Annotated in this window: 42 protein-coding genes and 1 pseudogene (2 of these 43 running past the window's edge); 21 read left to right on the top strand and 22 right to left on the bottom strand. The window is 70.1% G+C overall.

Annotated features, from left to right (window positions below; all coding sequences use genetic code 11):
* The 10 genes and pseudogenes from ABZ532_RS15685 to ABZ532_RS15640 all read right to left on the bottom strand — a co-directional run.
* Positions 1 to 4,745 carry the 5' portion of an amino acid adenylation domain-containing protein gene (locus ABZ532_RS15685; protein ID WP_361282911.1) on the bottom strand. 793 nt of this gene lie to the left of the window's left edge, so the window shows 4,745 of its 5,538 coding nt (coding positions 1–4,745); its start codon is at positions 4,743 to 4,745; its stop codon lies beyond the left edge, outside the window.
* 25 nt (positions 4,746 to 4,770) lie between these two features.
* Entirely contained in the window at positions 4,771 to 6,705 is a 1,935-nt protein-coding gene (locus ABZ532_RS15680; protein WP_361282909.1) for an ATP-binding cassette domain-containing protein, read from the bottom strand.
* Positions 6,706 to 6,740: 35 nt separating this feature from the next.
* Complete coding sequence (locus ABZ532_RS15675) at positions 6,741 to 9,128, bottom strand: M20/M25/M40 family metallo-hydrolase (protein ID WP_361282905.1); 2,388 nt, start codon at positions 9,126 to 9,128, stop codon at positions 6,741 to 6,743.
* A gap of 15 nt (positions 9,129 to 9,143) precedes the next feature.
* Positions 9,144 to 11,030 carry a hypothetical protein gene (locus ABZ532_RS15670; protein WP_361282903.1) on the bottom strand — a complete coding sequence of 629 codons (1,887 nt, stop codon included), beginning with the start codon at positions 11,028 to 11,030 and terminating at the stop codon, positions 9,144 to 9,146.
* A complete protein-coding gene (locus tag ABZ532_RS15665; protein WP_361282901.1) occupies positions 11,027 to 15,706 on the bottom strand; it encodes an amino acid adenylation domain-containing protein in 4,680 nt (1,559 codons plus the stop codon). Before ABZ532_RS15665 ends, ABZ532_RS15670 begins: the two co-directional genes overlap by 4 nt.
* Positions 15,703 to 15,930, bottom strand: coding sequence for an MbtH family NRPS accessory protein (locus ABZ532_RS15660; RefSeq protein WP_361282899.1), 228 nt, complete (start codon positions 15,928 to 15,930; stop codon positions 15,703 to 15,705). Before ABZ532_RS15660 ends, ABZ532_RS15665 begins: the two co-directional genes overlap by 4 nt.
* On the bottom strand, positions 15,927 to 16,970 hold the full coding sequence (sbnB, locus tag ABZ532_RS15655) for a 2,3-diaminopropionate biosynthesis protein SbnB (protein WP_361282897.1): 1,044 nt from the start codon (positions 16,968 to 16,970) through the stop codon (positions 15,927 to 15,929). Before sbnB ends, ABZ532_RS15660 begins: the two co-directional genes overlap by 4 nt.
* Positions 16,951 to 18,003, bottom strand: coding sequence for a 2,3-diaminopropionate biosynthesis protein SbnA (sbnA, locus tag ABZ532_RS15650; RefSeq protein WP_361282895.1), 1,053 nt, complete (start codon positions 18,001 to 18,003; stop codon positions 16,951 to 16,953). Before sbnA ends, sbnB begins: the two co-directional genes overlap by 20 nt.
* Positions 18,000 to 19,400 carry a serine hydroxymethyltransferase gene (gene glyA / locus ABZ532_RS15645; RefSeq protein WP_361282893.1) on the bottom strand — a complete coding sequence of 467 codons (1,401 nt, stop codon included), beginning with the start codon at positions 19,398 to 19,400 and terminating at the stop codon, positions 18,000 to 18,002. Before glyA ends, sbnA begins: the two co-directional genes overlap by 4 nt.
* Positions 19,401 to 20,002: 602 nt before the next feature.
* A pseudogene (locus tag ABZ532_RS15640) lies at positions 20,003 to 20,171 on the bottom strand (phosphotyrosine protein phosphatase); the annotation flags it as partial.
* Positions 20,172 to 20,312: 141 nt separating this feature from the next.
* On the opposite strand from ABZ532_RS15640, the gene arsM reads away from it, so the two are divergent.
* Positions 20,313 to 21,185: an arsenite methyltransferase gene (gene arsM / locus ABZ532_RS15635; protein WP_361282891.1), complete on the top strand. Its 873-nt coding sequence runs from the start codon at positions 20,313 to 20,315 to the stop codon at positions 21,183 to 21,185.
* Between the two features lie 50 nt (positions 21,186 to 21,235).
* Here the strand turns inward: arsM and ABZ532_RS15630 are convergent, their stop codons facing one another.
* The 3 genes from ABZ532_RS15630 to ABZ532_RS15620 form a co-directional block, all read right to left on the bottom strand.
* Positions 21,236 to 23,185 carry an amino acid transporter gene (locus tag ABZ532_RS15630; protein ID WP_361282889.1) on the bottom strand — a complete coding sequence of 650 codons (1,950 nt, stop codon included), beginning with the start codon at positions 23,183 to 23,185 and terminating at the stop codon, positions 21,236 to 21,238.
* Positions 23,186 to 23,698: 513 nt separating this feature from the next.
* A complete protein-coding gene (locus ABZ532_RS15625) occupies positions 23,699 to 24,109 on the bottom strand; it encodes a hypothetical protein (RefSeq protein ID WP_361282887.1) in 411 nt (136 codons plus the stop codon).
* Between the two features lie 166 nt (positions 24,110 to 24,275).
* A complete protein-coding gene (locus ABZ532_RS15620) occupies positions 24,276 to 25,190 on the bottom strand; it encodes an MBL fold metallo-hydrolase (RefSeq protein ID WP_361282885.1) in 915 nt (304 codons plus the stop codon).
* A gap of 314 nt (positions 25,191 to 25,504) precedes the next feature.
* On the opposite strand from ABZ532_RS15620, the gene ABZ532_RS15615 reads away from it, so the two are divergent.
* From ABZ532_RS15615 to ABZ532_RS15600, 4 genes are all read left to right on the top strand, one after another.
* On the top strand, positions 25,505 to 25,717 hold the full coding sequence (locus ABZ532_RS15615; RefSeq protein WP_361282883.1) for a hypothetical protein: 213 nt from the start codon (positions 25,505 to 25,507) through the stop codon (positions 25,715 to 25,717).
* Positions 25,704 to 27,095 (top strand): amidase, encoded by a 1,392-nt coding sequence (locus tag ABZ532_RS15610; RefSeq protein ID WP_361282882.1) that lies wholly within the window; start codon positions 25,704 to 25,706, stop codon positions 27,093 to 27,095. The genes ABZ532_RS15615 and ABZ532_RS15610 overlap by 14 nt, the downstream gene beginning before the upstream one ends.
* Positions 27,096 to 27,238: 143 nt before the next feature.
* Positions 27,239 to 27,814 carry a TetR/AcrR family transcriptional regulator gene (locus tag ABZ532_RS15605; protein ID WP_361282880.1) on the top strand — a complete coding sequence of 192 codons (576 nt, stop codon included), beginning with the start codon at positions 27,239 to 27,241 and terminating at the stop codon, positions 27,812 to 27,814.
* Positions 27,815 to 28,166: 352 nt separating this feature from the next.
* Complete coding sequence (locus ABZ532_RS15600) at positions 28,167 to 30,338, top strand: hypothetical protein (protein ID WP_361282878.1); 2,172 nt, start codon at positions 28,167 to 28,169, stop codon at positions 30,336 to 30,338.
* A gap of 151 nt (positions 30,339 to 30,489) precedes the next feature.
* On the opposite strand, the gene ABZ532_RS15595 is transcribed toward ABZ532_RS15600, so the two are convergent.
* On the bottom strand, positions 30,490 to 31,656 hold the full coding sequence (locus tag ABZ532_RS15595; protein ID WP_361282876.1) for a magnesium and cobalt transport protein CorA: 1,167 nt from the start codon (positions 31,654 to 31,656) through the stop codon (positions 30,490 to 30,492).
* Between the two features lie 113 nt (positions 31,657 to 31,769).
* Positions 31,770 to 32,192 (bottom strand): SAV_915 family protein, encoded by a 423-nt coding sequence (locus ABZ532_RS15590; protein ID WP_361282874.1) that lies wholly within the window; start codon positions 32,190 to 32,192, stop codon positions 31,770 to 31,772.
* A gap of 232 nt (positions 32,193 to 32,424) precedes the next feature.
* Between ABZ532_RS15590 and ABZ532_RS15585 the strand changes: the two genes are divergently transcribed.
* The 3 genes from ABZ532_RS15585 (at position 32,425) to ABZ532_RS15575 (ending at position 35,308) form a co-directional block, all read left to right on the top strand.
* Positions 32,425 to 33,966 (top strand): AMP-binding protein, encoded by a 1,542-nt coding sequence (locus tag ABZ532_RS15585; protein ID WP_361282872.1) that lies wholly within the window; start codon positions 32,425 to 32,427, stop codon positions 33,964 to 33,966.
* Between the two features lie 79 nt (positions 33,967 to 34,045).
* Complete coding sequence (locus ABZ532_RS15580; RefSeq protein WP_361282870.1) at positions 34,046 to 34,540, top strand: GNAT family N-acetyltransferase; 495 nt, start codon at positions 34,046 to 34,048, stop codon at positions 34,538 to 34,540.
* Positions 34,541 to 34,621: 81 nt separating this feature from the next.
* Positions 34,622 to 35,308: a YoaK family protein gene (locus ABZ532_RS15575; protein WP_361282868.1), complete on the top strand. Its 687-nt coding sequence runs from the start codon at positions 34,622 to 34,624 to the stop codon at positions 35,306 to 35,308.
* 15 nt (positions 35,309 to 35,323) lie between these two features.
* Here the strand turns inward: ABZ532_RS15575 and ABZ532_RS15570 are convergent, their stop codons facing one another.
* Positions 35,324 to 35,920 (bottom strand): NAD(P)H-dependent oxidoreductase, encoded by a 597-nt coding sequence (locus tag ABZ532_RS15570; RefSeq protein ID WP_361282866.1) that lies wholly within the window; start codon positions 35,918 to 35,920, stop codon positions 35,324 to 35,326.
* A 157-nt stretch (positions 35,921 to 36,077) separates the two neighbouring features.
* Between ABZ532_RS15570 and ABZ532_RS15565 the strand changes: the two genes are divergently transcribed.
* On the top strand, positions 36,078 to 37,706 hold the full coding sequence (locus ABZ532_RS15565) for an AMP-binding protein (RefSeq protein ID WP_361282864.1): 1,629 nt from the start codon (positions 36,078 to 36,080) through the stop codon (positions 37,704 to 37,706).
* A 186-nt stretch (positions 37,707 to 37,892) separates the two neighbouring features.
* Here ABZ532_RS15565 and ABZ532_RS15560 read toward each other — a convergent pair whose 3' ends face one another.
* Complete coding sequence (locus ABZ532_RS15560; RefSeq protein WP_361282862.1) at positions 37,893 to 38,693, bottom strand: hypothetical protein; 801 nt, start codon at positions 38,691 to 38,693, stop codon at positions 37,893 to 37,895.
* Between the two features lie 275 nt (positions 38,694 to 38,968).
* Here ABZ532_RS15560 and gcl point away from each other — a divergent pair, with 275 nt between their 5' ends.
* Positions 38,969 to 40,747: a glyoxylate carboligase gene (gcl, locus tag ABZ532_RS15555; protein WP_361282943.1), complete on the top strand. Its 1,779-nt coding sequence runs from the start codon at positions 38,969 to 38,971 to the stop codon at positions 40,745 to 40,747.
* 93 nt (positions 40,748 to 40,840) lie between these two features.
* Complete coding sequence (locus ABZ532_RS15550) at positions 40,841 to 41,104, top strand: hypothetical protein (protein WP_361282860.1); 264 nt, start codon at positions 40,841 to 40,843, stop codon at positions 41,102 to 41,104.
* 91 nt (positions 41,105 to 41,195) lie between these two features.
* Here the strand turns inward: ABZ532_RS15550 and ABZ532_RS15545 are convergent, their stop codons facing one another.
* From ABZ532_RS15545 to ABZ532_RS15530, 4 genes are all read right to left on the bottom strand, one after another.
* Positions 41,196 to 42,827 carry a phospholipase D-like domain-containing protein gene (locus tag ABZ532_RS15545; protein WP_361282858.1) on the bottom strand — a complete coding sequence of 544 codons (1,632 nt, stop codon included), beginning with the start codon at positions 42,825 to 42,827 and terminating at the stop codon, positions 41,196 to 41,198.
* A 302-nt stretch (positions 42,828 to 43,129) separates the two neighbouring features.
* Positions 43,130 to 44,596 carry a catalase gene (locus tag ABZ532_RS15540; protein WP_361282856.1) on the bottom strand — a complete coding sequence of 489 codons (1,467 nt, stop codon included), beginning with the start codon at positions 44,594 to 44,596 and terminating at the stop codon, positions 43,130 to 43,132.
* Between the two features lie 227 nt (positions 44,597 to 44,823).
* The gene (locus tag ABZ532_RS15535) at positions 44,824 to 45,741 is read right to left on the bottom strand and encodes a 2-hydroxy-3-oxopropionate reductase (RefSeq protein ID WP_361282854.1); all 918 of its coding nucleotides are present in this window, start codon (positions 45,739 to 45,741) and stop codon (positions 44,824 to 44,826) included.
* 71 nt (positions 45,742 to 45,812) lie between these two features.
* Positions 45,813 to 46,670 (bottom strand): TIM barrel protein, encoded by an 858-nt coding sequence (locus tag ABZ532_RS15530; RefSeq protein ID WP_361282852.1) that lies wholly within the window; start codon positions 46,668 to 46,670, stop codon positions 45,813 to 45,815.
* A 126-nt stretch (positions 46,671 to 46,796) separates the two neighbouring features.
* Here ABZ532_RS15530 and ABZ532_RS15525 point away from each other — a divergent pair, with 126 nt between their 5' ends.
* From ABZ532_RS15525 to ABZ532_RS15495, 7 genes are all read left to right on the top strand, one after another.
* The gene (locus ABZ532_RS15525) at positions 46,797 to 47,072 is read left to right on the top strand and encodes a hypothetical protein (RefSeq protein WP_361282850.1); all 276 of its coding nucleotides are present in this window, start codon (positions 46,797 to 46,799) and stop codon (positions 47,070 to 47,072) included.
* A complete protein-coding gene (locus ABZ532_RS15520) occupies positions 47,069 to 47,458 on the top strand; it encodes a helix-turn-helix domain-containing protein (RefSeq protein WP_361282849.1) in 390 nt (129 codons plus the stop codon). Before ABZ532_RS15525 ends, ABZ532_RS15520 begins: the two co-directional genes overlap by 4 nt.
* A gap of 104 nt (positions 47,459 to 47,562) precedes the next feature.
* Positions 47,563 to 48,084 carry a 2-oxo-4-hydroxy-4-carboxy-5-ureidoimidazoline decarboxylase gene (gene uraD / locus ABZ532_RS15515; protein ID WP_361282847.1) on the top strand — a complete coding sequence of 174 codons (522 nt, stop codon included), beginning with the start codon at positions 47,563 to 47,565 and terminating at the stop codon, positions 48,082 to 48,084.
* On the top strand, positions 48,081 to 48,518 hold the full coding sequence (gene uraH / locus ABZ532_RS15510) for a hydroxyisourate hydrolase (RefSeq protein ID WP_361282845.1): 438 nt from the start codon (positions 48,081 to 48,083) through the stop codon (positions 48,516 to 48,518). The genes uraD and uraH overlap by 4 nt, the downstream gene beginning before the upstream one ends.
* Before the next feature lie 6 nt (positions 48,519 to 48,524).
* On the top strand, positions 48,525 to 49,472 hold the full coding sequence (gene pucL / locus ABZ532_RS15505) for a factor-independent urate hydroxylase (RefSeq protein ID WP_361282843.1): 948 nt from the start codon (positions 48,525 to 48,527) through the stop codon (positions 49,470 to 49,472).
* Between the two features lie 180 nt (positions 49,473 to 49,652).
* Positions 49,653 to 51,056, top strand: a complete 1,404-nt coding sequence (locus tag ABZ532_RS15500) for an 8-oxoguanine deaminase (RefSeq protein ID WP_361282841.1) — start codon at positions 49,653 to 49,655, stop codon at positions 51,054 to 51,056.
* Between the two features lie 449 nt (positions 51,057 to 51,505).
* Positions 51,506 to 53,653, top strand: coding sequence for a hypothetical protein (locus tag ABZ532_RS15495; RefSeq protein WP_361282839.1), 2,148 nt, complete (start codon positions 51,506 to 51,508; stop codon positions 53,651 to 53,653).
* Here ABZ532_RS15495 and ABZ532_RS15490 read toward each other — a convergent pair.
* A complete protein-coding gene (locus ABZ532_RS15490; protein ID WP_361282945.1) occupies positions 53,650 to 53,871 on the bottom strand; it encodes a hypothetical protein in 222 nt (73 codons plus the stop codon). The genes ABZ532_RS15495 and ABZ532_RS15490 overlap by 4 nt on opposite strands.
* 186 nt (positions 53,872 to 54,057) lie before the next feature.
* On the opposite strand from ABZ532_RS15490, the gene ABZ532_RS15485 reads away from it, so the two are divergent.
* The 3 genes in view from ABZ532_RS15485 to ABZ532_RS15475 are tightly spaced (at most 14 nt apart) and all read left to right on the top strand, a layout consistent with a single transcriptional unit that may run on beyond the window.
* Positions 54,058 to 55,815: an ABC transporter substrate-binding protein gene (locus tag ABZ532_RS15485; protein WP_361282837.1), complete on the top strand. Its 1,758-nt coding sequence runs from the start codon at positions 54,058 to 54,060 to the stop codon at positions 55,813 to 55,815.
* A gap of 14 nt (positions 55,816 to 55,829) precedes the next feature.
* Positions 55,830 to 56,789, top strand: a complete 960-nt coding sequence (locus tag ABZ532_RS15480) for an ABC transporter permease (protein WP_361282835.1) — start codon at positions 55,830 to 55,832, stop codon at positions 56,787 to 56,789.
* On the top strand, positions 56,786 to 57,671 hold the 5' portion of the coding sequence (locus ABZ532_RS15475) for an ABC transporter permease (protein ID WP_361282833.1). It continues 101 nt past the right edge of the window; only the first 886 of its 987 coding nucleotides appear in the window; its start codon is at positions 56,786 to 56,788; its stop codon lies off the right edge, out of view. The genes ABZ532_RS15480 and ABZ532_RS15475 overlap by 4 nt, the downstream gene beginning before the upstream one ends.

The raw sequence follows: 57,671 nt of genomic DNA, 5'->3' as shown, positions 1-57,671 counted from the left end.
TTCTCCCCGGTGGACTCGTCGACCACGGTGACCGCCTCCAGCACACCCGGGTGCGCGGTGAACGCGGCGTCGATGTCCCCGAGTTCGATTCGGAATCCGCGCACCTTCACCTGGAAGTCGACACGACCCAGGAAGTCGATGGTGCCGTCCGGCAGCCAGCGGGCCAGGTCCCCCGAGGCGTACATACGCGTCCCGGGCACCTCGGTGAACGGGTCGGGCAGGAACTTCTCCGCCGTCAGCCCGGGGTTGTCCAGATAGCCGCGGCCGAGCCCGTCCCCGCCGATGTACAGCTGCCCCGGCACGCCGATCGGCACCGGGTTCAGCCGCTCGTCGAGCACGTACACCTGGGTGTTGGCGATCGGGCCGCCGATCGGCAGTCGCCAGACGTCGTCCGGCACATGGGCCAGGGGCTGCGTCGTGGCGAAGGTGGTCGACTCGGTGGGGCCGTAGCCGTTCGTCAGCAGCGGGCCGCCGAGCGCGGCGATCTCACGGGCACGCTTGGGGTCCATCGAGTCGCCGCCCACCAGCAGCTGGCGGGTGGAGGCGAAGGTGGCCGGGTCGTAGCCGACGACCTGGGTGAACAGCGGCGTCGCCATGACGACGGTGTGGATGTCGTTGTCGCGCAGTGCCGCGGCCAGCTGCGGCGGTGACAGCACGGTGTCCTTGCCGAAGCCGACGAGCTGGCCGCCGTTCAGCAGCGCGCCCCAGATCTCCAGGGTGGCGGCGTCGAAGGCGGTGTTGGACAGCTGGGCGATCCGGTCGCCGGGCTCCAGGGTGAGGTAGTTGGTGTCGCGCACCAGCCGGACAACATTGCGGTGGGTGATGCAGATGCCCTTCGGCGCACCGGAGGATCCCGAGGTGTACATCACGTACAGCAGCCCGTCAGGACCCGGGCCGTGCGCCACCGGGCCGTCGTGCGACGCGTCACCGGCGGTCCCGGGATTCATGAAGTCGCGGGGCACCAGCCGCGGCAGCTCCGAGTCGATCCCGGCGAGCGCGTCGTCGCCGCCCGGGACGAGCAGCACGGCCGGCCGCGACTCGTCCAGGATGCGCCGCAGCCGCTGCGGCGGGTGGGCCGGATCCAGCGGTACGTACGCGCCGCCCGCCTTCGCGATGGCGAGCATGGCCACGACGACCGCCGCATCGCGGTCCACGTGCAGGCCGACCGGTGTCTCCGCGACCACGCCGAGTTCGCGCAGACGCCGGGCCAGGGCGCCCGAGACCCGGTCCAGCTCCCGGTAGGTGTAGGTCAGTTCGCCATAGGTGAGGGCGGGCGCGTCGGGCTGCCGGGCGACCTGCTCGGCGAAGAGCTCCGGGACGGTCCGGGTACGCGGGTAGTCGGTCGCGGTGGAGTTCCACTTGGCGATCTGGCGCAGCTCCTGCGCACCGGCGGAGGGGATCGCGGCGAGCGGTGCGTCCGGGGTGTCGGCAAGGCGCGCGGCCAGGTCGGCGAAGCCGGCCCCCAGGCGTTCGACGGTCTCGCGGTCGAAGAGATCGGTGGAGAAGTTGATTCCGGCTTCGAGGTGGTCACCGACCTCGGTGACCACCATCGTCAGGTCGATCTGGGCGGTGCGCCGGACCAGGTCGAGGGACTGGCCCTCCAGGTCGCCGATCCGCACACGGGTGCCGGGGCGGCCGAAGTTGAGCGCCGCCAGGTCCTCCCCGCCGACCAGGTGCGACTTGGTCAGGCTGAACATCACCTGGTAGCCGGGCGGACGGGAGGCCTCCCTGGCCAGGCCGAGCCGCTCGACGAGCACGGGGAAGGGCAGGTCCTGGTGGCGCATGGCCCCGGCGACCGTCCGCCGGGTTTCGCGGAGCTGGTCGGTGAAGCTGCGCGACCCGTCCATACGCGAGCGGATCAGCACCGGGTTGACGAAGTAGCCCACCACACGGTGCAGTTCGGGGTTGGTGCGGCCGGAGGCGGGCACACCGATGAGGAAGTCGTCCTCGCGCGTGTAGCGGTGGACCAGCGTCTGGAAGACCGCCAGCAGCGTCACGAACAGCGTGGTGCCCTCGGCGGTGGCCCGTCGGCGCAGCGCCGCCGTGGTGGCCGCGTCGAGCTCCAGGGTGACCGAGTCTCCGGCGTATGTCTGGACCGCGGGGCGCGGACGGTCGGTGGGCAGTTCCAGGACGGGATTGCAGCCCTCGAGCTCACGGTTCCAGTACTCCCACAGCCGCTGCCCCCGTGGGGTGTCCAGCATCGCCTGCTGCTGGTGGGCCAGATCGGCGTAGCGCGCCGTCGGGGGCGCGGGCAGCGTCGTCTCACGGCCGGTCCGCAACGCGTACAGCCGTCCCAGCTCGTCGGTGAGGACCGCCAGCGACCACATGTCGACGGCGATGTGGTGCACGACGAGCGACAGCACGTCGCCGCCGGGCCTGCGCAGCAGCACGACCTGGAGGACCCGGCCCCGCGTCAGGTCCAGCCGCTCGCCGGCGATCTCGCGCCGCAGCCGCCGCTCCAGCTCCCCGTCGTCGAGGTGTGCGGCGTCCTCGACGCTGAACGACACCTGCTGGTCCCCGAGGACTTCCTGGTACGACTCGCCGTCGTCCGCCCAGTGCAGCGCGGTGCGCAGCGCGGGATGCCGGTCGACCAGCTCCTGGAATGCCTGGCGCAGCGCGTCGGCGTCCACGTCGTGCAGGAACCGCAGCGCGGCATAGATGTGCTGGACCGCGGTGTCCGGATGCTGGCGCTCCAGGATCCACAGCGCCCGCTGATTGACGGCCAGGGGAATGCGCCCGCCGGAGACGGGCTCCGGGACCGGGGTGGGAGCCTCGGCCGGGGCTTCGATCAGCAGGTCGTTGACGCTCGCGCCCGCCAGCAGGGCCTCCAGGGACACCTCCAGGCCGGTGGCGTCCTCGACGGCGGCCTTCAGCTCGATCGCGGCGAGCGAGTCCAGCCCCTGGGCGGCCAGTGGCAGGGCGGGGTCCACGGTGGTGCGCAGCCTGCTGCTCGCCAGGGCAAGCACGGTCTCGCGGGCGGTCTCCTGCCACAGGTGCTCGGGCAGTGTGGCGAGACCGGCGGCACGGCCCGCGTCCCAGCGGTGTACGACCTTCAGCGAACCGCCGACGAGCATGGCACGGGTCTGGGAGCGCTGGATCTTGCCGCTGGTGGTGCGGGGGATGTGGCCGGGGCGCACGAAGACGATCGTGCCGGGCGTCACGCCGTGCTCCCGGGCGAGCCCGGACCGGACCAGGGTGGTGACCTCGGAGATCTCGTCGGTGCGGTGGGCGGTCGCCGTCTCCAGGACCAGGCAGACCTCCTCACTGCCGTCGGTGTCCAGCGAGAAGGCGGCCGCGCCGCGGCGCAGGGAGGCGTGCGCGTCGAGGGCCGCCTGCTCCAGGTCCTGCGGATAGTGGTTGCGGCCGCGTACGACGATCAGGTCCTTGCTGCGTCCGGTGACGAAGAGCTGGCCGTCGTGGAGGAAGCCGAGGTCGCCCGTGCGCAGATGGGTCCGGTCGCTGCCCGGGTGGGTTGCGCCGAAGGTGGCGTGCTCCGTGTCGTCGCGCCCCCAGTAGCCGGCGGCGACGTTGTCGCCGGAGGCCCGGATCTCGCCGACGGTGCCCGGCGGGCACGCTTCCCCGGACTCGGGGTCGACAACGGTCACGTCCAGGTCCACGGCGATCGGGCCGCAGCCGACGACCGGCAGGCCCTGGTCGTCCGGGACCGCCCGGCGCCCGGGGGCGAGCGAGTCCGTGTCGAAGGTGTGGGCGACCGGCGCCCCGCCGACCCTGCGGCCGGAGACCATCAGTGTGGCCTCGGCCAGCCCATAGCAGGGGAAGAAGGAACCTGCGTCGAAACCGTGGGGGGCCATGCGGCGGGCGAACCGCTCCAGGGTCCTGGCACGGACCGGTTCGGCGCCATTGAAGGCGACGTTCCAGCGCGACAGGTCGAGCCCGGCGAGGTCCTCCTCCGGAATGCGGTCGACGCACAGGTCGTACGCGAAGTTCGGTCCGCCGCTGATCCGGGCGCCGCGCTCGGATATCAGCTGAAGCCAGCGCAGCGGACGGGTGATGAAGGAGACGGGCGAGAACAGCGTGGCGGTGGCCCCGGCGAAGACCGGCTGGAGGATGCCGCCGATGAGGCCCATGTCGTGGTACGGAGGCAGCCAGCTGACCACGGGGGTGCCGGGGGTGGTGCCGAACCGCTCCTGGATCTGGCGGGAGTTGACCACGAGGTTCCGGTGGGTGACCACGACACCCCGCGGTGTGGCCGTGGAACCGGAGGTGTACTGGAGGAACGCGACCGTGTCACCGTCGATGGACGGCCGGCGCCAGTCGCCGGGCTCGGGCATTTCGCCGTCGACGGCGATGAGCGGCAGGCCGGGGATGCCGGCCGTCTCCACCAGCTCGGCCGGGTCGGCCGCCACACTGCCGGGCACGAGCGCGGCGGCCGGGGCGGAGTCGGCGAGGACGGCGCGGTGCCGGGCCGAGTAACTGCCCTTGCTCGGCGGGTAGAGCGGCACGGCGATGGCACCGGCGTAGAGGCAGCCGAGGAAGGAAGCCACGTAGTCCAGGCCGGGGGGCAGCAGCACCAGGACCCGGTCGCCCGGAGCCACGCGCCCGGCCAGCAGGGCGCCGATGGCCCGTGCCCGGTCGTGCAGTTCGGCAAAGGCCAGGGTGGTGGGCCCGGTGCCGCCCGCGGCGCTGTCCGGGGTGATGAACTCGAACGCCGTGCCCGTGGACAGGGCTGCGCGCTCGGTGACCACGTCGACGAAGGTCGGGGCGTGGAGGATGGACTGCTCCATCGCGGAACTCCTTGCTATTCCAGGCTCAGGCAAGACGCCAACGAATCCAGCGGGCGGCTCCGGCCAGCCCGAACACGGTCATCGCGGCGAGCACCGCGATGTCCAGGGTGAATGCGGCGCCCAGGTCGCCGCTGAGGGTGTGCCGCAGTGCGTCGGCCGCGTAGGTCGGTGGCAGCAGATAGCCGAGGACCCGTAGGGGCAGTGGCAGCGAGTCCGGCGGGATGAGCACCGGAGCCGCCAGCAGCAGCACGAAGATGAGCAGATTGGTGATGACAACGATCAGCTCCATGCTGTCGATCAGCGTGCCGATGGCCAGGCCGATCGCCGACAGCGCGAGGCAGGACAGCGGCAGCACCAGCACCAGGGCAGGAGAGATCGTGAAGTCGACGTCGTACATCAGGCCGGCCGCGATCATGGGGGTGATCAGGCCGGGCATGATCAGCAGCAGCCGTGACAGCACCATGGCGGCGACGAACGACGCTTTACTGATGGGCAGTGAGGCGTAGTACACCATCATGCCGTCGTTCTTGATCACACCGATCCGCTGGGCGAGGGTCGCGATGCCCTCGGTGGCCACGGAGAAGATGGCGGCCCCGCTGACGATGTACAGCAGACTGCTGGCGTCGTTCAGCCCGCCGCCGATGCGGGACAGACCGAAGACCATCGCCACGGGCATCAGCAGCCCGAACAGCAGGCTCCAGGTCCAGGTGGTGCGGACCTCCAGCATCTGTTCCAGCCACAGGTACTTGAACCCCACGAGCAGCGTCCGCGCGCGCTCCTTGGGACGCGGTCGTGCGGGGGCGACGGCCTGGGCCTGCTCCTTTGCGGCGGCGGACGAGGTGGCCCCGGACTCCGCTGCCGTGCCGACGGGCGCGGTGCCGGCCAGATGCGGTGCGGCGGGTGTCCGGTCCGACTTCGGACCCCTGTCTGTCTCCAGTGCAGCGCCCTTCGCCGGCGCGGCGCCCTCCGGTGCGGACTGACCGGCGAGCTGCTCCTTGCCGTCCAGGCTCAGATAGACGTCCTCCAGCGTGGGACGGGTGAGCCGGAAGTCGTCCACCCGGCCCATGCCCAGGTCGCCCGTCACGACCTTGACCAGATCGGGCGTGGCCTCCGGGTCCGAGTGGATGAGGTACGTGCCCTCCCGGCTGCCCGGCACGACCGAACCGACCATCTCGAGCCGGTCCAGCTCGTGGGGCCGCAGCGACTCGCCGTCCTTGACGAACAGCTCCATGCGGACCTTGTCGCCCATCCGCTCCTTGAGCTCCCCGGGGGTGCCGAGCGCCGTGATACGCCCGCCATGCATCACGGCCACCCGGTGGACGGCCTTCTCGGCCTCCAGCACGTTGTGGGTGACGAGCACCACGGTGGTGCCATCGGAGGCGCTGCGTCTGGCGACCATGTCCCAGATGAGCCGGCGGTTGTGCGGATCGAGCTCGTTGGTCGGCTCGTCCAGGATGAGCAACTTGGTCCGGCCCATCAGCGCCATACCGAAGTTGACCAGCCGCATCATCCCGCCGCTGAGCTGGTTGACGTAGCGGTCGGCGACGTCGCCGAGGCCCAGTTCCTCGATCAGTTCAGCGGTCTGGCGGCGGGCCTCCGGCTCCGACTGGCCGCGCAGGCGCCCCGTGTAGTGCAGCGCCCGGCGCACCTCGACCAGGCGCATGGACAGGCCGGTCTGCGGCAGGAAGCCGGTCATGGCCTTCACCGATTCCGGATCGGCCACCACGTCGATGCCCTCGACCCGGATGGAGCCGGATGTGGGCCGGACCAGCCCCAGCATCTGGGAGACGAGCGTCGTCTTGCCCGCGCCGTTGGCGCCGAGCAGTCCGAAGACCTCGCCGCGGGCGATGGAGAAGGTGACGTCGTCGTTGGCCCGTACCAGGCCGCCGTTCTTCCCGGACTGGTACGTGCGCGTCAGGTTGCGGACCTCGATCGCGGTGGCCCCGTCGTTGCGTGGCATGTCCCCTCGATGGCTGTGGCTGTTGTTCCGGTCGGTCAGAGCGTGGTGATCGTGCGTACGACCGCGGAATCGTCCGGCGCGAAGCCGAAGGACACCGGTACGGTCCCTGCCGGGCGTGGTCCCACCAGTGCGGACACCTCGGCCGGCAGCCCGATGGTGTAGTCGGCCGCGTCGACCGGCAGCTTGCTGCCGGCCCTGGTCTCGCAGTCGAACCCGACGCCGGAGGCATCGCTGCCGGTGAAGTGGAAGACCACGCCCTCGGCGCCTTCCCCCTGCTTGTCGAGCGCGGGGCCGTCCATGCGTACGCCGGCGATGGTGCAGGCCTTCAGCGGTTCACGAGGCAGCCGGATCTGGAGCCGCCACGCCTGCCGCTGCGAGACCACGGTGAACCGCACCCGCCGTGTGCCACCGGTGGTGGTGTCGCTCACCGCCGTCACCCGTGGTGCCGGCAGGACCAGCTCCCGGGCCTTGGCGCGCAGCACCGGCTCGTCGCCGCGCTGCGGGTAGTAGTCGGCCGCCGACCCCCTGCCGGGGTTCGGCCCGAGCACCTTGCGGGTCCAGGCATCCGGCTCGGGGTCGCCGCTGATCCATGTCGTCGTGCCGTCCGACAGGTCCCGTACATACACCAGGGCGTCGGGACGCGGGTGTTCGGCGTCGAAACCGGAGCGCAGCAGCCCGGTCCCGACCAGCGCCAGGGCCAGGACGGCCGCCACCGCGGCGACCAGCCCGGGCCGTGCGATCCGTGACAGCAGCGGCAGCAGCAGCACCCCGCCGATCGTCGCCACCGCCATGGCCACGGCGGCGAGCGGGATGCCCAGAGCGATCAGCAGGCTGTCCACCAGCGGGGCGAACAGCACGGCTGCCACGGACGGCGCTGCCGCCGCCAAGAGCGCCCCTGCCCACACCGGCCGTTGCGCCTTCTCGTCCCGGCAGACCCACCACAGGGCAGGCAGTCCGGCGAGCAACGGCCACTGGAAGAGGTAACTCACACCCGGCAGTGTCAGCACCGAGACGAGCAACAGCACCGCCCCGATGAGCAGCGCCCCGCACACCGGCTCCGCCGGCCGCCGCCCACGCGTCAGACGCGCGGCCAGCATCAGCAGCGCGGCGGCCAGCAGCAGGAACCCGGCCGAGAAGAGACCGCGCTCGTACGGCTCCGACAGCGGCAGCGCCGCGAGTCCGGGCCGCAGCGCGGCGGCGGCGAGCCACAGCCCCAGCGTGCCCAGCGCCGCCGCGACCACGGCGGCGAAGCCGGTCCCGGCCGAGGCCAGCACCCCGGCGATCCGCAGCGCCGAGCGGCGCACACCCCACCAGGCCAGCGCCACCAGAGCGAGCACCGTGCAGGCGGCGAGAGGCAGCGCCCAGCCGGACGGGTAGCGCACCAGCACCCGGGAGAACAGATCGAAGTACACGGCGTCCTCGTCGCCGCGCAGCGAGCGCAGATCCCCGTCCCCGAGGCCCTTGACGAGCCCGAGCATGGACTCGCCGTGGTGCTGGACGCTTTCGTCGCTGAGCCGCTCCAGGTCGTCCCTGGGGGAGTGGTAGTCGTGGAAGCCGTGCAGGAAGGCGGCGTTGAGACCGACGGCTCCCGCGTCCCGGAAGACGGTGAAGTCGCTGCCGTTCGGCATCCGCTTGTAGACCTCGTACGCCAGCGAGTTGGCCACCGGACGGCTGCTGCCACCGGCGAACGCGTCGACGAGCGGTGTGTTCCCGGTGTTGGTCTCGAACATCATCACCGGGCCGCCGCTGCCGCGCGCCTCCCAGTTGAGCACCGCCCCGTAGCCGTCGACGCCGTACTCCTGGACGAACTTCTCCGCGCCCAACGCGCCGAGCTCCTCACCGTCCGTGAAGAGGAACACCACGTCGTTGCGGACGCCGCCCGACTCCCTCAGGGCCCGCATCGTCTCCAGCATCGCCGCCACCGCGGCACCGTCGTCGGCTGCCCCGGGCCCTGTGGGGACCGAGTCGTAGTGGGCGACCAGCAGCAGCGCCTTCCCACCGCTGGTGCCCGGCTCGCTGCCGGGCACCCGGGCGATGACGTTGTGCACCTTCGCAGCGGGGAACGGATTGCCCCAGTCGGGACGTACGACGTCGCCCGACTGCACGGTCACCGCGGCCCCCAGGGACCGGGCCGTCCTGACCAGGTACTCGCGTACGCGGGCGTTGTCCGGCGTGCCCGTCGGGTGCGGGCGCTGGGCGATCTGCTCCAGGTGCGCGGTCGCCCGGGCGGCGGAGAACTCCACCGCCGGAGCGTCGCTACCGCGCGCCGGCGGCGGAGCGAACGCGAGCACGGCCAGCACACCGAGCAGCGCCGGCACCGCCAGGGCGATCACGGTCACCACCCCGCGTGCGGCCCGGCGCGGCGCGGCGGATCCGGCCTCGCCCCCGGTACGGAGCTCTGCCGCCTCGTCCGTGGTGCTCACCGACATCACCGCGCCCTAGGCCGTCCGCCAGAACGGCACGATGTTCTCGATCTTCTCGATCATGCCGTGGCAGTAGTTCGCGTTGTGGTCGAGGGTCTGGGCCGCCATGTACGGGTACTGGAGCCGCTTGTGGTCGACGGTGAAGACGGCACCGGTGGGCGGCGCCGGGTCGAGGCGCGTGGCCATGGCCAGCGCCTCGTGCCAGGCCGCCTCCAGTTCGACGGTGTACGTACGGCCCGCGCGAGCGACGACCTTGAGGGTCTCGAAGGGGTGGTCGTGCTCTTCCATGGGCGTGGTGCTGTAGACATAGGGCCGGTTGACGAGGTCGATCTCGAACAGTCCACGCGCGGTCTCGTCGGACCACCACGGCTGCGCACGTGCGAACTCCCGCAGATGACGGGTGAACAGCACGCGATGCTCATGGAGCACGGTGTGGATGAACAGCCCGTAGTTGCCGACGTCGTAGTAGAGCGCGTCGCGGATGGACCGCTCGACGTACTCGACGATCGGGTCGTCCTCGGGCAGCGAGCGCCAGTAGTCGACGAAGGCGGAGAAGAGCTCGGGGTAGGTCAGAATGCCCTTGCCCGTCAGGTACTTGCTGGTGGCGCGCAGGCTGCGGGTGTTGTGCACGGCGTGGACCGCGTAGAAGTACCGCATGCCCTCGACGAACTCGTCGCCGTTCACCTGCTCGGTGGCGATCACGATCTGGGCCTCGGCGACGCCGCCGCCGGCCGGCCTGGTGACCAGGCCGAGCTTCTCGCGGTTGTGGTAGATCGGCGTGTTGTTCAGCAGCAGGTGCGAGTACGAGATGATCGTGTGCGCGTCCTTCTCGCAGAGTGTGCCGATGCCCGTCTTGAAGGTCTCCAGCGTCTCCCCGGGGAGCGGCCAGATCAGCTCGATGAACGAACTCAGTCCCCGGTCGCGCAGATCGTCCTGGACCGAACCGAATGCGTCCAGCTTGATGTTGTCCCGCCGGATGATCTTCAGGCTCTCCGGTTCCAGCGTCTGCATCGACACCGGCTGCGAGGTGACGAGTCCGGCCTCCTGGAAGATGCCGGTGATCTTCGTGACGGCGTGCGGCTTGTTCTTCGCCGAGGAGAAGTACACGACGTTGGGAAGGTGGTTCTGCCTCGCCAGCCCCGCTATGTGCTCCGAGAACTCGACGTCGCGGGCGAGCATGCCCCAGTTGGCGTCGGCGATGTACAGGAACAGCGTGCCGTTGCGCGACATCCAGGTCAGTTCGTCACGCACCCGCTCCTCGTCGAAGCGGTACACGCGGTCGTTGGTCGCCGCGCCCCAGAAGCAGAAGCCGCAGTGGTAGGGGCAGCCGCGATTGGTCTCGATGATGCTGATGCTGTACTCGGGCGCGATCATCCCGGACAGGAAGGGCGAGGGAATGGTGTCCAGGTCCTTGATCCGGGCCCGGTCACCGGTGTTGACCAGCTCGCCGTCCCGGTAGACGCTCAGCCCCTCGACCTTGGTGAGGTCGGGGTGTGGCTCGGTGAGCTCGCGCAGGTACTCGGTGAAGGAGGCCTCGCCCTCGCCGTTGCACAGCGACAGCTTCTCGTCATGCGGGTCGAGGTACCTCAGGCCGTGATGCATCACCTGCGGCCCGCCCAGCATGATGTCGGCCTGCGGCCTCGCCTCCCGCAGCAACTTCACCAGCGGACGCACCAGCCCGATGTTCCACACGTACGTGGAGAACGCGAAGACGTCGGAGTCCTTGGCGAGCAGGTCCCGGGCGATGGAGTCGAGCGGTGTCTTGATGCTCGTCGTGTACTTGTCGAACCGGTACTCCTTGGAGACCACCGGATCCGTCGACGCGTACGCCTCCAGGTAGCCGGAGACCAGCGGGGTGATCCTCTCGAACACCGAGAGCTCCACCGTGGTCACTGTCTTCATGAGTCTCCCCTGTACTCGGTCGTGCTGCTGCTGGTCCCACCGTGGTCCTCGAGCCCCTCCAGGGGGCCGTCGGCACCGGACCGGACGGCCTCCAGCGCGGCTACGAGCCGCGGCCCCAGCTCCCGGGAGTCCCCCGGCACCACCCGGTCGGCGGCGAAGGTCAGCGCCAGGGCGTTCTGAGCCCCGCGCAGAATGTCGACCCTGACCGGGAACTCGGTCTGGGCCAGGCCGAGATCTCCCGCGATCAGCGGGTGCTCGACCGTGTCCGGCAACGCGGCCGCTTTCAGCGATTCGTCGACCGGGTAGTTGTCGAATACCAGGACGGTCGCGAGGTCGCGGCCACCTGTCATCTCTCCCAGCTCCAGCACACCGTGCTCCTCGGCGGCCGCCCGCTCCAGCTGGAGCCGCAGCGCCGCGGCCACGGCCGTTTCGCCGGACCTGGGCGCGAACCGCACCGGCATGGTGCTGATGAAGGGTCCGACAGCCGACTCGGCGCCCGGCAGGGCGGGCCGGCCCGAGGCGGTGATACCGAACACCACGTCCTCGTGGCCGGTGCGCTCGGCCAGCACCACCGCCCAGGCGAGCTGCACCAGCGTCGCGAAAGTGACGCCGTGCTTCCGGCCCAGGGCGTCGAGCCCGTCCAGCAGATCCGCCGGCAGCTCCGTCAGCAGCCGAAGCGGCCGCGTGGTCGCGCCGTCGGCCCGCCCGGCCGGCTCGTTGCCCGTACCCGCCTCCGGCACGGTGTCCTGAGCCCAGGGACCGGGGCAGTCGCGCAGATAGCCGGCCCAGAAGTCGGCAGCGGCGTCCCGGTCCTGTCCGTCGAGCCACTCCACGTGCCGCTCGAACGGCATCGGCGCGGGCAGTTCGGGCCGCTCGCCGGTCGCGAACGCCAGGTACGCGGCGAGCAGGTCCCTGCGCAGCTGCATGCAGGACCAGCCGTCCAGCAGGCTGTAGTGGTGCAGTTGAACCACGAGCTGCACCTCGTCGCTCAGCAGGTAGCGCTGAAGCCGCACCAGCGGCGCCTTGAGGAGGTCGAAGCCCGCTGCCCGCAGCTCCTCGAGCTCGGCGACGACCACCCGCTCCTGCTCCCCGGGATCCATACCCCGCAGGTCGCGCGTGTGCAGCGGCAGATCCACCCGGTCGGCGACGACCGGACGGGGCCTGCCCGACGCGGCGTCCTCGTAGGAGGTGCGCAGGACGGCGTGACGGTCGAACAGCCACTCCCAGGCGTCGTGGAACGCCTGCTCGTCGAGGTCGCCGGGCAGCGGGAACGCCGACTGGATCACATACAGACCGGGCTGCGGGCGCCGGCCCGCGACGGACAGCATGTGCCGCTGGATTGGCGCGAGGCCGTCCCCCTCGGCGGACAAGGTGCCGGCACCCCGGGGACCCTCGGCCGCGGCGCGGTCGACCGCCGCCGCCAGTTCGCCGACGGTCTGGTGCTCGAAGACCATGCGGGGGGTGAGCTCAAGACCCGCGGCCCGAGCACGGGTCACCATGCGGATGCAGGCCACCGAGTCGCCGCCCAGCGCGAAGAAGCCGTCGTCGGCCGTGACGGTCTCCCGCCCCAGCAGTTCGCGCCACACACCGGCGAGCGTCACCTCGGTCGGTGTCGAAGGGGCCCGGCCCGGTCCGGCCGCCTCTGCCGCACCGGCGTCGGTGCCCGGCAGCGGGAGCCTGCCCCGGTCGACCTTGCCGTTCGGCGTGAGCGGGATCCGCTCCAGGACGACGAGCGCCGACGGCACCATGTACGCCGGGAGGGCGGCCCGCAGCCGCTCGCGCAGCGCGGCGGGGTCCGGCTCCTGCGGATCCTCCCCGGCCACCACATAGCCCACGAGGGTGCGCCGCCCGTCGATCTCGGGGGCCGCGACCACGGCCTGCGCGATCTCGGGCTGCGCCCGCAGCGCCGCCTCCACCTCGCCGAGCTCGACACGGTTGCCGGCGATCTTGACCTGGAAGTCGATACGGCCGAGCAGCTCCAGCACACCGTCCTGCCGGTACCGGGCCAGATCGCCCGTGCGGTACATACGGTCGCCCGGCACCCCGCTGAAGGGGTTGGGACGGAAGCGGTCCGCCGTCTGGGCCCCGGCGTCCAGGTAGCCCCAGGCCAGTCCCGCGCCGCCGAGATACAGCTCACCGGCCACGCCCGGCGGGACGAGATGGCCCTCGGGGTCCACGACATAGGCGAGCTGATTGGCCATCGGCCGGCCGTAGGGGATGCTGCGCCAGGCCGGGTCCACCTGGTCGACCTCGAAGATCGTGGAGTCCATGGACACTTCGGTGGCCCCGCCCAGGCTGATCACCCGGGCCCCGGGGGCCAGAGCCCGCAGGTTGTCCGGCATGGTCACCGGGATCCAGTCACCACCGAGGAGTACCACGCGCAGCGCGGGGAGTTCGGCGATACCGAGGTCTTCGGCCGCGTCCATGAGCAGGCCCAGCAGGGCGGGCACCGAATGCCAGAGGGTGACCCCGTGGGCGCGCATCAGGTCCAGCCAGTGACCGGGATCGCGCTCACGCACCGGATCGGGCAGCACCATGGTGCCCCCGGCCAGCAGGGTGCCGATCACGTCGTAGGCCGTCATGTCGAAGCCCAGCGAGGACACCGACAGCACGGCGTCGCCGGGACCGACCGAGAAGCGGTGGTTGAAATCGGTGAAGTTGTTGACCCGGCCGCGCTGGTCGAGCACCACGGCCTTGGGGCGGCCGGTGGAGCCCGAGGTGAAGATGACGTAGCACAGGTCGTCGGGCGCGGCCGTGACCGCCGGCGGCTCGTCGGACAGCGCCGCCAGCCGTTCCGCCAGGTCCTCGAGCACGAGCACCGGCGCGTCGGTCTCCGGCACCCGGCCGGCCACCGAGCGGCTGGTGATCACCGCGCGGGCACCCGAGTCGCCCAGCATCAGTGCGAGCCGCTCGGCCGGGTGCGAGGTGTCCAGCGGCAGGTAGGCGGCACCCGACTTGAGCACCGCCAGCACGGACAGCGGCAGGTCGGTGGTCCGCTCGACCGCGATACCGATCACCGCTCCGGGGCCCGCGCCGTACTCCGTGAGCAGTCGTGCCAGCCGGTTGGAGCGCCGGTCCAGCTCGGCGTAGGTCAGGGTCGTCCCGGATCCCGTCCGAACGGCGGGCGCCTCGGGGCGGGCGGCCACACGCTCGGCGAACAGGTCGACGACGGTGCGGTCCGCCGGGTAGTCGGCGTGCGTGGCGTTCCAGTCGTGGGCGGCGCGGTGCCGGGCGGCCTCGTCGAGGACGGGCAGCGCCGAGACGGCTGCCCCGGGGGCGTCGATCATCGCCCTGATGGTGTGTTCGAGCTGCCCGAGCAGTGCGTCGACGCGTTCCGGGGTGAAGATGTCGGCGTCGTACTCGCAGCTGACGTCGATGCCGTCGGGACCGTCGAGGAGCGACAGGTCCAGGTCGAACTTGGCGGTGCCGTTGTGCAGGTCGAACCGCTCCACGGCGAGGCCGGGCAGACCGCCGTCGATGCCGGGGACCTGCTGGTGGACGAACATCACCTGGAAGAGCGGATTGCGGGCCAGGGTGCGCTCCGGCTGACGCAGCGCGACGACCTTCTCGAACGGCACGTCCTGGTGGTCATAGGAGGCCGCCACGTCATCGCGGACCTGGTGCAGGGCTTCGCCGACCGTGGTCGACCCGGACGGACGGACCCGCAGTACCAGGGTGTTGGCGAAGCAGCCGATGAGCCGCTCCGTGTGCGCGGTGGGCCGGTTCGAGGCGGGGGTGCCGATGAGGAAGTCCTGCTTGCCCGTCTGACGGCGCAGCACCAGGCCCAGCGCCGTGAGCGCGGTCATGAACGGTGTGACACCGTGGTCGCCGGAGAAGGCGTGCATACGGGCCGCCAGCTCGCGCGGGATGCGCCGCCGCCGGCGACCGCCGGTGTGCGTGGGCCGGGCGGGACGTGGCCGGTCGGTGGGGAGATCCATATTGGTCTCCACCCCCTCCAGCCAGGTGTCCCAGAACTCCAGACCGCGCGCGAGGCGCGCGCCCTCGTCCGTGGAGCGCTGCCAGCCGGCGTAGTCGGCGTACTGGATGGGCGGTTCGGGAAGTGCGGTGACGGGGTCGGCGTCGGCGCACAACGCCGTGTAGAGAGCGGAGAACTCGCGGAACAGCAGCTGCGTGGACGCCCCGTCCGTGGCGATGTGGTGGACGACGATGACCAGGACGTGGTCCTTGTCCGCCAGCCGGATCAGCTCGGCGCGCAGCGGGAGACGGGCCGTCAGGTCGAAGGGCCGGGCAGACACCTCGGCAGCCAGCCGCCGCGCCGCGTCCTCGCGCTCCTCTTCGGGAAGCGCGGACAGGTCCGTCTGACCGAGGTCCAGCTCGCGGTGGTCGCCGAGCACCGTCGCCGGCTCGTCGTCCTCGATCGCGTACCGCGTGCGGAGGATCTCATGACGGCGTACGACCTCGCGCAGTGCCGCCTCGGCCCGGTCTGCCCGGAGAGCGCCGCGCAGGCGCAGCGCCATGGGGACGTTGTACTGGCCGCTGTCCGGGTCCTGCTGCCACAGGAAGAGGAACTGCCACTGCGCGTACGAGAGCGGGCGGGGTCCCTCGCCCCGGGGGATCTCGGGGCGGGCTGCCGCGCGGCGTTCGGTGAGCAGCTTGGCCAGCAGGGCCTGCCGCTCGGGCGACAGGCCGGCCAGCCTCTGGTCGAGAGAGGTCACGGTGCCCTTCCCTCGAGTCGTTCACGGACCGACTTGGGTGTCAGATCGGTCCACACCTCACCGATGTGCTCCAGGCAAGCCTCGCGTGTGCCGGTGAAGCCGGTTTCCGTCCAGCCCGCAGGCAGGGCGCGATCGGCGAACCAGATGGAGTGCTGCTCCTCGTGGTTCACCACGACCTTGTAGCGGAGCGTGTCGTCGCTGGTGGAGCTGGTGGAGTTCGTCATGCCTGCCTCACTGCCTCGCCGAAGAAGTCGGGGATGTCATGGCCGTCGCCCCCGGCGGCCGCCCGGTCGTGGACCCACTTGCCGACGGCCAGGTCCAGCACGCCGAGACCGAAGGGCGAGAAGATCACCGGCCGGTCCCGGTCGACGGTCACGTCGCCGTTCAGGACGCCGGCGATGGTGCCGTCGATGAAGTCGCGGTTGCCGGTGGCCTTCTCCGCAAGGTGCAGCGAGGTGTTCTCGCGTACGGCGTGGTCGACGTCGTCCGTGATGTTCTGCGCGGCCAGCACCATCTCGGGGGAGAGGTCCCGCAGCGACAGATGGAGCACCACCGGCGCGTGGGCGAGCAACCGGGGGTCGTGGATGTGCGGTTCGCCCGCCACGGTGGTCAGCACCACCACGTCGCAGCCGGTGAACGCGTCGCGCACATCGTCGGTGACCACGACGTCCTCGGCCCCCTGCTCCGTGAGCATCCGGCCGAACCGCTCGGCGTGCGTCCGGTCCCGGTCGAACAGCCGGAAGCCGCCGATCTTCCAGTCCAGGTCCCGCAGGAACTTCCAGACATGCCCGGCGATCAGTCCGGTGCCGATCACCCCGATCCGCTGCGCGCTGCGGCCGCCGCTCAACGCCTCCGCGCCGAGCACGGCGGATGCCGCCGTCCGTGTCGCCGACACGATGGAGGACTCCATGCACACGAACGGGTAGCCGGTCCCGGTGTCGTTGAGCACCAGGGTGGCCGAGGCACGGGGAATGCCGCGTGTCGCGGGGTTCTCCGGGAAGCTGGCGATCCACTTGATGCCCGCGACCTCGAACTCGCCTCCCAGGTACGCAGGCAGCGAGATGATCCGGGACGTGGGGCGGTGCGGGAACCGCAGGAACGCGCTGTGGGGGTTGGAGCTGTCGCCGCTCTCGTGGGTGAGGTAGCCCCGGCGGACGACCTCCAGGCATGCGGGACGGTTGCCCTCGATGTGCTTGAGGACATCGGCACCGGTCAGGGTGCGCAGGGACGGCAGCGTCGGCAGATCAGGGGACGAGCCCGTCATGACTTTCCTTTCGGCCCTCCTGGCGGTCGCGGTGCTCGGCCCGGTGCAGCACGACCGGCCGTGCACCGACCGCCTCGTCGCCGAGTTGCTCCTTGACCCAGGTGGGGTTGTAGATCGTGTGGGCGTAGCTCGCGCCGCGGTCGGCGCACAGGAAGGTCACCGTCGGCCGCCTGCCGGCCGGGCGACTCGCGTCGAAGTAGCCGCGGATGGCGGCGTAGACACTGCCGGTAGAACCCCCCGCGTACAGGCCATGGCGCCGGAAGAGCTCGTGACAGCCCTCCACCGCCTGCCGCTCGGGCACGATGACAACGTCGTCGATCCGGGCGCGACCGCACAGCTCCGGCACGATGCTGGAGCCGAGGCCGGGGATGCGGCGAGCGCTCGGCTCACGGCCGAAGATGGCCGAGCCGGCCGCGTCGACGGCGACGACCGTGATCTTGGGGAAGTGTTCCTTGAGCCGTCGGGACACTCCCGCGATCGTGCCGCCGGTGCTCACGCCCACGAACACGTAGTCGATGGTCCGGAAAGCCGCGCACAGCTCCCCGCCGGTCATCCGGTAGTGGGCCTCCAGCGCATCGGCGTTGGAGTACTGGTCGGGCCAGTACGCCGGGGACAGCTCATCCACCAGCTCCCGTACCCGGGCCAGCCGGGTACGGAGATAGCCTCCGGCCCCGTCCGGTTGCTCGACCTTCACCACCCGCTCGCAGATGGTGCGCAGATACGCCTCCGTCGGCGCGTTGCAGTTCGGGTCGATCACCGGCACGAACGGGATGCCGAGCATCTGGCAGAACGACGCCATGGAGATCGCGAAGTTCCCCGACGAGGACTCCACGACGGTGGTGCCCTCCGTGATGTCACCGCGCTCGATGGCCCGCTTGAGGATCCAGTACGCGGACCGGTCCTTGGCGCTGCCGTTCGGGTTGGCGAACTCCAGCTTGGCGTACAGGTTCACCGTGTCGTCCGCGAGCGGGACGACCGGCGTCTGACCGAAGCCGGCGCTGAGCATGTCGAGTCTGGTGAGCAGGGCACTCACTCTTCGAACTCCCAGCGGTCGACAGGGATGTAGCGCGGGATGGGGAACTGCGTGGTCAGCTTGCGGACTTCGGTGCGCACCGACTGACGGGTGAATCCCTCCAACTCGTAGTCGCGGTCGCCGAGCGGACGAACGGCACGCAGCACCGTGTCGATCAGCCGGGCACACTGCCGCATCTCGGTGGGTCCGAAGCCGCGTTGCGCGATGGAGTTGGTGCCGATGCGCACGCCACTGGTCACGGCGGAAGGGCGTGGATCACCGGGGATGTGGTTCTTGTTGACGACGATGCCGACGTCCTCGAGGGCACGCTCGACCACCAGTCCGCTCAGCGGTGTGCCGATGAAGTCCAGCAGGACGATGTGGTTGTCGGTGCCACCGGTGATGACCTTGTATCCGAGCCCGGCCAGTGCGTCGGCGAGCAGTGCGGCGTTGTCGGCGATACGGCCGGCCGTCGCCCGGTACCCGTCGGTCTGCACCATGTCGAGCATGCGGGCCTTGGCGGCGATCGCGGGAAGGATCGGCGCGCCCTGGAAGTAGGGGAAGACGGCTCTGCGCAGCCGCTGGGCCAGCGATTGGCCGCTGTCGCCAATGCGGGTGTCGGCATCCCGCCCGGACATGATGAGCGCGCCGCGGGGGCCGCCGAGCTGCTTGTGGGTGCATGTCGTGGTGATGTGCGCGTGGTCGATCGGGCTGGGATGCAGCCCCGCGACGACAAGCCCGGCGATGTGCGAGATGTCGGCCAGAAGCAAGGACCCCGCCTCGTCGGCTATCTCGCGGAAGCGGGCGAAGTCAATGGTCCTTGGATAAGCAGTGGCCCCGCAGATGATCAATTTCGGGCGGTGTTCCAGCGCCAGTTCACGTGCCTGCTCGTAGTCGATACGCCCTTGCGCGTTCACGCCGTAATTGACGGAGCGGAAGTAGCTGCCGGAGTAGGCGACCGGATATCCGTGTGTGAGGTGCCCGCCCTGGTCGAGCTTCATTCCCAGAATGACATCGCCAGGGTTCAGCAGGGCGGAGAGCACCGCGTAGTTCGCGGTGGTGGCGGAATGCGCCTGGACGTTCACGTACTTCGCCTTGAACGCCGAAAGGGAGCGGTCGATCGCTAATTGCTCGATGGGATCGATCTCGCGGCATCCCGCGTGATACCGGGCGCCCGGATATCCTTCCGCCGTCACGTTCATCGCCACCGAAGCCATGCAGGCCAGGACGGACGGGTCGACGACGCTGGACGAGGCCACCATCATCAACGTGGCGTCCTGGCGCTGGTGTTCGGCGGTCAGTGCCCGGTGCAGCAGTGGATCGTCCTGAGCCAGGGCGTCCGCGCCGCCACGAAGGAACGAGCCCAGAGGCGAACGCGCCCGGTCGGCCTGATCGGCACTGTCTAACTGGAATACCATGAAGTAGCAGCGCTCCCCTGTGCGACTACATTTCGAATTCCCGATTCGCGGGAGCACAGTGTGATGTTCCTCGTTACACGATTCAACGGATCGCAAAATAGAGACGCATAGCGAACCGGATCACTCACTGAGCCCCCGAAAAACTGCCCCGTGCCGCAGTCGACGCGTTCCCCCCGCGCCGTAATCGGCAAGTTCCCCTCGCGGGGTGGTCTGTCCACCCCCGCCACGAGTACAGTCCCACAGAAGAACCGGTCACGTCCAGAAGATCTTTGCCAGAACCTGAAAAAAGCTTGGCAAGCCTGATGTGTACATGTCGCGGGAGGGGGAGGGTTCTTGATGATGTGTCATAACGCCCTGGCGGACGGCCGGGACGCGGCGGCGGGGCCGTCTGGATCCACGACTGCCGGCACATCACCCAGGTGTGCGGCTTCCCGGGATTGAGTACGCCCGGATGTGCCGGATCCGGGCGCGTGCGGCTCCGCGTGCCGCCACTGGGACGATGACCCCGTCCGGTGGGCCCGTCAGAGCCACCGGGCCCGGCTGAGGGCCGGGCGGTCGGTCACCCCGTGCCGCCGGAGCGGTGTGGACCCGGTCGGGGGTCGTCAGGTGGCGTCCCGCTGTCCGAGCTCGGTGAGCAGGCCGCGGACACGCCGCTCGAATTTCGTGCCGGATCGGCCGTACCGCGCCCTGGCCGGCAGGGTCGTCGAGCCGCCAGTCGAGGTACCGCTTGCCGGGGAAGTCCGGGCAGGTGTCCCCGCAGCCCATGGTGAGTCCTGGTCGATCACCTCTAGCTCTCGTTTCGATATTCATCTATATTGACGTTTTTCGATCCCAGGTGCAAGCTTGCATCAAAGGGCATCGATACAGGCTGTTCCGGTGGCCGTGGCGTGCCCCGATACCTGGGAGTGAGTCATGAATGAGCAGACCACCGACCTGCGTGAGACGGTCCGCCGGCGGTACGCGGCAGCGGCCATGAAGGTCACCGAGGGCGCCACCGCCTGCTGCGGACCCGAGCCGGTCGAGATCGACGAGAACTTCGGCTCCACCCTGTACAAAGCGGATGAGCGCGCCGCACTGCCCGCGGAAGCAGTCGCCGCCTCGCTCGGCTGCGGCAACCCCACCGCTGTCGCCGAACTCCGCGCGGGTGAGCGGGTCCTCGACCTCGGCTCCGGCGGAGGCATCGACGTCCTGCTCTCCGCCCGCCGCGTCGGACCGACCGGCAGGGCGTACGGGCTGGACATGACCGACGAGATGCTCCAGCTGGCCCTGGCCAATGCCGAGAAGGCGGGGGCGACGAACGTGGAGTTCCTCAAGGGCACGATCGAAGCCATCCCACTGCCTGCCGGCACGGTCGACGTCGTCATCTCCAACTGCGTCATCAACCTGTCCACGGACAAGCCGGCCGTGTTCGCCGAGACCTTCCGGGTCCTCAGGCCCGGCGGCCGGATCGGTGTCTCGGACGTCGTCGCCGACGACTCGCTCTCGGTCGAAGAGCGCGCCGAGCGCGGCGACTTCGTCGGTTGCATCGCCGGCGCGCTCTCGCTGGCCGAGTACCGCCACGGCCTCGAAGCCGCCGGCTTCGCGGACGTCGAGATCACCGTGACCCATCCCGTCGCCGACGGTATGCACTCCGCCGTCGTCCGCGCGACCAAGCCACCGGCCATCGAGACGGTGGACACATGCTGTGGTGTCAACGCCTGCTGCACCTCTCACGAGAACCCTGCGGGCCCCGCCCTCACCGCCACCGAGGCCAAGACGGCTTCAGGCTGCGCCTGCCAGGGCTGACGGCCCGCAAGCTCTGCCGGAACCACCGACGTCAACCCGGGCTGTTTGCTTCAGCCGACGTGTACACGGGGCCGGTTCGCCCGGTTGGGTTCGGCGACGCGCAGGACCTCGCGAGTGACGGGGGCTACCTCGCCCTGTCCGAAGAGGAAGAACCGGAAGAAGTTGGCGAACGGTGTTCCCTCGGTCCATTCGAAGTAGATGTGCGGGCGTCGGCCGGTGGCGTCGCGTACGTGGAGGAGGAACGCGGCCAGGGCGTTGGGGATCGATGAGCTCTCGAGTGTGAGGACACGGTAGCGGCCGTGCATGACTTCGCCGCGTACGTTCAGGCCGGCCTCGAACTCCGAGGGGTCGCGCACGGTGACCTCCACGAAGACGAGGTCGTCCTCGGGCGGGATGTCGTTGTCGGCACGAATCTGGCGGATCTTGTCCCGGTATTCGGCGGCGTCGCGCTGGTCGGGCTCGTTTGCGATGAAGCGGGCGGTGCGATGGGAGATGTCGCGGACGAAGCGTTCGGCCATCGGGTCCAAGGTCACCCCGGTGACGCGGAGTTCGAAGGCGCGGGCGAGCCTGGAGACCAGGGAGAGCATGATGATGCCGACGATGAAGCATGCGCCGATCTTGACGCCGTCGGGCCGCTCGACGATGTTGAGGGCGGTTGTGTACAGGAAGACGGCCGAGATGACGCCGAAGGCGATCGTCCAGTTCCGCTGTCCGGCCCGATGGGCGGCAATGGTCACCGCGATGGCCGCGGAGCAGATCAGTACGAGTACACCGGTGGCGTAGGCACCGCCCTGGGCGTCGACGTCGGCGTTGAAGATCCAGGTGACGAGGAACGCCACGAGGATGAAGACGATCACCATGGGCCGCACGGCCCGTGCCCAGTGCGGGGCCATTCCGTAACGGGGGAGGTACTGGGGCATCAGGTTGAGAAGTCCGGCCATGGCGGAGGCGCCGGCGAACCAGAGAATGGCGATGGTGGCGATGTCGTAGACGGTGCCGAAGGCGCTGCCGAGGTACTCGTGGGCCAGGTAGGCGAGAGCACGGCCGTTGGCTTCGCCGCCGGGTTGGAACTCCTTGGCGGGGATGAGGAGGGTGGTGATGAAGCTGGTGGTGATCAGGAACACGCTCATGATCAGTGCGGCGCTGGTGAGCAGCTTCTTGGTGCCGCGGATACGGCCGACGGGCTTCGCCGGGCTGTCGCTGGGTTCGCCCTCGACGTGCGGCATGACCGCGACGCCGGTTTCGAAACCGGACAGCCCGAGAGCCAGCTTCGGGAAGACGATCAGCGCCACGCCGATCATGGCCAGAGCGTTTCCGTGCGAGGCCGTGAGCGCGGTGGACCAGTCGGTGATGACATGTGGCTCGGTGGCGAGGTGCCACAGGCCGGTGACCACGATGACAACGTTCAGGACCAGGTACACGCCGACCAGCGCGACAGCGACGCCGATTGCCTCGAGGAAGCCCTTGAGGAACACCGCACCGAGCAGGGCGATGAGCAGCAGGGTGACGATCAGCTGCTGGCCGTGGAGCCAGTGGGGCACCTGGGGGTTCTCGATCAGGTGGATCGAGGAGTCCGCCGCCGACAGGGTGATGGTGATCAGGAAGTCGGTGGCGGCGAAGCCGAGCAGGGTCAGAACGAAGAGTTTGCCCTTCCAGAACGACAGCAGTCGTTCCAGCATGGCGATTGAGCCCTGGCCGTGCGGGCTCTCCTCCGCCACCCGCCGGTACACCGGCAGTGCGCCGGCGAGGGTGACGAGGACCAGCACGATGGTCGCCACTGGTGACAGCAGACCGGCCGCGAGTGCTGCGATGCCCGGCTGGTAACCCAGAGTGGAGAAGTAGTCGACGCCGGTCAGACACATGACCCGCCACCATCTCTGCCCCTTGTGAGCGAGATCCGGTTCAGCGCGCACCCCTTTCTGGTGCCTGGCCATGTCTGACAGGCCCTCCAGCATCCAGGCGCGGAACCGGCTGGTTCGGGCCTGTACGGGTGCGGCCATCTGTGCTCCTGCCCTACGGCGAACGATCCGGCTTGTGTCCTTCAGGCCGGTTCGATCAGCGTAGGCAGAAAGAAATCACCTGGCTCACCTGCTCTCATGCGCCTTGACCAGCCGGAACCAGGGTCTGTACGCATCAGGTCCGGACTGTCAGGGGCTCTCTGAGCTGGGCAAATGTACGCATGGCGCAAGATGGGGGAGTCCCGGTGCGGTCCCTGTCGCGTCCGGCGAGACGCGTGATCCGGGCGTTTCGGTCTGTGTTAAGAGAGCGTCAGGATTTGGCGAGGGGCAGGCGGACCCGGCATTCAGAGACGCGCGGGGATGCCTCCGTCCACCTGCCGGTCCACCGTCGGCCGGGCCGGAAGGTGGTCAGCGCGCGACCCGTGCTCGACACGGGCACCCTGCTCTCCCACAAGCAGGTATCCGCGTCGCCGATCGCGGAGCCGACCAGCCTGCTCGCGCCTGTGGACAGCCGGCGCACGCTCACGCCTCGCGGGGACATCGATCAGATGCCCTCTAGAGATACGTCATCGCCGTGAGCGCGGCGATGGCGGCGAGAGGCGTGAGTACCGCGAACCGTGCGCCCGGGCGGTTGCCGGTGTCCACGAAGGCGGCGATGAGCAGGAAGAGAGCTGCCGGGAGGAACCAGAGCATGAGGAACATGGCCAAGAGCACCGACCATGCCATCAGTCCCGCCCCCACGACGTAGCAGGCTCGGGCACACGCCTTCGGATGGTCGCGCATCACGAGCGGGATGGCGGCCATGCCCCCGGTCGCCGCGTACCACCAGACCAGTTCACGTCCGGACCGGGTGTCCAGTTCGAGTACGAGCCACATCCCGAGAGCCGCCGCGGTCACCGCCGCCACCACTGCCCCACCCACGGCCCACTTCCACTGCAGCGCCGCAACCCTCTGACTGGCGACCATTGCGGACCTCCTTCGAACGCGTTAATTGAACATGTTCAAGATATCTCACCGGCTCGCTCTCGCGCTCGGTGGCGCCTCGGATTGGGGAGCAGTGCCGGGCAGGCGGGGTGGGCGCGGAAGCATCGCAGGGGGTGCGCGTGGGCTCGGCGCCTGCCGACCGCTGTGGTCACGGCGAGAGGCGCGGGACGGCGGGGACGGGTGAGAGCCGGTATGCCTCCCCGTGGGTGATGACGCGCCCGGCGGTGGGCGGTGGGAAGTGGGTGCCCAGAACGAGGGAACCCGTGTCGGCGAGCCTGCCGAGCAGCTCGCGCCGGGTCGCCTCGGCCTGTGCGGGATCGATGTCGACGCAGCTGCCGATGGCTGGGTGCGCGAACTGGACGGGGTGGTGGATGCAGTCGCCCGTGATCAGGGCTGACTCGCCCCCGCTGCTGATCTGCACGGAGATGTGGCCGGGGGTGTGTCCGGGCGTGGGGAGCAGGCGCAGTCCTGGGGCCACGTCGACGCCGTGGTCCGGCGCGTCGACGAGGTCGAGCAGTCCCGCGTCTTCGACGGGGAGCACCGAGTCGCTGAACATCTGCGTGCGCGCCTCGTCCATCTCGTGCCCGGCCCAGAACTCCCGCTCGGTGCGGGAGGTGAGATAGCGGGCGTTGGGGAAGGTGGGGACCCATTCGCCGTCGACCTGGCGGGTGTTCCAGCCGACGTGGTCGGTGTGCAGGTGGGTGAGGAGGACCAGGTCGACGGAGTCCGGGGGGAAGCCGGCTGCGGTGAGGCGCTCGAGGTAGTCGGTCTGCATGTTGTGCCAGGCGGGGTTGGCGCGTGTCTTGCCGTTGCCGATCCCGGTGTCGACGAGTACGCGAAGCCCGCCCGCTTCGAGAGCGAAGGTCTGGCTGTGGATGCGCAGGACGCCCTCGTGGTCGGCGAAGTCGGGGCGGAGCCAGTCGTGTGCCGCCACCACGTCGGTGGTCGCGCCCGGCAGCAGCCAGGGTCCGGTCTGCGGCGGCAGGGCGGTCTCGTCGATGCGGTGAACGGCGATGTCGCCCGTGGCCCAGGAGAAGGAGGAGCTGGGCGGTGCTGTCTGCATGGGCTGTTTCCTTCGTGTCGTCACGTGGTGGGGCCGATTGCGGCGTGAGGCGATGCCCTGGGCCGTGCCGCGTCGAGTGCTGTCAGCGCCGCGAGGGCGAGGAGCGTGGCCGTCGCTCCGGCGCGGGCGTGGGAGGGCAAGCGGGTCGACTGGACCGCAGGGGGTGCGCCTGATGAGGCGCCGGGCATGGCGTCCTCCAGTTAAAGCTAACTGTTTGCTTTAAGGTAGCGTATGCCTCTAGGGTCGGCTAAAGCAAACCGTTTGCTTTTGGCGTCGGGTGGTGCCCGTTGCCATGGAGATCAGGAGGAACGTCCATGGAGGACGTGGGGTTGACCCCGCCCGAGGCGGCCCGCTGGGCAGCCCGCGCCGGGCTTCTGCTAACGGTCGACCGGCATGCCGCCGTGGCGGCCACGGCCGACCACATCCACTCCGTCGTCGCGGTCCTGCGGGAGCTCGACTTCGGGGAAACCCCGCCCGCCGGCGTCTACGGCGCCCGAGCGGAGGAGATCCGCGATGCGGCCCTGTGAAATGTCCCTTGCCGCCGCCGCTGACGCGATCCATGCCGGAGAGCTGTCCCCCGTCGAGCTTGTCGACTCCGTCCTGGACCGCATCGAGCAGGTGGAGCCGCACCTCCACGCCTACGTCACCGTCACCGCGGAGCAGGCGCGGCGCTCGGCGCGTGAAGCCGCGGACGCAGCAGCGGCCGACCGTCTCCTGGGTCCGCTGCACGGTATCCCCATGGGCCTCAAGGACATGATCGACGTCGCCGGCGCGGCGACGACGGCGAGCTCGCGGGTCAGGGCCGGCCACCGTGCGGCAGCCGACAGCACGGTCGCCGCCCGCCTGCGGGCGGCCGGTGCGATCCTGGTCGGCAAGACCCACACGCACGAGTTCGCCTACGGTCTGACCACTCCTCAGACACGCAACGCATGGCGGCGTGACAGAGTCGCGGGCGGCTCCAGCGGCGGGTCGGCAGTGGCGGTCGCCGCGGGCGCCGCGGTGTTCGCCCTGGGCACCGACACCGGCGGATCGATCCGGGTGCCCGCAGCGCTCAACGGGGTCGTCGGCCTCAAGCCGACCTACGGTCTCGTCCCCCGCCACGGTGTGACATCGCTGTCCTGGTCGCTTGACCACGTCGGACCGATCACCCGCACCGTCGAGGACGCGGCCCTCGTCCTGTCGGCCCTGACCGGGCACGACCCTCGCGACCCCGCCTCCGTGGCCGTGCCGGTCACGGACTACCGGCCCTCCGCCGATACGGATCTGGCAGGGGTGCGCGTGGGCATACCGCGCAACTACTACTTCGAGCGCGTCGAGCCCGGGGTGGAAACCGCCGTCCGGAACGCAATCGGCCGACTCGGGACCCTCGGTGCCCGGCTCGTCGACGTGGAGATCCCCATGACGCGCTACGTACAGGCCACCCAGTGGGGCCTGATGGTGCCGGAAGCCGCGGCTTACCACGAAGAGACCCTGCGCACCGTCCCGGACCGCTATCAGGATGATGTCCGTATCCTCCTCGAGGCCGGTGAGCTCATGTCCACCGGCGACTACCTCCGCGCCCAGCGCTCCCGGACGCTGATGCGACAAGAGTGGGCGCGCATGCTGGAGAAGGTCGACGTGATCGCCGCTCCGACCGCGCCGATGACCGCGGTCAGAGCCGGCGAGGAGTCGTCGACCTGGCCCGACGGCACCATCGAGGGTGTGTCCGACGCATACGTGCGCCTTTCCTCTCCCGCCAACATCACCGGAGCACCCTCGCTGACCGTGCCGGTCGGCCACGATGCGACGGGCCTGCCGATCGGTATGCAGCTGCTCGGCAGGCCTTTCGGGGAGAGCATGCTCCTGCGGGTCGGGCACGCCTACGAGCAGACCCGGCCCGCGCGTGCGCTCGCACCGGTGGGCTGATGAGCCGGTGGGCCGGCGGGATCACTTCGTCGGGCCCGCGCGTCCGGGTCGGACGCGGCGCCACACGGCGTCGCCCGAGACTGGCCCCTAAAGCTAGAGATTCGCTTTAGGGGTAGGATGGCTCGAAGAGGTGAGGTGGTGTCATGGCCCGTAGGCAGATGGTGCGCCCCGGCGGACGCAGTACCCGGGTCCAGCAGGCAGTGCACAACGCCGTACGCGAACTCGAGGCGGAGAAGGGCCGGGACACCCTGACAGTCCCTCTGGTCGCCCAGCGGGCAGGAGTCACCCCGTCGACGATCTACCGCCGCTGGGGAGATCTGAACGAACTCCTGTCCGATGTGGCGGTCGAACGCCTGCGCCCGGACACCACCCCGGGCGACCACGGCGATCTGTCGGCCGACCTCACCGCCTGGGCCGAGCAGTTCCTGGACGAGATGGCTTCTCCCACCGGGCGCGCCTACATACGCGACGCTCTGCTCGGCGACCCGGACGGCAGCAACGCCGGCCAGTGTTCGGCCTACGCAGCCGAGCACATCGACATCATCATCACGCGCGCGGTCGGCCGCGGAGAAGACCCCCCCGACGTCGAAACGGTCCTCGACCGCGTCGTTGCCCCCGTGATGTACCGCATCCTCTTCCGGCCCGACGGCCTCGAGAGCACCTACGCGCGCCGGCTCATCGGCCAACTCCTCGACGCAGACGGGACTTGCGACCCCTGAAGGCCGCCGGACGGCCCCTGGGCGGGTGACCTGGCAGGAGACCGACGGCTATGACGGCCCGCACCCGGAGATCGGGGCGGACACGGTCGACGGGGAAACGAGCCTGGTGGCCCCTCGACGAGGGTGGCAGGCCCTTCGGGGCGTACCGGGGGCTGCTGGGGACCGCCCCCGGCCGGAAGCCGCGCACTGTCCCCTTCCCGGTCGGTTTCGTCCCGCCGGACCCGGCCAAGGGGGCCGCGTCAGCACCGTGGCGGTGGCCCGGCATTGATCCCAGCTGATCCCGCCCTCTCTTGTCGGAGCGCGTACGAAAACTCCTGTGCACCGGCTGGCGCACCTCTGCGATCATCCCCGAATGGCCCACAGTCTCGAATCGCTGGTCATCCGGCACACCCACCGCCTTTCGTCTCCCGAGGGCTCGGCCGGAGAAGGAACGATCGCCGCGCGGCAGTTCGACGCGGCGCTGACATCCGTGGGTTTCAAGCTCTCGGCGGAGCTGCTGGAGCGGCTGTCGGGGCTGTCCGAGGCCGCGGTCGTGCACACCGCCAAGCGCACGCTGCGCACCGTGAGCGAGATGGTGGGCGACCACGTCCGGCACAACGCGTACTTCATCGACTTCCCAGCGAACGTGCCGGAGACGGAAGAGTTCTGGATGCGGTGCGTGGCGAAGGCGCTCGGCGACGAGACGTCGCGCGAGAACGTGCTGACGCAGCTGGGGCAAGGGGTGCTGGACCTGCTCAGCCTCCCCGCATACGGCCGGTACCAGCACACCTACGAGGAAATGCTGGCGGCGCAGGACGAACTGATCGCCTCGGCGCGCGACCGGGTCACCGTGCTGCATCTCGGCCGGAGCCTGGACGACGAACTCACTGACCTGTACCTGGCCCTGGCCGGCAGCACGACCCCGCTGGGCGAGGACGACCTGCGCGACCTCAAGACCCTCGCAGACCGGTGCGCGCTCGGCCCCCAGCCGGAGGCGATCCCGGTCCGGGAGAACCGCGCGGTCATCAACGAGGCCCGGCTCGGCGTCGGGGCGGACCTCCTCCTTGACACCGTCACCGATGTGCTGCGGCTGGCCTGCGTGCTGTCGGGCGGCGACGTGACGCTGCAGCAGCCGACCCGGTTCCGGGCGCTGTCGCGGCCGGTGCGCCGGGGACTGCTTGCGGGTCTGGACGCCGTGGTCGCGGCGAACCCCGCGAAGCTCGCCGACGTGCACGCGTACCGAGAGCCCTTCAAGCGGCTCGGCGAGCGCCTCCACCCGCACGAGTACCCACGCTGGCCGCACGCCGCCGACGTGTTCGCGGTCGCGCGCGGCGAGAAGAAGGCACGGTCCTTCGACAGCCGGATCGAGGAGCTGCTCGACGCGTTTGACGTCCTCGGTGCGGTAAGGCTGCTGAAGTCCGCTCCCGGCAAGCTGTTCCGCGCCCTGGACCTCCTGCTGCGCATCGCCGCCGACCAGGAGGAACGGGACGCGGTGGTGGCCGCCGCGGTGCAGGTGGCTCCCGACGTCTCCGGCCGGGTCCTGCTCTCGGTGCGCGAGCATCTCCACAACCGGGCACGTGAGAGCGACGAACCCCGGATCTTCGTCAACCGCCGGGGCCGAGCCTGGGTGACCCCCGACGTCCGGCCGCCGGTACCGGCCGCCGACCGCGATCGTCTGATCTCCGCCCTCGACGCCCAGATGCGTCGTCGGCTCCCGGCACCGGGCCGGCTGCTGCTCGACCCCGATGTCCTCGACGTGGCGCTGCCGCTCAGCGGCCGGGCGACCGCGCCCGGGCTCGGCGTACTGCCGCGAGGGTCGACCTCCGCGGTCGACGGCGAGCAGCTGCGCTTCTTCGTTTACTGGAAAGAGACCGAGCACCGGACCGACTACGACCTGTCGGCGCTGCTTCTCCACGCCGACTACAGCACTGATGCCTGGCTCTCCTACACATCCCTCAAGACCGTCGGGGGCGGGCATTCGGGCGACATCACCGAGGCGCCCGACGGGGCCTCGGAGTTCATCAACCTGTCCCTGGACCGAGTGCGCAGCACATTCATCGTTCCGCAGGTCAACATCTACGCCGGCGAAAGCTTCGAGGAGGTCGAGGAGTCGTTCTTCGGCTTCATGCTGCGCGACGGTGAGCAGAAGGGCCGGCCGTTCGAGCCGCGCACCGTGCGGATGAAGTCGGAGCTGCGTGGGGTGGGCCGGGTGGCGCTGCCGCTGGTGTTCCAGCGGGGGGACGACGGCCGGTGGCGCGCGAAGTGGATGCACCTGTATCTGAGGGGCATCTCGTCGGCCAACCGGGTCGAGGAGAACCAGGTGTCCGTGTCGAAGGTGGTGCGCGCCGTCGTGGAGCGCGAGCAGTTGACGGTGCGGTACCTGATCGACCTGATGGCCGGCGACACCACGACCGTGGACGTGTGGGCCGGCGAACCGGTCTCGGACGAGCCCGTGATGTACATCGGACTCGAACGCCCCGAGGGACTGCATCCGGACTCACGGATCATCACCCTCGAAAATCTGCGCGACGTGATCCCGGGGTGAGTGCTAGCGTTGCCCGCGGCGAGGCCATGAAGGGGCTTCCTTCTCAACTCCTTTCTGAAACGAGTCTTTTCGCTTTCCTCGCCGTTGACCTCGACTGGGAGGCGCCCGCCCGGCGCCTCCCAGTTCTCGTGTGATGCTTTCGGTCGGTCTGCTAGAGCCAGTCCCGCCTCTTGAAGACGACATACAGGCTCACGCACACCGCCGCCATCAGCAGAACCGCGAACGGATAGCCAGCCGCCCACTTCAGCTCCGGCATGTCATCGAAGTTCATGCCGTAGACGGTTCCCACCAGTGTGGGTGCGAAGAGGATGGCCGCCCAGGCGGAGATCTTCTTGATCTCCTCGTTCTGCTCGAAGCCCGCCTCCGCCAGTGCCCGCATCTCCGCGTTCTGCTGCTGGGTCACCAGAGTCGTGTTGACCGTCAGGATGTCCGCGAGGGCCTGGCGGAAGCCGTCCACGCGCTCGCTGGTGTGGGTGACGTGGTCGGCCACGTCGCGCAGATAGCGCTGGAGTTCCTCGTCCGTGCCGTATTTGGCGAAGCCCGCCATCAGGCCGTGCAGCATCCCCACCAGCGGACGGGTGGCGCGCTGGAACTCGACCATCTCGCGGGAGAGTTCGTAGATGCGGCGGGACACCGCGGGGTCGCCGCTGAAGACCTCGGTCTCGATCTCGTCGATGTCGTTCTGCACACCGGCGACCACCGGGGCGTAGCCGTCGACCACGGCGTCGAGGATGGCGTAGAGCACGGCCTCGGGGCCGAGGGCCAGCAGTTCGGAGTCGTCCTCCATGCGGCGGCGGACCGCGGAGAGGTCGGGTGCGGCGCCGTGGCGGACCGTGATGACGAAGTCGCGGCCGACGAAGACATGGAGCTCGCCGAAGTCCACCTCTTCCTGGGCGTCGAGGTACCGGGCGGCGCGCAGCACGACGAAGAGGGTTTCGCCGTAGCGCTCGAGCTTGGGGCGCTGGTGGGCCTCCATCGCGTCCTCGACGGCCAGCTCATGGAGGTCGAACTCCTCGGCCAGCGTCAGCAGCTCCGCTTCGGTCGGCCGGTGCAGGCCGATCCAGGCCATGCCGCGCGGCTCTTCGCGGAGCTGGCGGAAGGTTTCGGCGAGCGACTCGGGGGTGGAGACGCGCCGGCCGTCGCGGTAGAGCGCGGCCTGGACGATGCTGCCCTGGTCTTTCTGCACCGGGGCCGGGGACCCCGGTGTGTGGGAACCCGCGCCGCCTGTGCCGCCGCCCGACGCACCTGCCGGAGTGAAGCGCCGGCGCCAGGCGTGCTTCCTCGGGGTGGTATCGGGGCGGGCCCGTCGCTCGGACATCCTGGTCACCTCCCGTGTCCCGTGATCGCGTACCCGGTCGGAGCAGGATATACACGATGGCCGGATTGCGGACATTTTCCGTCCTGGATCCGGCCATGGCGGCGTGCGGGCGCTTACCGGCCCACTTCCCTGACCGGCGGGTCATCCGTCGTGTGGACGGCGGTGGCGGCCGTCCACAGGGAGGCGGTGGTGGCCGTGACGCGGGGCACGCCGACGGTGTCCGCGTCCCGGCGGGTGCCGCGTGACTCCCGGCCCGCCACCACCGGTGCGGGCGTCGTGAGCCGGGGATCCACCGTCACCGCGGTCACGCCCAGCGGTTCCGCGAGCGCCCGCAGCGCTGGTTCCGCGAGCCTGATCCAGGCCTGGTTCTCACCGAACGCGGCCCTCAGCCGCCGCTCCCCGGTGAAACCGATGGCCGTGCGCACCCCGAGCGGTGTGCGCAGGAAACGCAGCTGGAATCTCCCGGCGGAGCCGAGCCTGACCGGTACGAACAGCGGCTCTGCCGGGCGATGTTCTCCGGGCGGAAGGTTGTCCATGATGTGTGTCCTTCGGGACGTCGGTGATCGCTGCGGTTCGTAGCAGCTTTGCCCGGACGCACCAGGAAGCCGCGTGCGGCGGCGCAACCATGACGCGTCGCTGACCGGAAGGCGGCCGTTCTTGACGTGCTCCGTACGGGGGAAGGTCTGCGTCACCACCCGCACTCGAGTGCGTACGCGAGATGCTCGCACCGGAACAGCGATTAAGCGATTGCAGGCAGGAGAGAACGCCATGCGGATTCCCATGACCGTCGCCGACTTCCTCGACCGGGCCGAGCTCGGGTTCGCCTCCAGCACCGGTGTGATCGACGAGCCGGACCAACCCGCACCGCCGGTGCCCGATGCGACGTACGGGCAGCTCGGGGTGCGCGTACGGGCCTGGCAGGCGGGGCTGGACGCGATCGGCGTCGGTGAGGGCGAGCGGGTGGCTGTGGTCAGTCACAACTCCGCGCGGATGCTCGAGCTGCTCTTCGCGGTGCCCATGAGCGGCCGGGTCTGCGTGCCGGTCAACTTCCGGCTCAAGCCGGACGAGGTGGAGTACGTCGTCCACCAGAGCGGGGCCTCGGTCCTGCTGGTCGACCCCGAGCTGGACGAGTCGTTGTCCGGGGTCAAGGCACGGCACCGGTTCGTGCTCAGTGAGCAGACCGACAAGGAACTGATGCGGTTCGGGGTGGAGCCGCGCCCCTGGTCGCGGCCGGACGAGGACGCCACGGCGACGATCAACTACACCTCGGGGACCACCGCCCGGCCCAAGGGCGTCCAGCTCACCCACCGCAACATCTGGGTGAACGGGCTGACCTTCGGGCTGCACACCCGCGCCTGGGAGCGGGACGTCTATCTGCACACCCTGCCGATGTTCCACTGCAACGGCTGGGGCATGCCCTTCGTGATGGCCGGCCTCGGTGCCAGGCAGGTCGTGCTGCGCAAGGTCGACGGCGCCGAGATCCTGCGCCGTGTCGACGCCCACGGTGTGACCCTGATGTGCGGCGCGCCCGCGGTGTGGAACGCGGTCCTGGACGCCGCGGCCGACTGGGAGGGCGAGATCCCCGGCCGCGACCGGGTACGGATCGTCTGTGCGGGCGCTCCGCCGCCGAGCAGGACCATCCAGCGGGTGGGGGACGAGCTCGGCTGGGAGTTCACCCAGATCTACGGTCTGACGGAGACCTCACCGCTGCTCACCTTCAATCGCACCCGCCCGGCCGACGCCGGGCTGCCCGCCGAGGAGCGCGCGCACAAACTGTCCCGTGCGGGGCTTCCGGCGCTCGGGGTGAAGCTGCGGGTCGCCGACTCCGGTGAGGTCCTGGCCAGGTCGAACGTGGTGCTCGACGGGTACTGGGAGAAGCCCGATGAGACCGAGGCCGCACTGGAGGGCGGCTGGTTCCACACCGGCGACGGCGGCATCATCGACCCGGACGACGGGCACCTCACGATCTCCGACCGCAAGAAGGACGTGATCATCACGGGGGGTGAGAACGTGTCGTCGATCGAGGTCGAGGACACCATTTTCAGCCACCCCGCCGTGGCCGAGGTCGCCGTGATCGGGGTGCCCGACGAGAAGTGGGGCGAGACCATCAAGGCCCTGGTGGTGCTCGCCGAGGGAGCCACCGCACAGGAGGCGGACATCATCGCCCACTGCAAGCAGCGCATGGCGGGCTACAAGGCCCCCACGTCGGTCGAGTTCCGCGATGCCATCCCGCGTACCGCCACCGGCAAGATCCAGAAGTTCAAGCTTCGCGAGCCGTACTGGTCAGGCACCGGACGTCAGGTGAACTGACTTGTCTCAAAGGTGAGTTACGGGCGGAACGGACTGCCCCGCACGATGGGTCGCCTACGGGGATGCGTACAGTGACCGTATGCCCGAGTTGCAGCTGCTCCGCCCGGACCACGCCCCCGCGCTCCTCGCCTTCGAGCGCGAGAACCGGGCCCACTTCGCCGCGTCCGTCCCCGACCGGGGCGACGGCTACTTCCTCCACTTCGACGAGCGGCACCGGGCCCTGCTCGCCGAACAGGAGGCGGGTGTCTGCTACTTCCATGTGCTCGTGGACGCCGAAGGCGAGATCCAGGGGCGGGTCAACCTCGTGGACGTGGCGGACGGCGCGGCCGAACTCGGCTACCGCATCGCCAAGCGTGCCGCAGGCAGGGGGCTCGCCACCCGGGCCGTACGGGAGCTCTGCCAGCGTGCCGCCGGCCGGTACGGGCTGAGCGTGCTGAGGGCCGAGACCACCCTCGACAACCCGGCATCGCAGGCCGTGCTGACGCGCACCGGGTTCGCCGTCGTCGGCGAGACGGAGCTCGACGGCCGTCCTGGCCTGTCGTACCTCCGCAGCCTTGGCGTCACCGGCGCCTGAGACCCGGCCACTCAGCCGAGCACGCGAAACGCGAGCACTTCTGCCGGGAATGCGCGTGGAGGCGATCTAGCATGGCGCACCATGGAGCCGCCACCCCCGCCCGGGCCGACCCGTCCGCTGCACATCGCGGTGACGTTGCTGGTGGCAGCGGCAGGTTCGCTGGAGACCGTCTCCTTCCTGGGCCTTGACCATGTCTTCGCCGGAGTGATGACCAGCAACCTCGCGTTGCTGGGTATGGCCATCGGGCAGCAGCAGGCCCTGAACGTCACCGCCGCGGCCCTCGCGCTGGCCGGGTTCGCCGTCGGGGCCGCGGTGGCCGCGTGGTTCACCCGGCGCAGCGGGATCCCCGCCGCACGCTGGCATCCCCGGGTGGTGTACTGCCTGTTCGCGACGACCGTCATCCTCGTGGGGATCGCGGCAGTGTGGGTGGCCGTCGACGGCGCACCGCGCGGGATCACCAGAAGCCTGCTCCAGTTCGCGGCGGCGGTCGCCATGGGTGTCGAGTCCACGGCCATGGTCGCCGCGGGGCACGCGGCCGCGCCCACCACCTATCTGACCGGCACCCTGGCCACCTACATCGTCAAGGGTGTCGGAGCGGTCCGCCAGGAGCGCTGGATCCCGGTGCGGTTCGGCGCGCTGATCGTGGGTGCGGCCATCTCAGCGGTGCTGCTCAAGGCCGCTCCGGCGTGGGCCGCGGTGCCACCGGTCGTGCTGATGCTGTGCGCACTCCTGGCGGCCCGCAGCCGCCGGCCAGGGCGATCGCGATGAGGTGACCCGGGTGGGTCAGCCGGCGGACGACCGCTCGGCGTCGGGGAACCGGGCGAGAGGCGCCTCCTGGGCGAAGAACGTCTTGGCCCTGACGGCCGCCCGCTCGTCGCTGAGCACCTGGCCGGGCCGGGAGCCGTTGCCGAGCAGTACGCCGCCGAAGCGCATGCCCATGTACGCAGCCGTGTGGTTCAGCGTCAGGACGAGTGGTTCGGCTCGGACCGGCTCCCGGTCCGCCATGGCCGTGACCCCCCACAGGGTGCGGCCCGCCATCTTCGCCTTGAATCCGGGGTCCGGGGTGGACAGCCACTTCGACCAGTAGTCGAGATAGCGCTTGGTGTACGAGGAGACGGAGTACCAGTACAGCGGCGAGACGATCACCACGTCCGTGGCAGCCAGCGTCGCCTCCCTCAGCAGGTCCTCGTCGCTCTCCTCCTGCGGCCAGGCGCCCGCCGCATGGCGCGCGTCGTGAAAGTCGGGCAGACGGAGCTGTTCCAGGTCCAGCCACCGCTGCCCGGTGCCGCCCGGCAGTTGCTCCGCCGCCGCACGGGCCAGCAGTTCGGCGTTGCCGTCCGCACGGGCGCTGCCGAGGAGGAAGAGGAACGAGCGGGCCATGAGCGCTCCTGGATCAGCCCATGGGCGGCGACCACGCGGTCGCGCCCCGGGGTGCGGTTGATTGCCCCGTCTCCAACCTCCCTCCACCAGCTGATATTCCGGCCGCACTCGGGGGAGGATCCCGGCAGTGAACGGGTACGGCGGGAAGGGAACTGCGATGGCGGGAACGGACACCGGGGCGGAAACGGCGCTCGCGTACACACATGGCACGGGCACCGTGCCCCTGCTCGGTGACACGATCGGGCGCAACCTCGACCGGACGATCGCGCGGTTCCCGGAGCGGGAGGCGCTGGTCGATGTGCCGTCCGGGCGGCGCTGGACCTACGCGGAGTTCGGGGCGGACGTGGACGAGCTCGCGCGTGCGCTGCTCGCCCGCGGGGTGGCCAAGGGAGACAGGGTGGGGATCTGGGCGGTGAACTGCCCGGAGTGGGTGCTGGTGCAGTACGCCACCGCCCGGATCGGCGCGATCATGGTGAACATCAATCCGGCCTACCGCGCCCATGAGCTCGCCTACGTCCTCGAGCAGGCCGGAATCGGCATCCTGATCGCGTCCCTCGCCCACCGGACGAGCGACTACCGCGCACTGGTGGAGCAGGTCCGCGCCGGCTGCCCGGCGCTGCGGTCCGTGCACTACATCGGTGACGGCAGCTGGGCGGAGCTGGTCGCATCGGCCGAGGGCGCGGGGCGGGACGAACTCGCGCTACGGGAAGCGGAGCTGTCCTGCGACGACCCCGTGAACATCCAGTACACCTCAGGCACCACGGGATTCCCCAAGGGGGCGACCCTCTCCCACCACAACATCCTCAACAACGGCTACTTCGTGGGCGAGATGATCGCCTACACCGAGCAGGACCGGGTCTGCCTTCCCGTCCCCTTCTATCACTGTTTCGGCATGGTCATGGGGAACATCGGAGCCACGTCCCACGGCGCCTGCATCGTCATCCCCGCCCCGTCGTTCGAAGCCGACGCCACCCTGCGTGCGGTCGAGCAGGAACGCTGCACCTCGCTCTACGGCGTACCCACGATGTTCATCGCCGAGCTGAACCTGCCCGACTTCGCGACGTACGACCTCGGCTCGCTGCGCACCGGAATCATGGCGGGCTCCCCCTGCCCGGTGGAGGTGATGAAGCGGGTGGTCGCCGAGATGAACATGGCCGAGGTGTCGATCTGTTACGGCATGACGGAGACCTCACCCGTCTCCACGCAGACCCGGCGGGACGATGACCTGGAGCGCCGCACCGGGACGGTGGGGCGGGTGCTTCCGCACATCGAGGTCAAGGTGGTCGACCCGGTCAGAGGGGTCACACTGCCGCGCGGCGAGGCGGGAGAGCTGTGCACCCGCGGCTACAGCGTGATGCTCGGGTACTGGGACGAGCCGGAGAAGACGACCGAGGCGATCGACGCGGGGCGCTGGATGCACACGGGCGACCTGGCGGTGATCCGCGACGACGGGTACGTCCAGATCGTCGGCCGCATCAAGGACATGATCATTCGCGGTGGCGAGAACGTGTACCCGCGCGAGATCGAGGAGTTCCTCTACGCCCATCCGAAGATCGCCGACGTCCAGGTGGTCGGTGTACCTGACGCGAAGTACGGCGAGGAGATCCTCGCCGTCGTCGTCGCCCGGGACCCGGCCGATCCGCCGACGCTGGACGAGGTCACCGGCTTCTGCCGCGAGAAGCTCGCCCACTACAAGATCCCCCGGCGGCTTGAGGTCGTGGACACCTTCCCGATGACGATCAGCGGCAAGGTGCGGAAGGTGGAGCTGCGGGAGCGCTACGGCTGAGCGCTTCGGGGAGGCGACCGGGGGAGTTGGCCGCGCCCGGGCCGCTCGCCGGCAGCGGGCGGGGACTGCTGCTCGTGGAGACGCTGCCGACCGGTGGGAGGTGCGCTGGGATCGCGCGCCGGTCGGGAAGGCGGACCGTGCGGACCGGACTGGGCCTGCGGCGCGAGCTGTTCGGGGCGCGGGCGGTCAGGGGCCCGGCGACAGCAGTGCGTCCGCCGGGCCGTTCACCGGTTGCGGTGTTCCGGTGAGGTCCATGACGAAGAGCGGGAGACCGAGCTCGTCCGCGCGGGCGCGGGCGTCGGAGGCGTATCCCGCGAGGGAGAAGAACACGCCCAGCGCCTCTTCATTGAGTCCGTTCAGCCAGAGGCACTCGACCGCGCGCAGTGTGGCCGGGCGCGTGGTGGGGTCCACCTGGGCGACCAGGCCGGGGCCGCGCAGGGCGAGGCCGCTCGCGTACCAGTCCTTCTGCTGGACGATCTCCTCGAAGCCGAGCCAGCGCAGATACAGGGCGGCCGTGGCCACGGCGTCGCCGGCGGTGCGGATCGTGACCGGGCGGAACGTGGGGCGCGGCGCGGGGGCGGTGCGCGGCAGGGGGATGTGCGTGGGCAGCCAGGCCTGGCCGCCACGGGCCTCGGCGGCCGCGGGCGAGCGGAACGGTGCCGGCGGTGCGGAGGGCGCCGCGGGCCCGGTCGGCGCCGCGGGCCCGGTCGGTCTGGGGCGCGAGGTCACCGGACGCACCGGTATCCGCAGCACCGTCCCGCAGGGGCAGCCCAGCTCGGGCTGCGGCCACTGGTCCTGCCGTCCGCAGGCCTGGCAGCGGGCGGTGACCCAGTCCTCGGTCCAGGTGCGGTGCGTGATCGGCTCTGCGGGTGCGCCGCGCACCAGCGGCGGCGCGACGGGAGCCCCGCACGCGCACGGGTACACGGGCGCGGCGAAGGTGTGAGTACGGCGGCAGACCGGGCAGCGAACCGGTACCTGATCGCCCATTCTCCCCGTCCCCCTCGGGTGGCTCAGACGTGACTCGTGCGTGCCTCTGCCGTCTTCGTGACGTCGGTCACGCGCCTGGGGTCCATCGTCCACCACGCGTCAGCCCTGGGGGAGGGACTTCGGCCATCCCCAGGTCCCGTCCTGGCCTCCTTCCCTTGACGTCCCCCACCACGCCCCCTACTTTGATTCCGGATAGCAGAATCAAGATTCCGCATTGTGGAATTGCTCGATGGAGTCCGATCCGTCAGGCCGAAGCAGGAGTCCCCATGCCTCGTATGACAGCCGCCCGAGCGGCAGTTGAAATCCTCAAGCGCGAAGGCGTCACGCATGCGTTCGGTGTGCCGGGCGCCGCGATCAACCCCTTCTACAAGGCCCTCCAGGAAGGCGGCGGCATCGATCACACCCTCGCCCGCCATGTGGAAGGCGCCTCGCACATGGCCGAGGGGTACACGCGGACGGCCCCGGGAAACATCGGGGTCTGCATCGGTACGTCCGGTCCCGCGGGCACCGACATGATCACCGGGCTCTACTCGGCGATCGGTGACTCGATTCCGATCCTGTGCATCACCGGGCAGGCCCCGACCCATGTGATCCACAAAGAGGACTTCCAGGCGGTCGACATCGCCGCCATCGCCGGTCCGGTCACCAAGGCCGCCACGACGGTGCTCGAGGCGGCGCAGGTCCCGGGTGTCTTCCAGCAGGCGTTCCACCTGATGCGCTCCGGCAGGCCGGGCCCCGTCCTGATCGACCTGCCCGTCGACGTCCAGCAGACCGAGATCGAGTTCGATCCGGAGACGTATGAGCCGCTGCCGCTCTACAGGCCGGCTGCGACCAGGGCCCAGATCGAGAAGGCGATCTCCTACCTGCTGGAGTCCGAGCGCCCGCTGATCGTCGCGGGTGGCGGTGTCATCGGCGCGGACGCGAGCGAGCTGCTGGTCGAGTTCGCCGAGCTGACCCGCACGCCCGTGATCCCGACCCTGATGGGCTGGGGCGCCATCCCCGACGACCACGAGCTGAACGCCGGGATGGTCGGCCTCCAGACCGCGCACCGCTACGGCAACGCCAACTTCCTCGAGTCCGACTTCGTCCTCGGCATCGGCAACCGCTGGGCCAACCGGCACACCGGCTACAAGCTGGACGTCTACACCCGGGGCCGTACGTTCGTCCACGTGGACATCGAGCCCACCCAGATCGGCAGGGTCTTCGCCCCCGACTACGGGATCACGTCGGATGCCAGGGCCGCCCTGGGGCTCTTCGTGGAGGTGGCCCGGGAGCTGAAGGCGGCGGGCAGGCTGCCCGACCGTACGGCCTGGGTCGCCTCCACCCAGGAGCGCAAGGCCACCTTGCAGCGGCGTACGCACTTCGACGACGTGCCGCTGAAGCCGCAGCGCGTGTACGAGGAGATGAACAAGGCCTTCGGGCCCGAGACCCGTTATGTCACCACCATCGGGCTCTCCCAGATCGCGGGCGCGCAGATGCTGCACGTCTACCGGCCGCGCCACTGGATCAACTGCGGCCAGGCCGGGCCGCTGGGATGGACCATCCCGGCCGCGCTGGGCGTCGCCAAGGCCGACCCGGAGGCGCAGGTCGTGGCGCTGTCCGGGGACTACGACTTCCAGTTCATGATCGAGGAGCTGGCGGTCGGGGCACAGCATCGGATCCCGTACGTCCACGTGCTCGTGAACAACTCGTATCTGGGGCTGATCAGGCAGGCGCAGCTCGGCCTGGACATCGACTTCCAGGTCAATCTGGAGTTCGAGAACATCAACGCGCCGGAGCTCGGGGTCTACGGCGTCGACCATGTGAAGGTCGCCGAGGGCCTGGGCTGCAGAGCCATCCGGGTCAGGGAGCCCGAGGAGCTGCTGCCCGCGCTGGAGGAGGCCAAGAAGCTGGCGGCCGAGTACCGGGTGCCGGTCGTGGTGGAGGCGATCCTGGAGCGGGTCACCAATATCGCGATGAGCCGGACGGCGGACATCAGCGACGTGTCCGAGTTCGAGGAGCTGGCCACGGAGCCCTGGCACGCGCCCACGGCGATCAGGGCGTTGAAGGTCTGAGGCGCTGTCCGCGGCCGGGGTCGGCTTCGGAGAGGCGGACCATGAGGTGCGGCGCGAGACCGCCTCCAGGGTCGGTCCGGGTATCCGACCGTCGTGGTGCCGGCACTCGTGCTGGCCCCGTTGAACATGCCGTTGTGGATCGGGCTGCTCGTGGGCAACCTGCTGTCGAGCTTCGTCATGAGCTTCCTGACCATGCCCCGCTATGTGAACCCGCTGCTCAGGCGGTGGCTGCGGCCGTCCCCTGATGAACCGGCGGCGAAGACCAACCTCATCGGCCTCGGCATCGTCACCGCGCTGCTCGCCTTCTGGTGCGTCGCCTTCTGGCTCGTCACGACGCAGATCTGGACACTTCCCTGAGTATCGCGACCCCGGCCGCCGGGTCCTGCCTCACCGGCCTCGCCCCGCAACGGAGATTCGTTGCGGGGCGAAGGGCAGGGCAGTCCCGCACTCAGCCCTGGCAGACACCGCGGGCGTAGTCGTATGTGGCCGTCGCCTGCGCGTACTTCCACTGCGGAGCGAGCAGCGCGTCATCGAGCTGGGCCGCGGCCTTCGGGTTCTCCACGATGTAGCCGAAGTCCTGGAGCCAGGCCGGGTACAGGTTCTTCGAGCCGATGTAGAAGGCCGAACCGTCCACCGACACCAGCTTGTGGTGCTGCGCGTACGGCTTGCCGTCGGCCCAGGTGGCGCTGTCGGCGTTCCGGGCGGAGGCGAGCTGGAGATTGCCGCACATCGCCGCCGTGGCGCTCGTGCCGTCGCCGGTGACGCGGGTGAGGCGGCTGCGCAGCACATCGCTGATCTCGCGGAGTGACTTGATCTGCGAGTAGCCGCCGCTGCCGACCGCACCGCGGTTGGCCGGGTCGCTGACCACGATGCGGACCTTCACCCCGGCGGCGAGCTTCGAGGCCAGCGCGTCGTACAGCCGGATGTCATAGCGCGGCAGCGGCGGGCAGGTGGCGTTCATGTCCTGCTGGGAGATCTCGACATGGCTGGTCGCGCTGCTGACGAGCGCCCGCAGGGCGCTCTCCTCGGGGTTGACCGTGTCGTAGTCGCGATCGGCGTTGGTGCGGTCGGACAGGCCGACGCCGCACTTGGTATCCGAGGCGTTCGGCAGCTCCGGCTTGAAATCCGATGACGAGTCGCGGTCCCTGATGCCGACGCCGAGGCCGCCGACGGCGATCACCGGGGTGTCACCGGACTGGCCGGCCCCGTTGGACCGCTGTGTCGTGGACAGGGCGGGCATGCAGCCGCCGCCGGACGAGGCGAACCACACCTTGGCGATGTTGTTCTTGTTGTCGCACGTCCAGGACCAGAGCTGGTCCAGGTAGCGACCGGCCGAGCCGGCAGCCGGGCCGGTGAGGGCGAGGTCGACGTCGGAAACCGGGTGGGTGGTGTCGAGGTAGTCGCCCTTCCAGTTGTTGATGCCACCGGTGATCGCGGACTGGCCGTCGACCACGAGCAGCTTGGAGTGGTTCCAGGACAGACCGGTCTTGGACGTCGTCATCGACGCGACGTTGAGCGTGATGTCGTCGGCGGCGTCGCCGAGCCCGGTGAGGAGCTGGTCACGGTACTTCGACGGCAGCACGTTCAGGTGGTACAGCGGCGCGGCGCCGACGAGTACCCGCACCTTGATCTTGTCGCCGCCCGAGCCGCGATTCGCCGCCGCGCTCCTGAGACCGGCGACGATCGCCTCCTGGAAGTCCCCGTCGGGGAACGGCGCCAGGGTGGATATGTCCACCGTGCGGGTGGCCCGCGCGATGTTCGCGGTCATCTTCGCCAGGAGCCGCTTGGTGCCGGACCGTTCAGCGCAGGCGGCGTCACCCCAGCAGCCCGGGGTCTGGAGCAGCCAGCCGGAGGGATCATCGGCGGGTGCGTCCAGGCGGTTGCCCGCCGTGCGCTCCCACACCTGGCCTTCAAGCCCCGGTGACACCTCGCGCAGTACCTGCTCGATGGCGTCGAGGTGCGGTGTGTCGGACGATTCCGCCGCGAACGCCGGGGCGGCGGGCAGCGGGGAGAGGGTGGCGGCGAGGACCGCCGCGGTAGCTGCGAGACGGGTCGAGCGGCGAAGCCGGACAGGAGCCAAGGTCGCATCCTTGTCGAGTGATTGGGGTGTCGCTCACGGCCGTGACATCAGGCACGGAGCTTGATCAACTCGACAGAAGTTACCAGTGAGGAACTATCGGTAACCAATCCGGGAAGGTGCGGGACCACGCGAGAGCGCGCGGGAGCACGCGGAGACGCACAGGGACGTGGAACATGTGGGGACCGCGGCGGGGCGGTGGGCTTCGCGTCTCCCCTTCCTTCAGGTCAGGAAGGGGGACGGGGCGGCCCGTACCACCGCACTGGCTCGCGCCCGCCGCGGTCCGGTCTGGGGGTGGTGCCGCCTCAGTCGTCGCGGAGGGCGTGGACCGCCTCCTCGACGCGCCTGCCGTAGTCGGCGTCGGCGGCGTGGAAGTGCGCCAGGTTCTTCTCGACCACGTCGTCACGGGACACCTGGGAGAGGCCGCCGGCGATGTTCGCCACCAGGCGCTGCTTCTCCTCCTGCGACATCAGCCGGTAGAGCTCACCCGCCTGGTGGAAGTCGTCGTCCTTGCTGTGCGCCACGGTGGCGTGGGTGCCCGTCCAGCCCTGGACGGACTGCGGGGCCGACAGCGCGGCTCCCGTCTGGGTGGGCCCGGAGTGGGAGTTGGGCTCGTAGTTCCTGTCGTGACGGGAGCCGTTGCGGGTGGCCATGAGACCGTCCCGGCCGTAGTTGTCCGCGGCCCCGCCCGGGACTCCCTGCGGGGAGTTCACCTGAAGCTGGGTGTGGTTGACGCCGAGGCGGTAGCGGTGCGCGTCCGCGTAGGCGAAGAGGCGGCCCTGGAGCATCTTGTCCGGCGAAGGGCCGATTCCCGGAACGAAGTTGTTCGGCGAGAACGCCGCCTGCTCGACCTCGGCGAAGATGTTCTCGGGGTTGCGGTCGAGCACCAGCCGGCCCACGCGGTGCAGCGGGTAGTCGGAGTGCGGCCAGACCTTGGTGAGGTCGAACGGGTTGAAGCGGTAGTCCGCCACCTCGGCCGCGGGCATGATCTGCACGTAGAGGGTCCAGGACGGCTTCACGCCCCGCTCGATGGCCTGGAGCAGATCCGTCTGGTGGCTGGCGGGGTCCTGGCCGGCGAGCTCGGCGGCCTGCTCGGAGGTGAGGCAGCGGACGCCCTGGTCGGTCTTGAAGTGGTACTTGACGAAGAAGGCCTCGCCCTCGGCGTTGGTCCACTGGTAGGTGTGTGAACCGTAGCCGTTCATGTGGCGGTACGAGGCGGGTATGCCCCGGTCGCCCATCAGCCAGGTGATCTGGTGCGTGGCTTCGGGGGCGTGGGCCCAGAAGTCCCATACGTTGTCCGGCTCCTGACGGCCGGTGAACGGGTCGCGCTTCTGGGAGTGGATGAAGTCGGGGAACTTGACGGGGTCCCTGATGAAGAACACCGGTGTGTTGTTGCCGACGAGGTCGTAGTTGCCCTCCCCGGTGTAGAACTTCAGCGCGAAGCCCCGCGGGTCGCGCACCGCGTCGGCGCCGCCCAGGGCGTCGGCCACGGTCGAGAACCGGATGAACGTGTCGGTGCGCTTGCCGACCTCGGAGAGGAAGTCCGCCCTGGTGTACGCGGTGACGTCGTCCGTCACCTCGAAGTGGCCGTACGCTCCCGAGCCGCGGGCGTGTACGACCCGCTCCGGGATGCGCTCGCGGTTGAAGCGCGCCAGCTTTTCCAGCAGGTGCTGGTCCTGGAGCAGCAGCGGACCGCCGGCACCTGCGGTGGCGGAGTTCTGGTTGTCGGCGACCGGAGCACCGGACTCGGTCGTCAGCACGCGCTTCGACATGTGGCGGGAAGACCTTCCGTACGGGAGATCGGGAGACACCGGGGAGCCCGGGAGCTCCCGGCGGCAGTGGGCGTGGCAGGAGCCTAGGTTTGCCCCGGCGACAGCGTCAACATTTTGTTGAAATGATGGGTGTGCATCCGGGCCGTGGCGGCACCTGGGCGCGACAGGACAGTTGTCGGCGCGGCCACGGCCCGGAAGTCCGGGGGCCTGAGCCCGCCAGGGCGGGCTCAGGCGGTCTGCCCGCCGGAGAGCCGCTCGACGGCCCGCAGCAGCGCGGAGTGGTCGAGACCGCCGTCGCCCTGCGCGCGCAGGGACGCGACGAGCTGGGCCACCACCGCGCCGACCGGCAGTGCGGCGCCCACGGCGCGGGCGGCGTCGGTGACGATTCCCATGTCCTTGTGGTGGAGGTCGATCCGGAAGCCCGGCGTGAAGTCACGGTTCAGGAAGTTGTCCTTCTTGCGGGCCAGCACGGTCGAGCCCGCGAGCCCACCGTTCAGTACGTCCAGGGCCGCACGCAGGTCCACACCCGACTTCTCCAGGAACACGACCGCCTCGGCGCAGGCCTGGATGTTGACCGCCACGATGAGCTGGTTCGCGGCCTTGACCGTCTGGCCCGAGCCGTGCGGGCCGCACAGGACGATGGTCCTGCCCAGCGCCTCCAGAAGCGGTAGTGCCTCGTCGAAGGCCTCCCGGGCGCCGCCGACCATGATGGACAGCACCGCCTCGATCGCGCCCGCCTCGCCGCCCGACACCGGGGCGTCCAGGACGCGGATGCCCTTGCCGGCGGCGGCCTTCGCCAGGTCGATGGAGGTCTGCGGGGTGATCGATGACATGTCGATCAGCAGGGCGCCCTCGCGTGCGTTCTCCAGGATGCCGTCGTGACCGTAGGCGATGGCCTCGACCTGCGGGGACGCCGGGACCATCGTGACGATGACATCCGCCTGTGCGACCGCCTCGGCGATGGAGGACGCGGCCTTGCCGCCGGCCGCGGCGAGCCGGTCGAGCTTGTCCTGTTCCAGGGTGAACCCGGTGACCTCGTAGCCGGCCTTCAGCAGGTTCTCGGACATGGGCGAACCCATGATGCCGAGGCCGATCCAGGCCACCTTGGGCAGGGTCTTGCGGGCGGAGTCCGTGGGGGTGCTCATCGGGGGCCTTGCCTTCCTGAAAGCTGTTGTTACGGGGGCGGGGTGGGGCGGACGCGGTAGCGGGGTGTCTCTCAGCGTGCGGCTCGGGCGCGGGCCGGAAGCCAGTCGAAGGTCCCGGCGCTCGGGCGGTCCCCGGGCTTGTACTCAAGGCCGACCCAGCCGTCGTAACCGGCCTTCCGCAGCTCTTCGAGATGCCGCCCCAGCGGGAGCGAACCGGTGCCCGGTGCGCCGCGTCCCGGATTGTCCGCGATCTGGACATGGCCGGTCTTGCCTGCGCAGGCCGCGATGACCCCGCTGACGTCCTCGCCGTTCATCGACAGGTGGTAGATGTCGAGCAGGAACTTGGCATTCCCCAGGCCGGTCGCCGCGTTCACCTTGTCGACGACCTCGACCGCGGACGGGGCGCTCACCAGTGGGTAGAGCGGGGACTCGGGTTTGTTGAGGGTTTCGACCAGCACGGTCGCACCCACCCGCGCGGCCGCGCGGGCCGCCAGCACCAGGTTCTCCAGCGCCAGTTCGTCCTGTACGGCCGGATCGACGCCCTCGACGCGGTTGCCGTACAGCGCGTTGAGCGCCGTGCAGCCGACCGACTCGGCGAAGCCGGCCGCGATGTCGATGTTGGCACGGAAGCGCTCCGACTCCTCGCCCGGCACGGACAGGGCACCGCGGTCGGGGCCCGGGAGCTGTCCCGCGTAGAAGTTCAGCCCCACCAGCCGGGTGCCCGCGTCCGAAAGGGCCGCGCGCAGTCCGTCCAGCTCGCTCTGGGCGGGGGCGGGGGTCTCCGTCCAGGGCCACCACAGCTCGACCGCCGTGAAACCGGCGGCAGCGGCGGCTGCCGGGCGCTCCAGCAGCGGGTACTCGGTGAAGAGGATCGACAGATTCACATCGAAGCGCCAGTCCGTGACCGCGGCTTCGGGGAAGCGGGCCATAAGGACACGCTCCTTCCGTATAGCGGAAGTTTGTTTCTGCTTAATGGAAGACTGCCTCTCGTGGGGGAGGGCTGTCAAGGGGCGGCCGTCGCGAGGGCGGCGGGTGGGCGGGCTTACCGTGTGGGCATGCGATTGCGAGTGGAGTTCACGACCGAGCCCTTCGACTTGGACGAAGCGCCGGCGCACGCCCTGGTGGCCCGTGAGGTCATCCAGGCGGCCGATCTCGACGCCGTGGACGTCGGGCCCTTCGGCAACACGGCGGAAGGTGCGGCGGATGCGGTGCTCACCGCGGTCGACTCGCTGCTCCGTCAGACCCTGGGGGCAGGCGCCACCCGTGTGTCGCTCCAGGTCAGCGTCATTCCGGGTGCTTCGGGTGCTCCGGGTGAAGGGGGCGGGCGGTGACCGAGTCCGTAGACCGGTCCGCGGACCATCCACTGGTCGTCGCCGTGCAGCCGCTCGTGGACGCCATGGGCGGGCGGATACTCGCACCGGATCAGGCAGGGCGTGACGATGTCGTGCTCGCCTGGGAGGGTGCGGAGGTGCTGGCCGTGCGCCTGCCGCAGCTCGCGGAGTCCCTGGACCACATCCTGGCCGCGATGGAGCGCACCTACGGCATGCCGCTGAAGGCGCTCGACCGCAAGACGAAACAGTCGGTCGTGCGCACCCTCGAGGCGCGCGGGGCCTTCTCCGTGCGGCATGGCGTGGAGACCGTCGCGGGTGCGCTGGGTGTGAGTCGATTTACCGTCTACAACTACCTGAACAGGGAGAACGCCGCAAAGGGCGAGTAGGGCGGGGTCTGTGAGGGCGCCGCATTTCAACAAAGTGTTGACGTGGCGTCGGTGGAAGGCGTTAGCTGTCCACAGCCCGTCTCACGCACTGCACGGAGGCTCCCGTGTCCTCGACTCCCGTACCGGGCCTGGCCCGGTTCAATACCGCCGCGGACAGCGCGGCAGCCGCCGAGCTGCACGAGGTGTGCGCCAGCGCCACCTGGGGGAGGGGCGTGCTCGCCCGGCGCCCCTACGCCGACGTTGAAGCCCTCTGCACCGCCAGCGACGCCGCCATGGCGGAGCTGACCGCGGACGATCTGGCCGAAGCGATGGCGGGGCACCCGCCGATCGGGCGCCCGAAGCCCGGTGACCCGGCCTCCGCGAGGGAGCAGCGGGGGATGGCCGGCGCCTCCGATGAGCTCAAAGCGGAGATGCTGGAGCTGAACCTGGACTACCAGGAGAAGTTCGGCCATGTCTTCCTGATCTGCGCCACCGGCCGCACCGGCGAGCAGATGCGCGACGCCCTCCGCGAGCGGATCGGCCACTCGTCCGAGCAGGAGCGGGAGATCGTCCGCACCGAACTGGGCAAGATCAACCGCATCCGGCTGGCCCGACTCGTAGCGCCCGCGGAGGAAGAGAGCCGATGACCACTACCAACGCCACAGCAGCCCCGCACACCTCGGTGTCCACCCACATCCTGGACACCAGCGTCGGCCGCCCCGCGCAGGGCGTCGCCGTCTCCCTGTCCGCCCGCGAGGGATCCGGCGCCGCATGGGCGGCGCTCGGCAGGTCGGCGACCGACCCGGACGGACGCTGCAAGGACCTCCCGGCCCTGCCGGAGGGCACCACCCATGTACGTCTCGACTTCGGTACCGAGGACTACTTCCTGGGAGAAGGACAGGGTCCAGCCGCGGTCGCAGCCGACCAGCAAGCCGATGCGCAGCAGGACGCCCCCGCGAATCGGGACAGCGGTGCGTTCTTCCCGGAAGTGGCGATCACCTTCGCCGTCAAGCCGGGCGAGCACTACCACGTACCGCTGCTGCTCAACCCGTTCGGCTACTCCGTTTACCGAGGGAGCTAGCAGACAATGACAGCCCAATCCCGTCCCGCCCGCCCCGTCCTCCTCGGCCAGAACCAGTACGGCAAAGCCGAGAACCGCGTCGTCAAGATCACCCGCGAGGGCGCGACCCACCACATCAAGGACCTGAACGTCTCCGTCGCCCTGTCGGGTGACATGGACGAGGTCCACTACTCCGGCTCGAACGCCAGCGTGCTGCCGACGGACACCACCAAGAACACGGTGTACGCCTTCGCCAAGGAGCACGGCATCGAGTCCGCGGAGCAGTTCGGCATCCACCTCGCCCGCCACTTCGTCACCTCGCAGGAGCCGATCAAGCGGGCACGCATCCGCATCGAGGAGTACGCCTGGGAGCGCATCCCGGCATCCAGCGCCAACTCCAGGTTCGTCGGGGCTGACGAGATCAAGCACTCCTTCGTCCGCAAGGGCCAGGAGACCCGGCTCACCCAGATCACCTACGACGGCGCGCGGTGGGAGGTGATCTCCGGCCTCAAGGACCTGGTGGTCATGAACTCCACCAACTCGGAGTTCTGGGGCTATGTGAAGGACAAGTACACCACCCTCAAGGAGGCGCACGACCGCATCCTCGCCACCGAGGTGTCCGGCCGCTGGCGCTTCAACTGGAGTGACGAGGACGAGCGCATGCCAAACTGGGAGAAGTCCTACGCGGCGACCAGGAAGCACATGCTCGAGGCTTTCGCCGAGACCTACTCCCTGTCGCTCCAGCAGACCCTGTACCAGATGGGTGCGCGGATCATCGATCACCGCGCCGAGATCGACGAGGTCCGCTTCTCGCTGCCGAACAAGCACCACTTCCTCGTGGACCTGGAGCCCTTCGGCCTCAAGAACGACAATGAGGTCTACTTCGCCGCCGACCGGCCCTACGGGCTGATCGAGGCCACGGTCCTGCGGGACGGCGCCGAAGCGCTGATCCCGGTGGACATGTCCAACCTGTGACCGAGTGGTCCGGGCCGCTACCCGTGCGGGTCCGGCCCGGACCGCCCGGAACCTCCAACTCCATGAACTCGGCACCCGGAGCACCACGGGTCCACACAGCAGAGTGACCCGCTCCGGTACTCAAATCCTCTGGGCCCTGCCGTGCCCGCTCCGCCACCGAAAGCATGAGGAAGTAGCCCCATGGCAGCATCGGCAGCCCCTGACCGGCCGGTCGATCGGATCGTCATCGAGAACTGCGCGATCGCGACCGTCGACGCCGACGACACCGAGTACGCCGACGGCCATGTGGTCGTCGCGGGCAACCGGATCGAGTCCATCGGGGCGGGCAAGGCTCCCGAGCAGTTGGAGAACGTGGTCCGCCGAATCGACGGCACCGGACACCTCGTCACTCCCGGCCTGGTCAACACCCACCACCACTTCTACCAGTGGATCACCCGCGGCCTCGCCACCGACCACAACCTCTTCAACTGGCTGGTCGCGCTCTACCCGACGTGGGCCCGAATCGACGAGCAGATGGTGCACTCCGCCGCCCAGGGCTCCCTGGCGATGATGGCGCGTGGCGGCGTCACCACCGCCATGGACCACCACTACGTCTTCCCGAAGGACTCCGGGGACCTCTCCAGCGCGATCATCCGCGCCGCGTCCGACATGGGCGTCCGCTTCACCCTGGCACGGGGCTCCATGGACCGCAGCGAGAAGGACGGCGGGCTGCCCCCGGACTTCGCCGTCGAGACCCTCGAAGGCGCGCTCGCCGCCACCGAGGAGACCATCGACAAGCACCACGACGCCTCCTTCGACGCGATGACCCAGATCGCCGTCGCCCCCTGCTCCCCCTTCTCCGTCTCCACCGAACTGCTCAAGCAGGGCGCCGAGCTGGCCCGCCGCAAGGGCGTACGCCTGCACACCCACGGCAGCGAGACGGTGGAGGAGGAGCAGTTCTGCCACGAGCTGTTCGGCATGGGCCCGACCGACTACTTCGAGTCGACCGGCTGGCTCGGTGAGGACGTGTGGATGGCCCACTGCGTCCATATGAACGACTCCGACATCGCGGCCTTCGCCCGCACCCGGACCGGTGTCGCACACTGCCCGTCGTCCAACGCCCGCCTCGCCGCCGGGATCGCCCGCGTACCGGACATGCTCGCGGCCGGGGTCCCGGTCGGACTGGGGGTGGACGGCACCGCCTCCAACGAGTCGGGCGAACTGCACACCGAACTGCGCAACGCCCTGCTGATCAACCGGCTCAGCGCGGTGCACCGCGAGGCGGCGCTCAACGCCCGCCAGGCTCTGCGCCTCGGTACGTACGGCGGTGCCCAGGTGCTCGGCCGTGCCGGGCAGATCGGCTCGCTGGAGCCCGGCAAGCTGGCCGATCTGGTGCTCTGGCGGCTGGACACACTGGCCCACGCCTCGATCGCCGACCCGGTGACCGCCCTGGTCTTCGGCGCCGCTGCACCGGTCACCCTCTCCCTGGTGAACGGCAGGCCCGTGGTCGAGAACGGCCGCCTGCTGCACGCCGACGAGGACGCCATCGCCCGCTCCACGCGGGCGGAGGCCCAGCGGCTCGCGCGCATCGCCGCAGGAGCCTGAACATCCCCGGACACCCGGACGAGGGGGACGGCCCTCGTCCGGGCGCCGTGCACCCGAGCGGGGTACACGGCAGCCGCCGCCGGGGAGTGCGCACTCCGCGTGCGCACTCCCCGGGGGTGTCGCTGAGGGCTCTTCCGTGAGTGATCCCCAGCGGGCGCACGGTGCCGGCTGCGGCACTCCCCCTGCCTTCGCCGGGCGGTACCCCGGCGCTGCGGTGCCGGGTCATCCGGATGCGCCCGGTATGAGGACGGCGTTTCCTGACTGGTCCTCAGGGTCACGTCAAATCCCTTACAAGCCGGGGAAGTCGACTCCCCGGCGTCGGACCGCCGCGCCGAGGGCGGCAGCACGCGCACCCGGTTCGGCGACGCCCGGTGGTGTGATCACTCGATCGGAGCATCCGCACGTGGCAGCGCGGGCAGGCCCGGCCGGGCGCACTTACGCTCACCCGGGTGACGCGTACCCGTACCGCCCTGAACACCGGCCTCGACGACTTCCTCGCCTGGGCGCAGCAGGCGAGGGGGGCGGCCCTGCCCGGGCGCCCCACGGACGCTGTGCTCTCGCTGCTCGCGCTGCGCGGTGCGGACCGCAGGACCGGCGTACCCGAGCCCACTCCCGAGCTGCTGCGCCGGGTCCTGCTGGAGGACCTGCCCCTGCTGCTGCACGCGGACGACGAGGAACTCGCTGCCGTACCCGCCATCCTCACCGCGCTCGCCGACCGGGTCCGCGCGGCCAACCGGTTGAACGCCAAACGGCACGCACGGGTGCTCGCGGCAGTCGATGAGCTCGTACCGGACCTCGCGAGGGCCATGGCGGAGCCGCTCAACCTCACCTGGCCGCGCTGGTACGCATCGCTGCTGCGCGCGGACGGCATCGACGCCGACGCACCCGGGGCCGTGCGCGACTGGCTCGCGGAGCTGGACGCGGCACCGCATGAGGACCGGCCGGCGCTGCCCGCCCCGCTGCACCGTGCCGACGTCACCACCGCCACGTTCGCCACCCGGGCCCGGCTCACCGAGGCCCTGCTGGAGGCCTTCGCCCACGATGTGGAGGGGCCATCGGCGGCCGGTCCGCTGCTGCCCGCCTCGACCGCCCTGTCAGCCGACCGGCCTGAGGACGCCCTCGCGGCCGAACTGGAGGCACTCGCAGGGACCCTGGGCGACCGCTGGACCGCCGAGGGACTCACCGAGGCGCTCACCGGCCCCTACGAGCACCTCGCGCCTGGCCCGGAAGCGCTGCCCCATGTGATGCTCGCCGACCGGCTCCTCGATGAGCACCTCGACTACTACGGTGCCTCCGACGTACCGCTGCCCCCACCGGACATGCTGCCCCCGCCCGAGGGGATCAGGGGCCTGCTGCACGCCGCCCCGCTGCCCGCCTCGCTGGCCGCGTCGGACGAGGACCTGCACGAACTGGCCGAGCAGTGCGGCTTTCCGGGCCAGGCCGGTGTGGTCTGGAACGCGGGCACGCCGGCCGAGCTGACCGAGCTCGGCGCCGACATCCTGGCGGCCGTCGTGGAACGCGTCGCCGCCGACTCCGGCCCCGACGACGAATACGCCCTCGACGCCGCCCACATCCTCTACACGCTCTACGAACGCGGCGGCACACCCGACTCCGTGGCCCGCAGGGCGGCCGGCCACATCGACTGGTGGCTCGACCCCGAGCTGGAGGACGCCCCGCTCACGGCCCCGGACACGGCCCCGGCGACCTACACCACACCGACCCCCGCCGAACTCGGCCGGCTGACGGGCCTCCCCGGTCTGACCGAGAGCAGCCGCGCCGAACTCGACGCCCCGGCCCGGGCCCTCGCGGCCATCGTCGACCGGCTCGCCGGTACCGGATGCGTCTTCCGTACGGGCGATGTCTTCGGGCTCACCCCGCTCGGTGCCGCCGTCGTACGCCACGCGCTGTCGGTGGGGCATGTCGCCGTACCGGACGCGAAGGCGCCCTCCGGGTGGGACGCGGCGCGGCTCGTCGCGGCCGTCGAGCCCTGGCCCCCGCATATCGCGGCCCGCACCCTGTCGGACTGGACGGCGGCGCGCGGCGGCGGCGACGAGGTCTGGAGCGCACTCCTCGCCGCCGCACCGGCGGCCGTCCCCCGTCACGGCATCCCCGGACTCCTGGAGCGCCTCGATCGCGCAGCCATCCCCGTGGCCCCCCTCAAGGCGGCCCTCACCGACCCGGTGATCGGCGGCCATGTCCGCCGGATCCTGCTCGCGCGCCGGGAGGAGGCGCCCGAGGAGCGGGTCCCGCCGACGGCCCTGGCCAATGCGGTGCTCGGTGACCTCCTGGCCGCCTCGCTCAAGGACATGCGGGTCGCCATCGAGGCGGCACAGCAGGACCGCGCCCCCGAGAGCCCACCGCGTGCCCTGCTCGACGCCTTCGACAGCGCCGCCGCCGACTGGCCGGGCGGTGGCGCAGCCCTGATCCCCGTACTCGCCGCGGCCGATCCCCAACGGGCCCGACCCGTCCTCGACGGTCTGCGCGCCCGTCACCCGGACAGCGCGGTGACGGACTCGGCGGCGCACGCGCTGAAGGAGGCCAGGGTGTCGACGGGCGGTCATCACCCTCGTCGGCGGAGGAAGCCGCGCCGGTCCTAGGTGTGTTGTCCGGACAGGTTGGTGCCGAGGCCGGCGCAAGGGTGCGGCTCGACCACGTGACCGTCGCGCAGTTCCACCACCCGGTCGGCGAGTCCGATCAGGTCGGGGTCATGGGCGGCGACGAGCACGGTGACCGACTCACTGCGTGCCACCGCACGCAACAGCTCCATGAACTGCGCCCGGACAGGACGTAGCAGCACGGTGAGGCGATCGTCCACGGTGTCCCCGCAGTCCGTTGCCGCGTCAGGGACACCCTGGATGCGCGGGGGCGGACGGTCAACTCGTCGCGGTGACAGCGGGATACGGCTCGAAAACACTGGTTCCGACGTCTTGTCAGTGCAATTTCACATTACTATTTTACAGGTCACATGTCGCGCGTGATGCTCTCACCGGAAGTGACCTCCATGAACAAGCGCACCCAACTCGCCCTCGCAACTCTCCTGTTGACCGCACTGGCCCTCGGCACCCCGGGCTGCTCCACGGCGGACACCGATGCCCTGCGGAAGGCGAACGACGGCCGCGGCGAGAACCCCGCGGCGGCCAACGAGGGAAAGATCCTCGGCGGCACTCCGGCCAGGGGCGGCACCCTGACGATCCTGTCCAACCAGGACTTCGCCCACCTCGACCCGGCCCGCAACTGGGTCATGCCGACCATGGACTTCGGCACCCGCCTGCTCTACCGCACGCTCGTCACCTTCGCCGCCGAGCCGGGCGGCGCAGGCAGCCGGATCGTCCCCGACCTGGCCACCGATCTCGGCAGGCCCTCCCACGGCGGCAGAACATGGACCTTCACACTCAAGGAAGGGCTGAGATACGAGGACGGCTCGCCGATCACCGCCCAGGACATCAAGTACAACGTCGAGCGCTCCTTCTCTCCCGACCTCACCGGCGGTCCCGACTACGCCGCCCGCTACCTCGCCGGCACCAAGGGCTACGCAGGACCGCTCACGGGTGAGCACCTCGACTCGATCAAGACCCCGGACCCGCGCACCATCGTCTTCGAACTCATCCGCCCCGTCGCCGACTTCGCCTCCACCGCGACCCTGCCCACCTTCGCCCCGGTGCCGAAGGCGCACGAGAAGGGCGCCCAGTACGACGGACGGCCCTTCTCCTCCGGCCCGTACAAGATCGAGTCGTACGACCGCGACAAGAAGCTCGTCCTGGTACGCAACGAGCACTGGGACCCGAAGACCGACCCGGTGCGCAAGGCCTATCCGGACCGGTTCGTGGTGCTGATGGGCCTCAAGGGCGGGCAGATCGACGACCGGATCATCGCGAGCAGCGGCGCCGACGCCTCCACCGTCCCCTGGTCCGACCTGCGTCCCGAGAGCGTGCCCAAGGTGCTCGGCAGGCCCGGCATCAGACAGCGGCTGCTCGCCGAGTCGCAGGGCTGCACCGAAATGCTCCAGCTCAACACCTCACGGCCGCCGTTCGACGACCCCGAGGTCCGCGAGGCCATGCAGTACGCCGTCGACAAGGAAGCCGTCCTCACCGCGGGCGGTGGCCCCGCGCTCAACGACATCGCCACGGCGTATCTGCCGCCCGCACTGACCGGTGGAAAGCAGGCCGACACCCTGCGTATCCCGCCCGCGGGAGACCCGGACAAGGCGAAGAGCCTGCTCAAGGCGGCGGGCAGGGAAAGCGGCTTCAAAGCCAGTCTCACCGTCTCGACGGGTGACAAGACCAAGGCCGAGGCGCTCCAGCAGGGACTGTCCCGCGCCGGGGTGAAGATCACCGTCGACACCGTCGACCCGGGCGCCTACTACGACATCATCGGCGACACCCGCAGCGCTCCCGACATGGTGCTGGCCGGCTGGTGCCCCGACTACCCGTCGGGCTCCACCTTCCTGCCCTTCGTCTTCGACGGCCGCACCATCAAGGAGAAGGGCAACTCCGGCAACTACGCACAGTTCCGGGACAAGCCCACCATGCGGCGTATCGACGAGATCAACGCCATGCCGGACGCCGCAGCGGCGGGCCGGGCCTGGGCCGATCTTGACGCGGCGATACTCGCCAAGTCCCCGGCCGTGCCCCTGCTCCTGGAGCGCAAGCCGCTGCTCGTCGGCACGAATGTCGCGGGAGCCTTCGGCCATCCCGTCTGGGCCGGTCAGCTCGACTACGCGACGATCGGTCTCAAGGACCCGTCGAAGAGCCAGGGCTGAGGGCGCGCCCACCGATGACCGCATCAGTATCCGCGCCCGTCACCGCTCCGGACGCCACCACCGCGGCCGCATCCTCGGGCACCAGCCCCTGGAAGCGCGCCCGCAAGGAGCTGTGGCGCCGTACGTCCGTCCGGATCAGCCTCGCCGTCGTCGCCCTGTTCGCCCTGATGGCCCTCACCGCACCCTGGCTGAGCGCGCTCGGCGGCTGGAGCCCCGACACCTTCGACAAGAACGCCGTCGACCCCTACCTCGGCGGCCTGCCCATCGGCTCCCTCGGCGGGATCAGCCCCGACCACTGGCTCGGTGTCGAACCCGGCACCGGCCGGGACCTGTTCGCCCGGGTGGTGCACGGCGCCCGTGTCTCCCTCCTGATCGCCTTCACGGCCACCGCCGTCGTGGTGGCCGTGGGCACCGCGGCGGGCATCGTGGCGGGCTACTTCGGAGGACGCGTCGACGCCGTCCTCAGCAGGCTGATGGACCTCACCATGTCCTTCCCCTCCCTGATCTTCATGATCGCCGTCATGTCGGTGGCCAAGGACGTCAACCGGATCGTGCTGATGACGGCGGTCATCGGGCTGTTCGGCTGGCCGGGAATCGCCCGGGTCGTACGCGGCCAGACCCTCTCCCTGAAACACCGCGAGTACGTCGACGCCGCCCGCGTCGCCGGCTCCGGCCCCTGGCGGATACTCAGCCGCGACATCCTGCCGGGCGTCTCGGGCCCCGTCATCGCGTACACGACCCTGCTCGTGCCCGGGATGATCAGCACCGAGGCCGCCCTCAGCTATCTCGGCGTCGGCGTCCGGCCACCCACACCCTCCTGGGGTCAGATGATCGCCGAGAGCGTCGCCTTCTTCGAGACGGACCCCGTGTACTTCCTCATCCCGAGCACCTTCCTCTTCCTCGCGGTGCTCGCCTTCACGCTGCTCGGCGACGCGCTGCGGGATGTGCTCGACCCGAGGGGCAGCCGCGGATGACCCTCTATCTCGTGCGCCGCCTCGCCGCCGTGGCGGGCGTCCTGCTCGCCGTCACCGCCGCCACCTTCGTCATCTTCTACGTCCTCCCGGCGGATCCGGCCGCCGCGGCCTGCGGCAAGACATGCAGCCCCGAACGGCTGGAAGCCGTGCGCCACCACCTGGGCCTGGACCAGCCGCTGTGGCGGCAGTTCACCGGATTCCTCAGTGGACTGTTCGCCGGGCGCACCCTGGGCACCGGCCCGTACGCCGTCCCGTGCGACTTCCCGTGCCTCGGCTACTCGTACGAGAACTCCCTGCCCGTCTGGGACCTGCTCGTGGACCGCCTCCCCGTCTCCGTGTCCCTTGCCGTCGGCGCCGCCGTGCTGTGGCTGCTGCTCGGTCTCGGCGCGGGTGTCGTCGCCGCCCTGCGCAAGGACACGCTGACCGACCGCGCCCTGATGGTCGGGGCGGTCGCGGCCGCGTCCCTGCCCGTCTACTTCACCGCGGTCATGTTGATCTACGGAGTGATCCGGGTGGCCGGACTGCTGCCCTATCCCACCTACCAGGAGTTCACCGACGATCCGCTGGGCTGGGCGGCCAACCTCCTGCTGCCCTGGCTGGCGCTCGCCCTGCTGTACGCCGCCATGTACGCACGCCAGAGCCGCGGTTCGATGATCGAGGCGATGGCGGAGCCGTACATCCGCACCGCCAGGGCCAAAGGCCTGCCCGAACCGACCGTGGTCGTCAAACACGGACTACGGTCCGGGATGACCCCGATCCTCACCCTCTTCGGCATGGACCTCGGAGGACTGCTCGCCGGGGCGGTCATCACCGAGTCCATCTTCGGACTGCCGGGGGTCGGACGGCTCTTCTACGGAGCGCTCGTCAGCGCCGACCAGCCCG

Source organism: Streptomyces sp. NPDC019396, assembly GCF_040632375.1.
Lineage (GTDB): Bacteria > Actinomycetota > Actinomycetes > Streptomycetales > Streptomycetaceae > Streptomyces.
This window is presented reverse-complemented; position numbering and strand designations above follow the sequence as displayed.

Excerpts from the sequence above, each read along its gene's own strand:
- ABZ532_RS15680 (WP_361282909.1), bottom strand. The coding sequence starts at position 6,705 with ATGCCACGCAACGACGGGGCCACCGCGATCGAGGTCCGCAACCTGACG.
- ABZ532_RS15670 (WP_361282903.1), bottom strand. The coding sequence starts at position 11,030 with ATGAAGACAGTGACCACGGTGGAGCTCTCGGTGTTCGAGAGGATCACC.
- ABZ532_RS15660 (WP_361282899.1), bottom strand. The coding sequence starts at position 15,930 with ATGACGAACTCCACCAGCTCCACCAGCGACGACACGCTCCGCTACAAG.
- sbnB (WP_361282897.1), bottom strand. The coding sequence starts at position 16,970 with ATGACGGGCTCGTCCCCTGATCTGCCGACGCTGCCGTCCCTGCGCACC.
- glyA (WP_361282893.1), bottom strand. The coding sequence starts at position 19,400 with ATGGTATTCCAGTTAGACAGTGCCGATCAGGCCGACCGGGCGCGTTCG.
- arsM (WP_361282891.1), top strand. The coding sequence starts at position 20,313 with ATGAATGAGCAGACCACCGACCTGCGTGAGACGGTCCGCCGGCGGTAC.
- ABZ532_RS15630 (WP_361282889.1), bottom strand. The coding sequence starts at position 23,185 with ATGGCCGCACCCGTACAGGCCCGAACCAGCCGGTTCCGCGCCTGGATG.
- ABZ532_RS15625 (WP_361282887.1), bottom strand. The coding sequence starts at position 24,109 with ATGGTCGCCAGTCAGAGGGTTGCGGCGCTGCAGTGGAAGTGGGCCGTG.
- ABZ532_RS15620 (WP_361282885.1), bottom strand. The coding sequence starts at position 25,190 with ATGCAGACAGCACCGCCCAGCTCCTCCTTCTCCTGGGCCACGGGCGAC.
- ABZ532_RS15615 (WP_361282883.1), top strand. The coding sequence starts at position 25,505 with ATGGAGGACGTGGGGTTGACCCCGCCCGAGGCGGCCCGCTGGGCAGCC.
- ABZ532_RS15610 (WP_361282882.1), top strand. The coding sequence starts at position 25,704 with ATGCGGCCCTGTGAAATGTCCCTTGCCGCCGCCGCTGACGCGATCCAT.
- ABZ532_RS15605 (WP_361282880.1), top strand. The coding sequence starts at position 27,239 with ATGGCCCGTAGGCAGATGGTGCGCCCCGGCGGACGCAGTACCCGGGTC.
- ABZ532_RS15600 (WP_361282878.1), top strand. The coding sequence starts at position 28,167 with ATGGCCCACAGTCTCGAATCGCTGGTCATCCGGCACACCCACCGCCTT.
- ABZ532_RS15595 (WP_361282876.1), bottom strand. The coding sequence starts at position 31,656 with ATGTCCGAGCGACGGGCCCGCCCCGATACCACCCCGAGGAAGCACGCC.
- ABZ532_RS15590 (WP_361282874.1), bottom strand. The coding sequence starts at position 32,192 with ATGGACAACCTTCCGCCCGGAGAACATCGCCCGGCAGAGCCGCTGTTC.
- ABZ532_RS15585 (WP_361282872.1), top strand. The coding sequence starts at position 32,425 with ATGCGGATTCCCATGACCGTCGCCGACTTCCTCGACCGGGCCGAGCTC.
- ABZ532_RS15580 (WP_361282870.1), top strand. The coding sequence starts at position 34,046 with ATGCCCGAGTTGCAGCTGCTCCGCCCGGACCACGCCCCCGCGCTCCTC.
- ABZ532_RS15575 (WP_361282868.1), top strand. The coding sequence starts at position 34,622 with ATGGAGCCGCCACCCCCGCCCGGGCCGACCCGTCCGCTGCACATCGCG.
- ABZ532_RS15570 (WP_361282866.1), bottom strand. The coding sequence starts at position 35,920 with ATGGCCCGCTCGTTCCTCTTCCTCCTCGGCAGCGCCCGTGCGGACGGC.
- ABZ532_RS15565 (WP_361282864.1), top strand. The coding sequence starts at position 36,078 with ATGGCGGGAACGGACACCGGGGCGGAAACGGCGCTCGCGTACACACAT.
- ABZ532_RS15560 (WP_361282862.1), bottom strand. The coding sequence starts at position 38,693 with ATGGGCGATCAGGTACCGGTTCGCTGCCCGGTCTGCCGCCGTACTCAC.
- gcl (WP_361282943.1), top strand. The coding sequence starts at position 38,969 with ATGACAGCCGCCCGAGCGGCAGTTGAAATCCTCAAGCGCGAAGGCGTC.
- ABZ532_RS15540 (WP_361282856.1), bottom strand. The coding sequence starts at position 44,596 with ATGTCGAAGCGCGTGCTGACGACCGAGTCCGGTGCTCCGGTCGCCGAC.
- ABZ532_RS15535 (WP_361282854.1), bottom strand. The coding sequence starts at position 45,741 with ATGAGCACCCCCACGGACTCCGCCCGCAAGACCCTGCCCAAGGTGGCC.
- ABZ532_RS15530 (WP_361282852.1), bottom strand. The coding sequence starts at position 46,670 with ATGGCCCGCTTCCCCGAAGCCGCGGTCACGGACTGGCGCTTCGATGTG.
- ABZ532_RS15525 (WP_361282850.1), top strand. The coding sequence starts at position 46,797 with ATGCGATTGCGAGTGGAGTTCACGACCGAGCCCTTCGACTTGGACGAA.
- uraH (WP_361282845.1), top strand. The coding sequence starts at position 48,081 with ATGACCACTACCAACGCCACAGCAGCCCCGCACACCTCGGTGTCCACC.
- pucL (WP_361282843.1), top strand. The coding sequence starts at position 48,525 with ATGACAGCCCAATCCCGTCCCGCCCGCCCCGTCCTCCTCGGCCAGAAC.
- ABZ532_RS15500 (WP_361282841.1), top strand. The coding sequence starts at position 49,653 with ATGGCAGCATCGGCAGCCCCTGACCGGCCGGTCGATCGGATCGTCATC.
- ABZ532_RS15485 (WP_361282837.1), top strand. The coding sequence starts at position 54,058 with ATGAACAAGCGCACCCAACTCGCCCTCGCAACTCTCCTGTTGACCGCA.
- ABZ532_RS15480 (WP_361282835.1), top strand. The coding sequence starts at position 55,830 with ATGACCGCATCAGTATCCGCGCCCGTCACCGCTCCGGACGCCACCACC.